Annotated in this window: 52 protein-coding genes (1 of these 52 running past the window's edge); 38 read left to right on the plus strand and 14 right to left on the minus strand. The window is 48.1% G+C overall.

All coding sequences use genetic code 11. The annotated features are described in order from the left end of the window. Positions 1 to 170 precede the first annotated feature (170 nt). Positions 171 to 1,718: a hypothetical protein gene (locus H579_RS0111480; RefSeq protein ID WP_028300799.1), complete on the minus strand. Its 1,548-nt coding sequence runs from the start codon at positions 1,716 to 1,718 to the stop codon at positions 171 to 173. Positions 1,719 to 1,851: 133 nt separating this feature from the next. After that, positions 1,852 to 2,880 (minus strand): EF-P beta-lysylation protein EpmB, encoded by a 1,029-nt coding sequence (gene epmB, locus H579_RS0111485; RefSeq protein ID WP_036566140.1) that lies wholly within the window; start codon positions 2,878 to 2,880, stop codon positions 1,852 to 1,854. A 75-nt stretch (positions 2,881 to 2,955) separates the two neighbouring features. On the opposite strand from epmB, the gene efp reads away from it, so the two are divergent. Further along, positions 2,956 to 3,522 (plus strand): elongation factor P, encoded by a 567-nt coding sequence (gene efp / locus H579_RS0111490; RefSeq protein WP_028300801.1) that lies wholly within the window; start codon positions 2,956 to 2,958, stop codon positions 3,520 to 3,522. Between the two features lie 119 nt (positions 3,523 to 3,641). Continuing rightward, positions 3,642 to 4,625 (plus strand): EF-P lysine aminoacylase EpmA, encoded by a 984-nt coding sequence (gene epmA / locus H579_RS0111495; RefSeq protein WP_028300802.1) that lies wholly within the window; start codon positions 3,642 to 3,644, stop codon positions 4,623 to 4,625. A 66-nt stretch (positions 4,626 to 4,691) separates the two neighbouring features. Here the strand turns inward: epmA and asd are convergent, their stop codons facing one another. Further along, complete coding sequence (gene asd / locus H579_RS0111500; RefSeq protein WP_211224709.1) at positions 4,692 to 5,609, minus strand: archaetidylserine decarboxylase; 918 nt, start codon at positions 5,607 to 5,609, stop codon at positions 4,692 to 4,694. Positions 5,610 to 5,617: 8 nt separating this feature from the next. Then, positions 5,618 to 6,448 carry a sulfurtransferase gene (locus H579_RS0111505; protein ID WP_028300804.1) on the minus strand — a complete coding sequence of 277 codons (831 nt, stop codon included), beginning with the start codon at positions 6,446 to 6,448 and terminating at the stop codon, positions 5,618 to 5,620. A gap of 386 nt (positions 6,449 to 6,834) precedes the next feature. Here H579_RS0111505 and motA point away from each other — a divergent pair, with 386 nt between their 5' ends. Both motA and motB read left to right on the plus strand, forming a co-directional pair. Next, positions 6,835 to 7,686: a flagellar motor stator protein MotA gene (motA, locus tag H579_RS0111510; RefSeq protein WP_028300805.1), complete on the plus strand. Its 852-nt coding sequence runs from the start codon at positions 6,835 to 6,837 to the stop codon at positions 7,684 to 7,686. Between the two features lie 12 nt (positions 7,687 to 7,698). Continuing rightward, positions 7,699 to 8,874: a flagellar motor protein MotB gene (gene motB, locus H579_RS25350; RefSeq protein WP_051227552.1), complete on the plus strand. Its 1,176-nt coding sequence runs from the start codon at positions 7,699 to 7,701 to the stop codon at positions 8,872 to 8,874. Between the two features lie 143 nt (positions 8,875 to 9,017). Here motB and rsgA read toward each other — a convergent pair whose 3' ends face one another. Beyond that, positions 9,018 to 10,043: a small ribosomal subunit biogenesis GTPase RsgA gene (rsgA, locus tag H579_RS0111520; RefSeq protein WP_028300806.1), complete on the minus strand. Its 1,026-nt coding sequence runs from the start codon at positions 10,041 to 10,043 to the stop codon at positions 9,018 to 9,020. A gap of 202 nt (positions 10,044 to 10,245) precedes the next feature. Here rsgA and orn point away from each other — a divergent pair, with 202 nt between their 5' ends. After that, positions 10,246 to 10,794, plus strand: a complete 549-nt coding sequence (orn, locus tag H579_RS0111525) for an oligoribonuclease (RefSeq protein ID WP_028300807.1) — start codon at positions 10,246 to 10,248, stop codon at positions 10,792 to 10,794. Positions 10,795 to 10,865: 71 nt separating this feature from the next. Here orn and queG read toward each other — a convergent pair whose 3' ends face one another. After that, positions 10,866 to 11,954 (minus strand): tRNA epoxyqueuosine(34) reductase QueG, encoded by a 1,089-nt coding sequence (queG, locus tag H579_RS0111530; RefSeq protein ID WP_051227553.1) that lies wholly within the window; start codon positions 11,952 to 11,954, stop codon positions 10,866 to 10,868. A 192-nt stretch (positions 11,955 to 12,146) separates the two neighbouring features. Between queG and H579_RS0111535 the strand changes: the two genes are divergently transcribed. From H579_RS0111535 to hemH, 14 genes are all read left to right on the plus strand, one after another. Then, positions 12,147 to 13,670 (plus strand): bifunctional ADP-dependent NAD(P)H-hydrate dehydratase/NAD(P)H-hydrate epimerase, encoded by a 1,524-nt coding sequence (locus tag H579_RS0111535; RefSeq protein WP_028300809.1) that lies wholly within the window; start codon positions 12,147 to 12,149, stop codon positions 13,668 to 13,670. After that, on the plus strand, positions 13,657 to 14,136 hold the full coding sequence (gene tsaE / locus H579_RS0111540) for a tRNA (adenosine(37)-N6)-threonylcarbamoyltransferase complex ATPase subunit type 1 TsaE (RefSeq protein ID WP_028300810.1): 480 nt from the start codon (positions 13,657 to 13,659) through the stop codon (positions 14,134 to 14,136). The genes H579_RS0111535 and tsaE overlap by 14 nt, the downstream gene beginning before the upstream one ends. 111 nt (positions 14,137 to 14,247) lie before the next feature. Further along, positions 14,248 to 15,561, plus strand: a complete 1,314-nt coding sequence (locus tag H579_RS0111550; RefSeq protein ID WP_028300811.1) for an N-acetylmuramoyl-L-alanine amidase — start codon at positions 14,248 to 14,250, stop codon at positions 15,559 to 15,561. Between the two features lie 60 nt (positions 15,562 to 15,621). Further along, positions 15,622 to 17,652 (plus strand): DNA mismatch repair endonuclease MutL, encoded by a 2,031-nt coding sequence (gene mutL / locus H579_RS0111555; protein ID WP_028300812.1) that lies wholly within the window; start codon positions 15,622 to 15,624, stop codon positions 17,650 to 17,652. Positions 17,653 to 17,714: 62 nt separating this feature from the next. Continuing rightward, the gene (miaA, locus tag H579_RS0111560) at positions 17,715 to 18,686 is read left to right on the plus strand and encodes a tRNA (adenosine(37)-N6)-dimethylallyltransferase MiaA (RefSeq protein ID WP_084624082.1); all 972 of its coding nucleotides are present in this window, start codon (positions 17,715 to 17,717) and stop codon (positions 18,684 to 18,686) included. 107 nt (positions 18,687 to 18,793) lie between these two features. Further along, positions 18,794 to 19,042 carry an RNA chaperone Hfq gene (gene hfq, locus H579_RS0111565; RefSeq protein ID WP_028300814.1) on the plus strand — a complete coding sequence of 83 codons (249 nt, stop codon included), beginning with the start codon at positions 18,794 to 18,796 and terminating at the stop codon, positions 19,040 to 19,042. A gap of 15 nt (positions 19,043 to 19,057) precedes the next feature. Beyond that, complete coding sequence (gene hflX, locus H579_RS25355) at positions 19,058 to 20,392, plus strand: ribosome rescue GTPase HflX (RefSeq protein WP_051227554.1); 1,335 nt, start codon at positions 19,058 to 19,060, stop codon at positions 20,390 to 20,392. A 146-nt stretch (positions 20,393 to 20,538) separates the two neighbouring features. Beyond that, complete coding sequence (hflK, locus tag H579_RS0111575; RefSeq protein WP_028300815.1) at positions 20,539 to 21,780, plus strand: FtsH protease activity modulator HflK; 1,242 nt, start codon at positions 20,539 to 20,541, stop codon at positions 21,778 to 21,780. Continuing rightward, complete coding sequence (gene hflC, locus H579_RS0111580; RefSeq protein WP_028300816.1) at positions 21,780 to 22,655, plus strand: protease modulator HflC; 876 nt, start codon at positions 21,780 to 21,782, stop codon at positions 22,653 to 22,655. The genes hflK and hflC overlap by 1 nt, the downstream gene beginning before the upstream one ends. Positions 22,656 to 23,040: 385 nt before the next feature. Next, complete coding sequence (locus H579_RS0111585) at positions 23,041 to 24,240, plus strand: ATP phosphoribosyltransferase regulatory subunit (RefSeq protein WP_028300817.1); 1,200 nt, start codon at positions 23,041 to 23,043, stop codon at positions 24,238 to 24,240. A gap of 59 nt (positions 24,241 to 24,299) precedes the next feature. Next, entirely contained in the window at positions 24,300 to 25,595 is a 1,296-nt protein-coding gene (locus H579_RS0111590) for an adenylosuccinate synthase (RefSeq protein ID WP_028300818.1), read from the plus strand. Positions 25,596 to 25,875: 280 nt separating this feature from the next. Continuing rightward, a complete protein-coding gene (locus tag H579_RS25360; RefSeq protein ID WP_036566142.1) occupies positions 25,876 to 27,651 on the plus strand; it encodes a GGDEF domain-containing protein in 1,776 nt (591 codons plus the stop codon). Positions 27,652 to 27,766: 115 nt separating this feature from the next. Beyond that, positions 27,767 to 28,057: a DUF6482 family protein gene (locus H579_RS0111600; RefSeq protein ID WP_028300819.1), complete on the plus strand. Its 291-nt coding sequence runs from the start codon at positions 27,767 to 27,769 to the stop codon at positions 28,055 to 28,057. Positions 28,058 to 28,291: 234 nt separating this feature from the next. Continuing rightward, entirely contained in the window at positions 28,292 to 29,281 is a 990-nt protein-coding gene (gene hemH, locus H579_RS0111605) for a ferrochelatase (RefSeq protein ID WP_028300820.1), read from the plus strand. 117 nt (positions 29,282 to 29,398) lie between these two features. Here hemH and H579_RS0111610 read toward each other — a convergent pair whose 3' ends face one another. Beyond that, complete coding sequence (locus H579_RS0111610) at positions 29,399 to 30,106, minus strand: 16S rRNA (uracil(1498)-N(3))-methyltransferase (protein ID WP_028300821.1); 708 nt, start codon at positions 30,104 to 30,106, stop codon at positions 29,399 to 29,401. A gap of 62 nt (positions 30,107 to 30,168) precedes the next feature. Between H579_RS0111610 and H579_RS0111615 the strand changes: the two genes are divergently transcribed. Beyond that, positions 30,169 to 30,822: a DsbA family protein gene (locus H579_RS0111615; RefSeq protein ID WP_036566143.1), complete on the plus strand. Its 654-nt coding sequence runs from the start codon at positions 30,169 to 30,171 to the stop codon at positions 30,820 to 30,822. A gap of 136 nt (positions 30,823 to 30,958) precedes the next feature. Here H579_RS0111615 and H579_RS29120 read toward each other — a convergent pair whose 3' ends face one another. Then, positions 30,959 to 31,132: a hypothetical protein gene (locus H579_RS29120; RefSeq protein WP_157834608.1), complete on the minus strand. Its 174-nt coding sequence runs from the start codon at positions 31,130 to 31,132 to the stop codon at positions 30,959 to 30,961. Positions 31,133 to 31,553: 421 nt separating this feature from the next. Between H579_RS29120 and H579_RS27870 the strand changes: the two genes are divergently transcribed. Continuing rightward, entirely contained in the window at positions 31,554 to 34,286 is a 2,733-nt protein-coding gene (locus H579_RS27870; protein ID WP_051227555.1) for an EAL domain-containing protein, read from the plus strand. Between the two features lie 163 nt (positions 34,287 to 34,449). On the opposite strand, the gene H579_RS0111630 is transcribed toward H579_RS27870, so the two are convergent. Continuing rightward, complete coding sequence (locus tag H579_RS0111630) at positions 34,450 to 35,646, minus strand: amino acid aminotransferase (protein ID WP_028300823.1); 1,197 nt, start codon at positions 35,644 to 35,646, stop codon at positions 34,450 to 34,452. 446 nt (positions 35,647 to 36,092) lie between these two features. On the opposite strand from H579_RS0111630, the gene H579_RS27875 reads away from it, so the two are divergent. After that, positions 36,093 to 39,209 (plus strand): bifunctional diguanylate cyclase/phosphodiesterase, encoded by a 3,117-nt coding sequence (locus H579_RS27875; protein ID WP_051227556.1) that lies wholly within the window; start codon positions 36,093 to 36,095, stop codon positions 39,207 to 39,209. 144 nt (positions 39,210 to 39,353) lie between these two features. On the opposite strand, the gene H579_RS0111640 is transcribed toward H579_RS27875, so the two are convergent. Beyond that, entirely contained in the window at positions 39,354 to 40,088 is a 735-nt protein-coding gene (locus H579_RS0111640) for an oxygen-binding di-iron domain-containing protein (protein WP_028300824.1), read from the minus strand. Positions 40,089 to 40,126: 38 nt separating this feature from the next. Beyond that, a complete protein-coding gene (locus tag H579_RS27880) occupies positions 40,127 to 40,735 on the minus strand; it encodes a hypothetical protein (RefSeq protein ID WP_051227557.1) in 609 nt (202 codons plus the stop codon). Between the two features lie 430 nt (positions 40,736 to 41,165). On the opposite strand from H579_RS27880, the gene H579_RS0111650 reads away from it, so the two are divergent. Continuing rightward, positions 41,166 to 43,106, plus strand: coding sequence for a methyl-accepting chemotaxis protein (locus tag H579_RS0111650; RefSeq protein ID WP_028300825.1), 1,941 nt, complete (start codon positions 41,166 to 41,168; stop codon positions 43,104 to 43,106). 148 nt (positions 43,107 to 43,254) lie between these two features. On the opposite strand, the gene pseI is transcribed toward H579_RS0111650, so the two are convergent. Genes pseI through pseG form a run of 3 tightly spaced genes read right to left on the minus strand, consistent with a single transcriptional unit; the run spans position 43,255 to position 45,974 of the window. Beyond that, positions 43,255 to 44,304: a pseudaminic acid synthase gene (pseI, locus tag H579_RS0111655; RefSeq protein WP_028300826.1), complete on the minus strand. Its 1,050-nt coding sequence runs from the start codon at positions 44,302 to 44,304 to the stop codon at positions 43,255 to 43,257. 6 nt (positions 44,305 to 44,310) lie between these two features. After that, on the minus strand, positions 44,311 to 44,850 hold the full coding sequence (gene pseH, locus H579_RS0111660) for a UDP-4-amino-4,6-dideoxy-N-acetyl-beta-L-altrosamine N-acetyltransferase (protein ID WP_211224710.1): 540 nt from the start codon (positions 44,848 to 44,850) through the stop codon (positions 44,311 to 44,313). Next, positions 44,847 to 45,974 (minus strand): UDP-2,4-diacetamido-2,4,6-trideoxy-beta-L-altropyranose hydrolase, encoded by a 1,128-nt coding sequence (pseG, locus tag H579_RS0111665; protein WP_028300828.1) that lies wholly within the window; start codon positions 45,972 to 45,974, stop codon positions 44,847 to 44,849. Before pseG ends, pseH begins: the two co-directional genes overlap by 4 nt. Before the next feature lie 235 nt (positions 45,975 to 46,209). Between pseG and H579_RS0111670 the strand changes: the two genes are divergently transcribed. The 15 genes from H579_RS0111670 to H579_RS27885 form a co-directional block, all read left to right on the plus strand. Further along, a complete protein-coding gene (locus H579_RS0111670; protein WP_028300829.1) occupies positions 46,210 to 46,785 on the plus strand; it encodes a TetR/AcrR family transcriptional regulator in 576 nt (191 codons plus the stop codon). Positions 46,786 to 47,168: 383 nt separating this feature from the next. Further along, complete coding sequence (locus H579_RS29985; protein ID WP_342662785.1) at positions 47,169 to 47,870, plus strand: AMP-binding protein; 702 nt, start codon at positions 47,169 to 47,171, stop codon at positions 47,868 to 47,870. Next, entirely contained in the window at positions 47,809 to 48,828 is a 1,020-nt protein-coding gene (locus tag H579_RS29990) for an AMP-binding protein (protein WP_342662786.1), read from the plus strand. The genes H579_RS29985 and H579_RS29990 overlap by 62 nt, the downstream gene beginning before the upstream one ends. A 216-nt stretch (positions 48,829 to 49,044) precedes the next feature. Then, complete coding sequence (locus H579_RS0111680) at positions 49,045 to 49,806, plus strand: 3-hydroxyacyl-CoA dehydrogenase (protein WP_028300830.1); 762 nt, start codon at positions 49,045 to 49,047, stop codon at positions 49,804 to 49,806. A 24-nt stretch (positions 49,807 to 49,830) separates the two neighbouring features. Continuing rightward, positions 49,831 to 50,988: an acyl-CoA dehydrogenase family protein gene (locus tag H579_RS0111685; RefSeq protein ID WP_028300831.1), complete on the plus strand. Its 1,158-nt coding sequence runs from the start codon at positions 49,831 to 49,833 to the stop codon at positions 50,986 to 50,988. 305 nt (positions 50,989 to 51,293) lie between these two features. Beyond that, the gene (locus H579_RS25385; protein WP_036566145.1) at positions 51,294 to 51,710 is read left to right on the plus strand and encodes a flagellar protein FlaG; all 417 of its coding nucleotides are present in this window, start codon (positions 51,294 to 51,296) and stop codon (positions 51,708 to 51,710) included. 142 nt (positions 51,711 to 51,852) lie between these two features. Beyond that, on the plus strand, positions 51,853 to 52,851 hold the full coding sequence (gene pseB, locus H579_RS0111695) for a UDP-N-acetylglucosamine 4,6-dehydratase (inverting) (RefSeq protein ID WP_028300832.1): 999 nt from the start codon (positions 51,853 to 51,855) through the stop codon (positions 52,849 to 52,851). A gap of 4 nt (positions 52,852 to 52,855) precedes the next feature. Continuing rightward, positions 52,856 to 54,013 carry a UDP-4-amino-4,6-dideoxy-N-acetyl-beta-L-altrosamine transaminase gene (gene pseC / locus H579_RS0111700; RefSeq protein WP_028300833.1) on the plus strand — a complete coding sequence of 386 codons (1,158 nt, stop codon included), beginning with the start codon at positions 52,856 to 52,858 and terminating at the stop codon, positions 54,011 to 54,013. Further along, entirely contained in the window at positions 54,010 to 54,711 is a 702-nt protein-coding gene (gene pseF, locus H579_RS0111705) for a pseudaminic acid cytidylyltransferase (RefSeq protein ID WP_028300834.1), read from the plus strand. The genes pseC and pseF overlap by 4 nt, the downstream gene beginning before the upstream one ends. A gap of 54 nt (positions 54,712 to 54,765) precedes the next feature. Next, entirely contained in the window at positions 54,766 to 54,918 is a 153-nt protein-coding gene (locus tag H579_RS29125; protein WP_157834609.1) for a hypothetical protein, read from the plus strand. A 25-nt stretch (positions 54,919 to 54,943) separates the two neighbouring features. Further along, positions 54,944 to 55,165, plus strand: coding sequence for a transposase (locus H579_RS29460; protein ID WP_483814915.1), 222 nt, complete (start codon positions 54,944 to 54,946; stop codon positions 55,163 to 55,165). 689 nt (positions 55,166 to 55,854) lie between these two features. Next, a complete protein-coding gene (flgB, locus tag H579_RS0111720; RefSeq protein WP_028300835.1) occupies positions 55,855 to 56,256 on the plus strand; it encodes a flagellar basal body rod protein FlgB in 402 nt (133 codons plus the stop codon). Positions 56,257 to 56,258: 2 nt separating this feature from the next. Next, positions 56,259 to 56,711: a flagellar basal body rod protein FlgC gene (gene flgC, locus H579_RS0111725; protein WP_028300836.1), complete on the plus strand. Its 453-nt coding sequence runs from the start codon at positions 56,259 to 56,261 to the stop codon at positions 56,709 to 56,711. A gap of 17 nt (positions 56,712 to 56,728) precedes the next feature. Next, entirely contained in the window at positions 56,729 to 57,445 is a 717-nt protein-coding gene (locus H579_RS0111730; protein ID WP_028300837.1) for a flagellar hook assembly protein FlgD, read from the plus strand. 22 nt (positions 57,446 to 57,467) lie between these two features. Further along, positions 57,468 to 57,671 carry the beginning of a flagellar hook-basal body complex protein gene (locus H579_RS27885; protein ID WP_051227558.1) on the plus strand. The gene runs 1,980 nt beyond the window's last position, so the window shows 204 of its 2,184 coding nt (coding positions 1-204); its start codon is at positions 57,468 to 57,470; its stop codon lies beyond the right edge, outside the window.

Consider the following 57,671-nt stretch of genomic DNA (forward strand, 5'->3'; position numbering starts at 1 on the left):
ATGTGAGAGTAGGGCATCGTCAAGCGCTTGTTTAGTCTTTTTAGAAAAGACAGCAAACCCCGATCAGCAATGATCGGGGTTTTTTCGTGTGGGTGGAAGAAAAGTCTGTAAGAGAAGAATGCAGAGCTTGGAAAAAAATAAAGCTCTGCATCGGGGGGGGGAGCAAAGCACTACTCAATATCAGTACTAAGGGCTAATGCTTCAAAGCGATAGTGATCTGCGGACCTCTCAACAAGGTTGCTCAGGCTAAAATGCTTAAGTTCACCATGAATATCCAGTTCAACCTTTAGTTTTTCAGAAAAAATGGATAGTGAAGGTGTAATGATATTAGCTTGAATACCCATAGCCGATAGCTCGGGTATAAAAAAAACAGATACCGAAGCTTCATTATAATCAGCATTTTCCAGTATACGAATTTGGCAACAGGTCACTTGTTCTGCCAGGGTTTGTATACCAAGTTGGCTCTCATAAAAGTCATCGCTGTTTTTGATCCAGCGAACGATACCTAAGCGCCAGATTTTATCTGTCTCTTGTATTCCAATCAGTGCACTAGTCTCAACGCTAAAGACATTTTGATCATAGCTTTGAATACAGTAGCCGCCGACACTGGCATTGATTAATTGAGCTTCATCAACAGGATATTGCTCTATTTTACCTATACCTTTTTCCAGATGCTGATAGATATTCTCAAAACCAAAACAGATGGTTACGATGCCATTAGTGGGTGTTCGATCACTGTTACGCTTGCTGGGTTTGCTCCAGCAAAAAATAAGATGTTTTAATAAAGTAACTGATAGTGTGTTGGGTATTTGAATAGGGAGATTGCTATCTTGGTGTTGCTGTTTGGCTTTTAGGTGCTGATAGATATAGTGAGCCAGCTGTTCAGTGAATAGACCTATATGCTGCTTGCTTAATTCGCTCTTCAGGTTCTGTTTGTAAATCGGAGGCTGATTGTGTTGGCTATTCAATACAAATAGAGCTGCTTTATGTGCAGAAGGTATCAGCTTACTGCCATCCGACCAAAGTTCCAGTGTCTTATAAATTCGGTCCAGCTCGATAGGTCGTAACTGATTGGGTTTTGCACAGGCTAATAGCAGGACTTGTTTAAACGCCTCTTCTATACTACTGCGTTGCTTGAAATATTTTTCTGGATCTGAGGTTTGCTGTTTAAGTAACTTGAACCTCTGAGCATAGCGAAAGAGTAGATAAAGTTCTTGCCAAACACCTTCAGTGGTTGTTGTGTATAGCTGGCAGGCTCGTAATATACTCAACCCAATTTCTGTCATAGCCCTATGGATACTCTGGCCTAACAGATCATTAAAACTGCTGACAGTCATTTGCTGCTGTTGTGTCAGTGTCTCTGCAAATACCATTTTATAACCTGTTGAAAGCTCATGCTGTAGTGCCTGAGCCAGGTCAGAGATTTGAATTTGATGTTGAATATTATCTGCTGTCGAGTTGTGATTAAGATAGCTACGACTCAGAGTACTTAATAGGTGATGAGCTGCAGGGCGAACAACTTCGAGCATTTGCATGCGGGTGTGTGGTAATGTTTTAAGCTCATTTAGCTCCAATAGGGCTTGATAAATTTGCTTTACAGTACCACCAATATGAACCATAGGTAGTGCCGAGACCCACTCTTCTAAGCCAGTAACACTGGTTTCAGCAAATGTCAGCTGATCACGGCAGGGTGATGGGATATCCAGGGCTATTGTCATAATTCTTATCAAGCATCCAGCTATAGGGTGAGCTTAAAGATTTATCCTCTGATATAAAAATGACTTAAACATATTTTCAGAAGATACTGTTTTTACAGCCAAATTAATACTCTGTTTGCATTGTTATCGGCGGCTAGAGCAAAGTCTTTGATGGCTTTCCCGGAATTTCACGTACAAGTTTGGGCAAAAGAAAACCCGGTAGCTCAGCTTGCAGGGCCTGCCAGAGTTTTATTGCCTCCTGATCTGACACATTAAAATGGGCTGCTCCTGTAACGGGATCAAAAGTATGAAGATAATATGGCAGTATGTCAGCTTCGGATAAGGCTTCACTAAGAGCTGCCAATATCGTCATATTATCGTTGATGCCTCTAAGAATGACGGACTGATTCAGTACCAGCATGCCGTTATCTTTTAGGTTGCGGCTGACCCGGGTTACTTGATCATCAATTTCCTGGGGATGGTTGATATGTAATACCCAGACAGTCTTTAGGCGGCTCCCTTTCAATAAGCTCACCAACTGCTCTGTAACTCGTTGTGGAATCACGACGGGTAATCTGGTATGGATACGCAGTCGTTTAATGTGAGGGGTTGATTCCAGTTTGCTAACAATCTTTTGTAAACGGTAGTCACTGGTGGCTAAAGGGTCTCCACCACTTAAGATTACTTCATTAATCTCTGGGTGCTGCATCAAGTAGCTGGAGATCTGTTCCAGGCGCTCACTTGAGATCGCATTACCCTGATACTCAAAGTGACGACGGAAGCAATACCTGCAATTAATCGCACAGGCTCCCGCAGTAATCAGTAGCACCCGGCTTTTATATTTATGCACCAAGCCTGGAATAGGATTGCTGTCTTTTTCCTGTAGAGGGTCCGTGACATAACCGGGTGTCTGCACTGCTTCTAGCCCTAGCGGCAGCACCTGTTTTAACAGCGGGTCGTTAATATCCCCTTTTTTGATACGATCCAGATAAGGTTCTGGAACTCTTAGCTGAAACAGCTCATTGGCTTGCTTGATCTCAGTTAGCAGTGTTTCAGGTAGTGCTAACCGCTGAACTAATTGCTCAGGTGTCAGCAAACTTTCCGAAAAAAGTTGCTGCCATGGGGTATCGGCGGAGGTTTTCTGCGTAGGTAACTGCACAGAAGATGAAGAAACAGGTATCATTGGCGACCAGATTTTTTATATAGCAGTCAGTGCCAGCACTGGGTGACTGAATTAAAGCGATATTGGTGAAATTTTATGGCTAACTATTCTACCAACGAATTCCGTTCCGGTCTTAAAGTAATGCTCGACGGTGAGCCTTGCTCCATTCTGGACAATGAATACGTTAAACCTGGTAAGGGTCAGGCGTTTAACCGTGTAAAACTGCGCAACCTGAATAATGGTCGTGTATGGGAGCGTACTTTTAAGTCAGGCGAATCCCTGGAAGGTGCCGATGTTATGGAACTGGACATGGAGTACCTGTACACCGATGGTGAGTTCTGGCACTTCATGTTGACAGATGGTTCCTTTGAGCAGCACGGTGCTGATGAGAAAGCACTGGGTGATACCATCAAGTGGCTGAAAGAGCAGGAAGTATACACCGTAACTCTGTTTAACGGCTCTCCTATCTCTGTATCTTCACCTAACTTTATTGAGCTGGAAGTGGTTGAAACTGATCCAGGCCTAAAAGGTGATACTGCTCAGGGTGGCTCCAAGCCTGCAACACTGACTACAGGTGCTGTAGTTCGCGTCCCTCTGTTCGTAAATATTGGGGATAAGCTGCGTATTGATACTCGCTCTGGTGACTATGTCAGCCGTGCGTAGTTGATCGCGCAGATGTTCATAACCGGCAAGGCTTAGGCTTAGCCGGTTTTTTTATACCTGCTTTTCATCTCTGTCATTTGTCTTTTCTCATTTCTTGTTATTAACCGTTGTTTGATCCTATGAGCGAATCTAATCCAGTGTTATGGCAACCTTCTGCCAGTATTGAAAACTTACAGTTGCGTGCGCAGGTGCTGAGCCAGGTCCGAAACTTTTTTACGGAGCGAGAAGTATTAGAAGTTGATACTCCTGTATTGGCCCGAGGTGGCAGTACCGATCCTTATCTGGACTCTATGCAGAGCCGGTGTGATGGCGGTGGAGTTGCAGAAGCAGTGGATTTATATCTGCAAACGTCACCTGAGTTTCATATGAAGCGTTTGCTTGCGGCTGGAAGTGGTCCCATCTGGCAGCTGGCCAGAAGCTTCCGTAACGGTGAATACAGTGAGCGCCATAACCCGGAATTTGCTATGTTGGAGTGGTATCGTCCAGGTTTCGATTTGCCGATGTTGATGGAAGAAGTACGCCAATTACTCACCGATGTGTTGGGCGACTTGGCCTGTGAGCAAGTACGTTATCGCGAGCTGTTTCAACGCTATCTGCAATTGGACCCTTTTAGTTCAAATCTGGAAGAGTTACAGCTTAGCGCACAACAAAAAACCGCTATTGATGCCCGTGAGTTGGATCGTGATGCCTGCTGTGATCTGTTGCTGTCCCATGAGATTGAACCTCATCTGGGTAAAGAAAGCTTAACTTTTGTTTTTGATTATCCTGCATCTCAGGCTGCATTGGCTAAGGTCCATCTGGATGAGCAAGGCGATCAGGTGGCTTCCCGTTTTGAGTGTTACTACCAGGGTATTGAGTTAGCCAATGGGTATCATGAGCTGACCGATGCTGATGAGCAGAATAAGCGTTTTCAGCAGGATAATGTGATGAGGCAGGCGCTGGGCAAGCCAGAGGTTACGGTTGATGCGAGTTTGGTTGCAGCATTGGCGGCGGGAATGCCAGAGTGTGCCGGTGTGGCTTTGGGTTTCGATCGTATGCTGATGCTAAGGGCCGGTGCAGAGAAATTGGCAGAGGTGATTAGCTTCGCTATAGACCGGGCATAACCCGGTCTATCAACGCTTCGTCGCACAGAGCTGTAACTGGATTCGTGTTAGCTGCAGCAGACTTTTCTAACCTTGTTCAGTCGACTCGGCTGTAGCATCAGTTTTAACGTCTACTTCAGGATGTGTCGGCTGGAACTGAGCAAAATGTTCACCCAAGCGAGTGGTAGCACCGGGTTGCATGCGTTCAACGAATTCGGCCATCTCAGGACCAAACAACATAACGACCGTAGAACCCAGCTGGAAGCGGCCCATCTCTTCACCTTTCTCAAGGGTGATGCCTTGAGTGTCCAGGCGGTATTCACAGCTGGATACTTCACGGGCCAGTGGTGTGACCTGCCCTGCCCATACGGTTTCAATACTGGCCACAATCATCGCGCCTACGAGTACCATGGCCATAGGGCCGTATTCAGTCTCAAAGATCGCCACAACACGTTCGTTACGGGCAAACAAACCCGGTACATTCTCAGTTGTTGCAGGGTTAACAGAGAACAGACGCCCTGGTACATGAATCATCTGCTTTAATGTGCCTTTTACCGGCATATGGATGCGGTGGTAGTCCTTAGGTGACAAATAGATGGTCGCAAACTTCCCCCCCATAAAAGGTGCAGCAGCCTCTACCTTGCCGCCTAGCAGCTCCAGTGCCGAGTAGCTATGGCCTTTTGCCTGAAATATACGGCCGTAATCGATGTCGCCTAGTTGGCTGACAGTACCGTCTACCGGACATGCTGCACTATGCTCCAGATCGATCAGATCCCGGGCATCTTGTTTTAATGGTCGGGTAAAAAACTGATTAAAGTTCTCATACTGGCGGTAATCCGGTTGCTCGGCTTCCGACATATTCACTTTAAAGATATTGATAAAGTGTTTTATCAGGAAGTTCTTCAGCCATCGAATACGTGTCTGCGCCAGGAAGCCCACCAGGCGGGAAATCAGATGATGTGGCAGTGGATACTGGATCCAGGCAAAAAGCTTTTTAATAATCACTGTATACCTTAAGTTTCAATGGGTGTGTCCTGACGGTTGCCCCATTCATTCCAGGAACCATCGTAGGCGCGGATTTGCTTAAAGCCCAGTATTTTACCTAATAGCCAGGTAAAACCCGAGCGGTGGTGAGATTGACAGTAAGTGGCAACCTCCTGATCAATATTGAGCCCGGCGGTTTCCAATTCTGACATCAATTCAGCCATATCCCGCAGGCACAGGTTGTTATCTTTATCCATGGCCCGGGTCCATTCATAATGTACCGCGGTAGGAATATGTCCTGCACGGGCCGCTTTGCTGGTTGTGCCCTTGTACTCACCTTCTGAGCGGGAGTCCCAGATGGCAAAGCCCGTTTGACCAACCTTTTCCTGCAGCTCATCCAGTTTAATACGCACTTGAGGCACGAGAATATCAGCCTGATATTGACTGGCAATGGCTGGTGTTTGTTCCTGACTCTGGCTTTTTCCATCGCCACGCCATGCCAGGATACCGCCATTCAGATAGGAGTATCGGCTATGGCCCATGATTTCCAGTGTCCATAACAAACGACCGGCCCAGCCGCCGCCTTCATCATCATAAGCTACCACATGGCTGTCCCGTGTTAAGCCTAATTCAGAAAACAATTGGCTCAACTGTTCCACACTGGGCAGCTTATTGGCGACGGGCGCTGCGCCACAGAACAGGCGCTTGTAATCCAGAAAAACAGCACCGGGCACATGCCCTTGATCATAACACTCCTTCGTGCAGGAGACGTCGATGATAAGCAAATCCTTCTCACCCAGAACAGCTTCAAGCTGGTCTGTTGAGATCAGTAACGGTAGTAAGTTCTCTTCAGAGCTCATATTTTGGCTTCCCGATCCGTCAATATTGACTGATGTTTGATACCACTGAAATGATTAAAAATAAAGTATCATAAAAAATGAAGCTTTATTTGACCCAAGATAGCCGTGTCATCATTTACTGTGATACACATGAATACAATTAGAGACAAAACTCTCTTTAGAAGATAGTGTTTATCTCCAGTACACTCAGGTGTATCGTGCGAAACAAGAGCCTTTTTCTACTGCTTTATGTCTGAAAGAGTGGAGCGTGCGATGTGATATACCCCTTGTTTTTCAGGCATAGTTTCGCGACTTAATGATATTTGCTGACGACAGCGTAGTGTTTAGTCATTGCTGAATTAGAGCAGCATTTGGACTGAAGCGATAAAGGATGAGGATAGAGTGGCATGCTTCTGATTGTGGGTTCGTTGATCGTATTGGTCAGTGTGGGTGGCGGTTATGTGCTTTCCCATGGCTATTTGCCGATGTTATGGCAGCCTTTTGAGATGATTATTATCTGTGGTGCAGCCCTGGGGGGCTTTATCATCTCAAACAACAAACATACCCTGGTTGAGGTCTTTAAAAGCCTTCCGGGTTTGCTGACAGGCACGGGTTTTAATCGGGCGTTTTACCTTGATCTGCTTAGCCTGCAATATGACCTCTTTACCAAAATCCGTAAAGAGGGGGTGATTGCGATTGAGGAAGATATTGAAGAACCGGAGCAAAGTCCTATTTTTGCCGGTTATCCAGCGGTAACCAAGCATACCGAGTTGGTCGAGTTCCTATGTGATTACATGCGTTTGATCAGCTCGGGGAACATGCAGGCACATGAACTGGAAAGCCTGATGGATGCAGAGCTTGAAACACTGCAGCATGAGCTGGAAGAGCCCGCTCATGCGGTGACCAGCGTAGCAGATGCGCTGCCGGGCTTTGGTATTGTTGCAGCAGTATTGGGGATTACTATTACCATGCGTGATATTGCGGCACCACCAGAGGTACTGGGTTTGCATATTGCTGCCGCATTGGTCGGTACTTTCCTGGGGATTCTGCTGTCCTATGGCTTTGTGGGACCGATGGGCATCGCTATGAAAAATGAAGCCCATGAGAAAATTAAAGCCTTTGAGTGTATTAAAGCGGCCCTGATTGCCAATATGAATGGCCTGGCACCGCAGATGTCAGTGGAGTTTGGTCGTAAGATGCTGTTTACCTCCGTTCGTCCAAGCTTTAACGAACTGGAAGAACACGTACGTTCTCGCTAAGGGCTAAACCCCATGGAAGAAAATAAAAGCATTATCATCAAGCGAGTTAAGAAGGTTCAGGGCGGTCATCATGGCGGCTCCTGGAAAATCGCAATGGCGGATTTTGCGATCGCTATGATGGCCTTTTTCCTCTTGATGTGGCTGTTGGCTAATACAACAGAAGCGCAAAAAATCGAACTGGAAAAATTCTTTGTTGACCCTGTGGGTTATATGGACAAGGTTGGTCGCCTGACGGCTATTGACCTGGGTGGCTCCCCAACCATTCTGAATAATTTTAACCCCAGCTCTGAAAGTGATCAGATTAATCAGGAGCAGATGCTTAACCAGGAGCAGACTGAACAGCTGGCAGGCAGCATTCAGCAAGATAATGAACAGGCCATGTCTGAGCTGCACAGCTCTTTGTTAAACACAATTGAGGCTAATGAGACGCTGAAAAAGTTTGAGGATCAGCTTCAGGTTGAAGTTAAGCCTGATGGTCTGCATATTCAGATTGTCGACCAGAAATTGCGCCCAATGTTTGATGCCGGTGGTGATAAGGTTAAACACTATTTTGCGGAAGTGTTGTTGCAATTAGCTCCAGTGATTGCTCAGGTGAATAATAAGATCAGTGTTAATGGTCATACCGATGCCGACAACTACAGTGATCGGGATTATTTCAGTAACTGGGAGCTGTCTACCCGTCGTGCTAATGCCGCACGGCGTATGCTGGTTGAAGGGGGGTTGCCGGAAGATCAGGTGGCCCAGATTTCCGGTTTTGCCAGCTCACAGTTGTTTAAACCGGACAAGCCCAATGATCCGATTAACCGGCGTATTGAGATTGTGGTACTGAATCGTCCGGCATTGGAAGATATACAGGCGGAGAGGCCATTGTCGCCGGAGCAGCAGGAACGCATGCGTGAAGCGGAAGCCTTTAAGCTAAGCAACCCTGTTCCAGAGAGTCAGTTTAACTCCGATGGTCCGCTGGAAATTCAGACACAGGAGTCACAGCGCAAGCGTGCGGAGAGTCAGTCGGGTATTGATGGCGCTGTCCAGCCGAGGAAAGAAAGCACCTTTGGTGAAGAAGGCGTTGTGATTGATCGGGATTTAAGGCGTCAGCCCAATGCGGAACCAAAAGATGTTTTGGATACGCTTAATCAGATTCAGTCTCAGCCGGCAAAGCCATACACGCCACCACCTGAAGTCGATTAAGTCACTGATTGGATTGATGCTGAATCATCCGAAGTGCTGATAACGATTCAAAGGCCTGTTAAATCTCTGCTTAACAGGCCTTTGTTTTAATCGCACCTCAAGGGGGGAGAGGCGCATATAGAAAGAGGGAGTAACTTTCAGGCTTAAAACTCGTTCAGCGAGTTCACAATTCTATGGTAGCTTTCCATGCGCTCTTCACTGATACGGCCGTCTTCATAGGCTTCCCTTAACGAGCAGCCAGGTTCCTGGCGGTGACGACAATCACGGAACTTACAGGTGCCAAGTAGGCCATCGAACTCCCTAAAGCCTTCGGCAACATCGCGTTCTTCTATATGCCAGAGACCAAACTCTCGAATCCCCGGTGAGTCAATCAGATCACCGCCGTCTGGCATATGGAATAACATTGCTGTAGTAGTGGTATGCATGCCCTTGCGGGTTTGCTCTGATAGTTCACCCACTTTCAGGTTGATACCCGGTAGCAGGGTGTTCACCAAGGATGACTTACCCACACCGGACTGGCCGACAAACACACTGACTTTGTGATCCAGTAAGCTTTTTAACAGTTCCAAACCATCTTCATCGACAGTGGATGCCGTTAGCACTTTATAACCGATCTGCTGATAGCGCTCTGCCATATCTAATAGACGCGGGGCATTGTCGCTATTTAACAGATCGGTTTTATTCAGTAGCAGTACCGGTTCGATGCCGGTGTTTTCTGCTGCAACAATGTAACGATCGATCAGGTTGGCATGGGCATAGGGCTCGGGTGCGAATACGATAACGATATAATCAATATTGGCTGCAACCGGCTTGATCTGACCTTTGGTGTCCGGGCGTACCAGCGCGTTCTCACGCTTTAAGCGTGTTAATACAATACCATCGTTATCGGCTCCGGGACGCCAGACTACGCGGTCGCCGGTGACCAGAGCATCAACATTGGCGCGCATATAGCAGCGATTGATCGACCCTTTCGCTTCACCTTCCAACGACTCAACATCTACCTGGCGGCCGTAATGAGCAATGATCAGGCCTTCCTGCTCGGCTCCCAATTGACCTGAGGATAGCTGTTGATCAATCTCGCGATCTTTTTTACTGACCCTGGCAGCACGCTCTTGCTGCACCTTTTCAATGCGCCATTGTTGACGGCGATTTAATTTACGTTTGCTCATGATGCCTGTCGGTTGGAAAAATAAGACATCATTCTACCTGCTTTTTTTAAGGGATGCCTAGCAGATGCTCAGGGCTTTTAACAGCGCACTGGTATGAGAGGCTGGCATAACAAAAGCTATGGGTGAGTTAAAAATGCCCTTATACTTTAAAGCCGTTCATTCTATTCGCCGTAAAGCGCCAGAGACTAGGAGTAAAGTTAACATGGCCAAAGCAGATAATATGGTCTGGATCGACCTTGAGATGACAGGGCTGGAGCCTGAACGTGACACCATTATCGAGATTGCGACCGTGGTAACAGATCCTGAGCTGAATATCATCGCAGAAGGCCCTGTGCTTGCGATTTACAAGCCCAAAGCGGTGATGGATGAGATGGGTGAATGGTGTACTAAACAGCACGGTTCATCAGGGCTGACCAAACGTGTCTTGGAAAGTAAGGTGACGATGCGTGAAGCGGAGCGCCAAACGCTGGAATTTCTGAAACAACATGCTGAGCCAGGCAAATCACCGATGTGCGGTAATAGTATTCATCAGGACCGTCGTTTCCTGTACAAAGAGATGCCTGAGCTGGAGAAGTTTTTCCACTATCGCCATCTGGATGTCAGTTCTGTAAAAGAGCTGGCCAAGCGTTGGTATCCGGATGTGGCGAAAAGCATGAAAAAAAGCGGCTCTCACCTGGCGATGGATGATATTAAAGATTCCATTAATGAACTCCGCCATTACCGTGAGCATATGTTAAAACCCACGGCTTAAAGCAGGCTTTTCTGCGAAGTGAGGCGAGTACTGCACTGTATAAGCCTCACTACGATCAGCTTTGAGCCAAATTAAACATGATTGCTTTGATGCTGAGCGAGTGCCCATTCCACATGTTCTCTGACTAATGCTGATTCTTCCTGTTGTCGGCTTTCCAGGGCTGCAATCACCTTGGGCGTGCTCGGAGCGTTACCTAGTCCGACAGCGATGTTTCTTAACCAGCGTTCATATCCCGCCCGACGAATCGGTGTGCCTTCAGTCGCTTTCAGAAATTGCTCTTCGCTCCAGGCAAACAGGGTCACCAGGTCAACGTGATCCAGATTATGGCGTGGGGTAAAATCCTTTTCCAGGGTAGTTTTGGTGAAGCGATTCCAGGGACACACCAGCTGGCAGTCGTCACAACCAAAAATACGATTGCCCACCCCTTTACGTAGGTCTTCAGGAATCGGCCCTTTTAGTTCAATGGTGAGATAGGAGATACAACGGCGGCCATCCAGTATTTTGTCACCAACAAAGGCTTCCGTCGGGCAGGCAACATGACAGGCATTACAGGAGCCGCAGTGATCTTTGGGGTAAGCGGCATCTTCCGGTAAGCCAAGATCGATCATAATCTCACCCAAAAAGAAAAAAGAACCCGCCTTGGGATGAATCACCATACTGTTTTTGCCAATCCAACCCAGACCTGAGCGAGTGGCCAGGGCTCGTTCCAGAATCGGCGCACTGTCCACAAAGGCGCGATAGCCAAAGGGGCCGATGGCTTGTTCGATCTGTTTCGCCAGTTGGGTCAGACGTTTGCGGATCAGTTTGTGATAATCACGTCCCAGAGCATAGCGGGAGATATAAGCTTTTTCCCCCTGAGTCAGCAGCTTGGTTGTTTCTACGTCTGCAGGCAGGTAATCCATACGCGCTGTGATGACTGTTTTGGTACCCTCGACCAGTTCGTCGGGACGGCTGCGTTTATTGCCGTGGCTGGCCATATACTCCATCTCGCCGTGATACCCCTTATCCAGCCACTCCTGTAAATGGGCTTCATGTTCATCCAGTTGAGGACGGGCAAAGCCGATCTGCTGGAAGCCCAGTTCCCGGCCCCATTGACGAATATTATCCATCAGTTGCTGTTGTTGCTGAGAGGTGAGGCTAACGGGGATTGGTGTCGACATACTGATATACTGAAGTTAAGAACAGAAATGATGAGAGATAAGGCTCACAGACGCGACAAGCTTAGCCGATTCTGAAGGCAAAACAAGTCTCGCTATCTGTATTGGCAAGAGTGTAGCAGGCAAAAGCTGTGACAAGTAAAAACCGCACTTATAAAAACAGTGATTAGACAAAACTGTAGAAAGGATCATCCTATGCAATGGCCCCTCCATGAACGTATTTATACCGCCGCTCAGGTGAAAAAAATGGACCAGCTGACGATTCAATCCGGTACACCGGGTTTTGAATTGATGAAGCAGGCGGGGCGTATGGCGTTTCGTCATCTGTTACGCCAATGGCCGGAATGTCGTGCTTTGACACTATTCTGTGGTGGGGGAAATAATGGTGGTGACGGGTATGTCATGGCCGGATTGGCACGACAGCAGAATATGGTCGTACAGCTGATCAGTTTAACGCCACCAGAGCGTTTAGTGGGTGAAGCAGCCCAGGCATACCAATGGGCTCTGGAATGGGGTGTTGAGGTGCAACCCTGGCAAGAAGATTTCAAGCTAAGAGGGCAGGTTATTGTCGATGCCCTATTAGGTACAGGCCTGACCGGGGATGTACGGGGAGATTACCTGGAGGCAATTGAGCGGATCAATAGGTCAGGGCTGCCAGTACTGGCGGTGGATATTCCTTCAGGTTTGTGTGCAGATCGTGGTGTTTGTTTGGGACAGGCGGTTAAAGCGGATGTTACGGTTACCTTTATCGGTAAAAAACTAGGCCTGTTAACTGGCCAGGGGCCTGAATACTGTGGTGAACGTCGTTTTGAGCCATTAAACGTGACGGATAGAGTAAGAGCTCAGGTTAAACCTATTGCGACTATGCTCAACGATGAAACTCTTGAGCATTTAATCGCCCCACGTGCCAGAACCGCTCATAAGGGCGACTGTGGTCGGGTACTGGTTGTGGGGGGAGACCAGGGTTATGGCGGTGCCATTATGCTCGCGTCTCAGATGACGGCTCGGGCCGGAGCTGGCTTGATTAAAGTAATGACCCGGCCTGAACATATCCTGCCGCTATTAACCCGTCAGCCTGAGTTGATGGCGGAGGGATTAACCTCGGTACACCAGTTGGATCAACGGCTTAAGTGGTGTGATGTCGTGGTATTAGGGCCGGGCTTAGGTCAAAACGGTTGGGGCCAGCAGATCTGGCTGAAAGTGATGCAGGCAAAATGTGCCAAAGTCATTGATGCCGATGCCCTTAATCTTATGGCGTCCCATGGAAGCTGGCTGAAAAGATTACCGGAGTGCTGTCGTGATTGGGTGTTAACACCTCATCCCGGTGAAGCCGCGCGATTGCTAAACTGTTCAGTGCATGAGGTTGAGCAGGATAGACCTGCAGCGATACGTCGTTTGTCGGATCAGTATGGTGGTACGGTGTTATTAAAAGGTGCGGGAACTCTACTGCTCAGCGAAGGTCGATTAGCGGTAAATAGCAGTGGTAATCCTGGCATGGCCAGTGGTGGTATGGGTGATGTGCTATCTGGGGTCATTGGTGCTTTGCGTGCTCAGGGGCTGACAGGGTATGATGCCGCCTGTCTGGCTGTGCAGGTTCATGGTAAAGCAGCGGATCAGCTAGCCTGCCGTTATGGTGAGCGAGGCTTATTGGCTTCCGATCTGATTGATCAAATACGAGTAATTTTAAATCCGGAGTGTAAACTGAATGCATCCCTGTGACGATTTTTCCATTGAACTTGCCGATGAAATTGCCCAGGTGGCGTTTGGTGTCCAGTTAGGTCAAGCCTGTAATGGTCAGGGAGTGATATTCCTGCAGGGTACTTTGGGAATGGGGAAAACCACGCTGACTCGGGGTATTTTGCAGGCTTATGGCCATCAGGGGGCGGTAAAAAGCCCAACGTATACCCTGGTCGAGCCTTATCAGCTGGTGGATAAGCTGGTTTATCACTTTGATCTCTATCGTCTGGCTGACCCTGAAGAACTCGAGTATATGGGGATCCGGGATTATTTTGATGATGATGCCTTATGTGTTATCGAATGGCCGGATAAAGGTGCCGGTGTCCTGCCTGAACCCGATATCACTTTGACTCTGGATAAAGCCGGCGAAGGCCGCAACGCATTGTTACAGGCGCAGACAGTAAAAGGGGCTGAAATTTTACAGCAGCTCCGTACAATAACTGGCTAACCGTTCCAGAGTACAGGTTTGGTCGCCGTATTGAGTGTTGCCGCCTGTAAAATAAAAACAGCAGTGATCATTATGATGGTTTTATCTTCTTCTAAAAACAGATACTGGCAAATGCTGTTCAGCATCTTGCTGTTGTGCCTGCTGGTCTTACCTGCCCATGCTGTCACGATTAAAAATGTCCGTATCTGGCCTGCGCCGGACCATACTCGTCTGGTATTTGATCTGGATAAGCCCATCCGGCATCAGCTGTTTACTCTCGATAAACCGGATCGGCTGGTGATTGATCTGGATGATACCCGGGGACAGGACAGTATTGAGAAACTGCCATTAAAAGATACCCCGATCAGTCGGGTGCGCACGGCCGTTAAAAGCGGTTCAGATCTGCGTGTGGTATTTGATCTGAACAGTAAGATTCAACCCCGTAGCTTTCTATTGAAGCCAAACAAGCAGTACGGCCACCGGTTGGTTGTTGATCTGGTTTATAAAGAGAAAAAAACGGTTAAAAATACAGCACCAATTCCCCGGGTTGACCCCACAGGTCAGAGGGATATTGTGGTGGCGATTGATGCGGGTCATGGTGGTGAAGATCCCGGCGCTATTGGGCCAGGGCGTGTACGCGAAAAAACAGTCGTTTTGGCGATCGCCAGAAAAGTTGAGCGTATGCTAAACGCTGAGAAAGGCTTTAAACCTGCGATGATCAGAACCGGGGATTACTATGTGGGGCTGCGTGCTAGGACGGAGCGAGCCCGTAAACATCGTGCAGATCTGTTTATTTCGATTCACGCGGATGCTTTTAAAGACAGTCGCCCCAGAGGGTCTTCCGTCTTCGCTCTCTCCCAGCGGGGGGCAACCAGTGAGACCGCCCGTTGGCTGGCAAACTCGGAAAACAGTGCAGACTTAATCGGTGGTGTTAATGGTGCGCTGACTTTAGACGATAAAGACAAGGTGTTGGCGGGTGTGCTACTGGATCTGACTATGACCGCAACACTGTCTGATAGTTTAAAGGTTGGGCAGAGTGTACTGCGCTCTATGGGGCAAATTAATAAACTGCATAAGAGAGATGTGGAGCAGGCAGGTTTTATGGTGTTGAAATCACCTGATATTCCATCGATTCTAATTGAAACCGGCTTTATCTCCAATCCGCGGGAAGCGAAGAACCTGCAAAGCTCGGCTTATCAGGAAAAAATGGCCCGTCAGATTGTCGCGGGTATTAAGCGTTACTTTGGTAGCAACCCTCCGCCAGGCACTTGGCTGGCGCATCAGAAAAAGCGCCTGAGTCAAGGATCTTATGTGGTGAGTCGCGGTGATACTCTGTCGGGTATTGCACAGAAGAATAAAATCAGCGTAGCCAGTCTTCGTAAGGCCAATAATTTGCGCAGCGATGCTTTACGTGTTGGCCAGCGTTTAACCATTCCCCGCTCTTAATCCATCGCCCGGAGCTTGCGCTACCGGGCTTTAACGGTTTTTTCAGGCTAAAATAGTGCCATGAGCAAAATCCATATTTTAACCCCCCGGTTGGCGAACCAGATCGCCGCCGGTGAGGTGGTTGAACGTCCTTCTTCTGTCATTAAAGAGCTGGTAGAAAACGCCATTGACGCCGGTTCCACCCGTATCGATATTGAGGTGGAAAAGGGCGGTACTAAGCTGATTCGTATTCGGGATAACGGTTCGGGTATTGCCCCGGACGATCTTCCACTGGCCCTGAGTCGCCATGCTACCAGTAAAATTGTGACGCTTGATGATCTTGAAGGGGTCGCCAGTCTTGGTTTTCGTGGTGAGGCGTTGGCGAGTATCAGCTCGGTGGCACGTTTGGATCTGGTATCCAGTACGGAAGATAACGGCGAGGGTTGGCGTGTGATCGCCGAAGGCCGTGATATGCAGACTCAGGTAACACCGGCCCCCCATCCAAAAGGCACCTCTGTTCAGGTCAAGGATCTGTTTTTTAATACTCCGGCGCGGCGTAAGTTTATGCGCACGGAGAAAACAGAGTTTAATCATATCGAGGAGACGTTTAGACGCCTGGCGCTCAGTCGTCCCGATATTGCTTTAACTCTGCGCCATAACCAGAAACCTGTCTATAACCTGCCAGCCGGTTCCAGTCAGTTGGAGCAAGAAAAGCGTTTGGCCTCTTTGTTGGGTCGTAAGCTGATGGATCAGTCGCTGTTTGTGGATGTGGAAGCCACTGGGCTGCGTTTATGGGGGTGGGTCGGATTGCCAACCTATTCCCGCGGTCAGGCGGATCAGCAGTACTTTTTTGTCAATCAGCGTGTTGTGCGCGATAAGCTGGTGGCCCATGCTATTCGTCAGGCCTATCGCGATGTATTGTTCCATGGCCGTCATCCGGTGTTTGTACTTTATCTGGGGTTGGACCCGGCGGTTGTGGATGTGAATGTGCACCCGACCAAACATGAGGTGCGTTTTAGAGATGGTCGTCTGGTGCACGATTTCCTCTTCCGTACCTTGCATCGGGTATTGGCAGAGGTGCGCCCGGATGCGTCTGAAGCGGTTGCGCCGACAAATATGGATCACTCAGGGCTAGGGGCTCAGCTTGATAATAGTTTAACAACGCAGAATCGAATCCCTTTTGAGACATCTGGGTTGGGTGGTTTATCGTCTGGTTCTTCTTCAATAAATATATCGTCTTCCAATGGCCCTGCGTTTTCCAATCAGGGCAATGCGGCGAGTACAGGCTTGGCCGAGCGTAACGATACGCCACCGTGGTCTGACTCCCCCGTTGGTTCAGCAAACTCTACGGGCCATAGTGGCAGTAATAGTGGTTATGGTTTTGGCCAAGGTGCATCCAATCAAGCTTCTGCTCAAGGCCCATCGTTAAACCGCGGTCAGGTCAAAGACTATATGGCCGGTTATCAGCAGCTGAATCAGCAGGCAAAATCCCTGGCGGATCTGCCGCAAAAAGAAGGTGAAGAGGATATACCGCCGCTGGGTTTTGCCATCGCCCAGTTGCATGGCATCTATATATTGTCGGAAACCCGTGACGGGCTGGTGCTGGTGGATATGCATGCGGCCCATGAGCGCATTACTTATGAGCGTCTAAAGCAGTCTTTCCAGGAAGAGAACCTGAAAGCTCAGCCGATGTTGGTGCCATTAAGTCTGGCGGTAAGTCGCAAAGAAACGGATTGTGCGGAAGAGCATCAGGAGCTGTTCAGTCAGTTAGGCATAGAGCTGAATGTGATGGGACCGGAAACTCTGGTCGTGCGTCAGTTGCCTGTTTTGTTGATGGATTCTGATGTTGAACCATTGATTCTGGATATGCTGTCTGATCTGATGAAGTACGGCACCAGTGATCGGATTCAGGCCCATATTAATGAGATTCTGGCGACGGTGGCTTGCCATGGTTCGGTACGGGCTAACCGCAAGCTGACCATTACCGAGATGAACGCCTTGTTAAGAGATATGGAGCGCACCGAGCGTAGCGGTCAGTGTAACCATGGACGCCCGACCTGGACTTATCTCAGCATGAATGAACTGGATAAACTTTTTTTGCGTGGTCAATAGACGGCGTATTTTGAGTCCGTATTTTTAAGCGCTCACAGGAGCGTGTATTTTGAGAGAACATGATGTCATCTGAACCTGCTGTAATGCCTACTGACCATGATAAGCCCCTGGCGATTTTTTTAATGGGACCAACTGCGTCCGGTAAAACGGCCTTAGCGGTTGATCTGGTCGAGCAGCTGAACTGCGATATTATCAGCGTCGACTCTGCGCTGATCTACCGGGGCATGGATATCGGTACGGCAAAACCGGATGCGGAAACCCTGGCACGGGCACCCCATCGCCTGATCGATATCTGTGATCCCTGTGAATCCTATTCCGCCGCTCAGTTTCGCGATGATGCCTTAAGAGAGATGGCTGAGATTCATCAAACGGGCAAAATTCCTCTGCTTACCGGTGGCACCATGATGTACTACAAGCGCTTGTATGATGGTGTTGCGGATCTGCCGTCTGCTGACCCGGAAGTCCGTGCTGAGCTGGATGCCTGGGCAGAAAAAGACGGCTTGGCAGCACTGCATAAACGTTTACAGGAAATAGATCCTGTTTCTGCGGAACGAATTCACCCTAATGACCCTCAAAGGTTGCAGCGGGCGCTGGAAGTGTTTCAAATTACCGGTAAAAGCCTGACGCAACACTGGCAGGAGCAGAAGCAGCACAGAGATCACTTTCCATTTCGAGTGTTGTCACTGGCGGTGAACCCCGCAGAGCGAAAAGATCTGCACGAACGTATTGCGCTGCGGTACCAGCTAATGTTAGAACAAGGTTTTATAAATGAGGTGGAACAGCTGAGAGCCAGAGGCGATCTGGATTTGAGCCTGCCATCCATGCGTTCAGTCGGCTATCGTCAGGTGTGGGAATATCTGGATGGTGCTTACGATTATGACACCATGGTGCACAAAGGAATCGTGGCAACCCGGCAGTTGGCTAAGCGTCAGATTACCTGGTTAAGAAGCTGGCCAGATCTGCACTGGTTGCTGACAGAATCGCCGGATTTAAGCGCACAGGTGTTGAAAAAAGTAGAGTCAAGTCTTATTTAAACTGGTATGATAAAAAACGCCGCATAGTCAGATCGCGGTGATATTTAACTTTTATCACCATAAAAATTAAATCTAATAATCTAATAAAGAAAACAAGGGAGAGCGGTATGTCAAAAGGGCAATCATTACAAGACCCTTATCTGAACATCCTTCGTAAAGAGCGTGTGCCAGTATCCATTTTTTTGGTAAACGGTATTAAGCTACAAGGCCAGATTGAGTCTTTTGACCAGTTCGTAATTTTGTTACGTAACACGGTTAGTCAAATGGTGTACAAACACGCCATTTCCACAGTAGTACCTTCCCGTAACGTTCGTCTGCCTGCACAGGAAAAAGGCGAAGGCGTGGGAACTGAATAATCTTCGGAGTAATACTTGTTTTTCGAACGTCCCGATTCAGGTGAAGTAGCTGTTCTTGTCCATATTCATTTTCCGGATGAGAAGGACCGGGAAGATCCCGGAGAGTTTCTGGAGCTGGTGCGTTCAGCAGGTGCTGACCCGGTTGCCTTGATTGAAGGTAGCCGGTCACATCCCAGCCCCAAATTCTTTGTTGGCGACGGCAAGCTGGAGGAGATCCGGCAGGCGGTTGTTGAACATGAAGCGGAAGTGGTGTTGTTTAATCACTCTCTGTCCCCCTCCCAGGAGCGCAACGTTGAGCAGGCATTGCAATGTCGGGTATTAGGCCGTACGGGGCTGATTCTGGATATTTTTGCCCAGCGTGCACGTACCCACGAAGGTAAGCTGCAGGTTGAGCTGGCTCAGCTGGAGTATATGACGACCCGGCTGATACGTGGCTGGACTCACCTTGAGCGTCAGAAGGGTGGTATAGGCCTGCGTGGTCCTGGTGAAACCCAGTTGGAAACCGACCGCCGCTTATTGCGCGAACGGATTAAAACCATTCATAAACGTTTGGAAAAAGTGCGCAAACAGCGGGAACAGAATCGTCGTGCCCGTCGTCGCGCGGAGATTCCTTCCGTCTCTTTGGTTGGATATACCAATGCCGGCAAGTCGACGCTGTTCAATGCGCTGACTGAGTCTGATGTTTATGCTGCGGATCAGCTGTTTGCGACGCTGGATCCGACGTTGCGCCGGATCACCATGCCGGATTCTGGTCCTGTGGTGATGGCCGATACTGTAGGCTTTATTCGTCACCTGCCGCACAAGTTAGTTGAAGCGTTCCGTGCGACCCTGCAGGAAGCCAGTGAGGCGACCTTGTTGGTGCATGTGATTGATGCTGCGGATGAATCCCGTGACGAAAACGTCGAACAGGTGAATTATGTACTGGAAGAGATAGGTGCTGACGATGTTCCCCGTCTTCTGGTGTATAACAAAATTGACTGTTTAGAGGGTTATGAGGCTCGCATCGATCGGGATGATCAAGGGGTTCCGGAACGAGTTTGGCTTTCTGCGGTCAATGGTGAAGGCCTGGATCTGTTGTTACAGGCGATAGGGGAGCGGTTGTGTGATGACTTGTTTAAGGAACAGCTGGTTCTGGCTCCTTCAGAGGGGCGATTGAGAGCTCTTTTGTATCAGCAGGAAGCCATTTTATCTGAAGCAATTGATGAGCAGGGGCGGTTTGTATTGGATGTCAGAATTCCGAAAGCCGACTTTATCCAAATGCTGTGTAAGGTAGGTGTTGATCCTAAACGCTATTTCCCAAATTACGGCATTGAAGATTTTATGCTTGATTCAGATCTGGAAGTTTCCTAAGACTTATATAACGTCTTGATATTTTTGAAGCACGCCATTTTTAGTTTTCGCTTCATCTTTAACGGCATTATTTACGTAAAGCACTGAACGATTCATAACTTTAACGGAAGCTGTTGATCAGTTTTTCTCGGAAAGTGGAGATAGGTATGGCTTGGAATGAGCCGGGTGGCAATAAAGATAATAACCGAGACCCTTGGGGCAGCGGTAATAACGGTGGTCGGGGTGATCAGGGGCCGCCAGATTTGGACGAAGCGCTGAAAAAGTTTAATGACCGCCTCAGTGGTATTTTTGGTGGTAAAAAAGGCGGCGGCGCAGGTGGCGGCGGTGGCGGTGGCGGAGGTAACTCCGGTGCAGCCAGTTTCGGTCTGCTGGGTATCCTGTTAGTGATCGGTGCGTCTATTTGGGCGGTTTCCGGTTTCTACCGTGTCGATCAGTCTGAGCGTGCTGTGGTACTGCGTTTTGGTGAGTATTATGAGACTGTCGGTGCGGGTTTGAACTGGAACCCGTCAATGATCGATAGCGTCAGTACCGTGAATGTGACGAAAGTGCGTTCCATGAGCCGTCGCGCACTGATGCTGACCGAAGATGAGAACATCGTACAGGTGAATCTGTCGGTACAGTACCGTGTCAGTAATCCAAGAGACTTCCTGCTGAATGTACGTAACCCAGAGCAGAGTCTGGAGAATGCCACTGAGTCGGCGCTGCGCCATGAGGTGGGTTCTTCCGAAATGACGGATATTCTGACAGAAGGTCGTGAAGCGCTGGCACAACGTGTCCGTGCCCGTCTGCAGCAATATCTGGATCGCTATGGTGTCGGTCTGGAAGTACGTTCTGTGAACGTGGAGAGCACTGCGGCTCCAGATGAGGTACAGGCCGCGTTTGATGACGTAATTAAAGCCCGTGAGGATGAGCAGCGGGTGAAAAACCAGGCTGAAGCCTACTCTAACGGTGCGATCCCTGAGGCGCGTGGTAAGGCTCAGCGTATGATCGAAGAGGCTAACGGTTATAAGGAGGAGATCATTGCTCGTGCAGAGGGTGAGGCAGACCGTTTCCTGAAGCTGTTGACTGAGTATGAAAAGGCACCTGAAGTGACCCGTGAGCGTTTGTATCTGCAGACCATGGAAGAGGTGATGTCTAAGTCAAGTAAGGTTCTGGTTGATGTAGAAGGAGGTAATAACATGATGTACCTGCCTCTGGATCGTCTGAATCAATCCGGCTCTGCGTCTGGCGCTAACCGTGCGACGACTAGTGACAGCCGTTTCAACTCTTCGAGCAGTATGACGACTGATTCTGAAGTAGATGCTCTGGCTGACCGTGTACTGGAACGTCTGCGTGAGCGTCAGCAACAGCAACAAAACCCCACTACTAGCCGCCGGGAGGGCCGATAATGCAATCTAAGTCGTTTTCTGCGTTGATCTTGATCGCTGTTCTGGCTTTGGTCGCTAGTAATAGCCTGTATATCGTTGATGAAACAGAGCGTGCGATTAAGCTGAGGTTCGGTCAGATTGTTGAATCAGATATTCAGCCAGGTCTGCACTTTAAGATTCCTGTGCTGAACACTATCCGCAAGTTCGATGCCCGTGTACTGACGATGGATGCGCGCCCTCAGCGTTATCTGACGTTAGAGAAAAAAGCGGTAATCGTAGACTCCTTTATCAAATGGCGTATTGCCAATGTACAGGCATACTACGAAGCGACTTCCGGTGATGAGCTGGTTGCATCCCGCTTGTTAGCCCCTCGTGTTGATGAAGGTCTGCGTAACCAGTTTGGTGAACGTACCATGTATGAAGTGGTTTCCGGTGAGCGTGATGAGATCATGACTGAACTGACCTCGAAGCTGAATACGATCACGAAAGCTGAACTGGGTATCGAGATTCGTGATATCCGTGTGAAGCGTATCGATCTGCCACCTGAAGTAAGCCATGCGGTCTATGAGCGTATGAACACCGAACGTCAGCGTGAAGCCCGTGAACATCGTTCACAGGGTAAAGAGCTGGCCGAGGGTATTCGCGCTGATGCGGATCGCCAGAGACAGATTATTCTGGCTGAAGCATTCCGTGAATCCGAGCGTATCCGAGGTGAAGGGGATGCAACTGCTGCTTCGACTTACGCCCAGGCTTATACTCAGGACCCTGAGTTCTACTCCTTTGTGCGTAGTCTGGAAGCTTATAGAAACACCTTTAATAACCGCGATGATATCATGGTTATTGAGCCAGACAGTGACTTCTTCAATTACTTGAAGCAGGCCTCTCCGGCAAAGTAATCCTGTAAATGGGTTGGATAAAGGCACCGCTTGTCGGTGCCTTTTGCGTTTTGTGGGTAATAAATCGGATAAAAGCCTATAGAAACCATGGTCGATCAGCATAATCGTGGTAGAATAGATCAAACCGGGTTCGCCCCGGTTTTTTTGTGTGCGTTACTTTTTAGCCCGGATCCGTACTGTACCTTGTTGTATTAGTCGGCGTGTTGAGGCGCGGGGTTACCAAAAAGTCATCTTTTTTGACTAGGATTACATTGAGTCGGTGAATCTGACGGTAGGGGCTTATTACGCGACTGATAAGCACGAAACAAACAGTCCTAATGACTTTGGTCCCACTATTTTTAAGCCCCGTTATGGATTATGACAGTAAGATAGAACAGGCAAGATTATGACCATTGCAGATCGTTGGTTACTTCCAGATGGTATGGAAGAGGTGTTACCCCCTCAGGCGAGACAGATTGAAAGCTTACGTCGTGAGCTATTGGATCTGTTTCATTGCTGGGGTTATGACCTGGTATTTCCACCACCAGCAGAATATCTGGAGTCCCTGCTGACGGGCAGTGGCAACGATCTGGATCTGCAGACCTTTAAAATCACTGACCAGTTAACCGGTCGTCTGATGGGGGTTGCGGCAGATATTACACCTCAGGTGGCACGTATGGATGCTCATTCTATGCGGCGTCAGGGGCCGGCCCGTTTCTGTTACTGTGCGAATGTATTGCGCACCAAGTCCAACAATATGCTAGGTTCCCGTAGTCCGATGCAGGTCGGTGCTGAGCTATTTGGTCACGCCGGAGTGGAAAGTGATAGCGAAATTCTGGGGTTGATGATTGCGGCCCTGGGGACGGCCGGTGCGGAGAAGATCTACCTGGATCTTGGGCATGTGGGTATATACCGCGCTCTGATCAGTGAAGCGGGCCTTGAAGCAGATCAAGAGAAGCAGTTATTTAATGCCATTCTGCAAAAAGCTTACGGGGATATTGATCAAATAGTCGCAAGGGATGTTGCGAACGCCTCTGTGCGAGGTATGATCTCTCGTCTGGCACGTCTGAATGGTGGTTTTGAAGTCTTGGCTCAGGCTCAAATTGAGCTGGCAGATGCACCGACTTCGGTTAAAGAAGCGCTGGATAGCGTTGAGCAAACCGCCAAACTGATCCAAAGTCAGTATCCTAATGTTGAGATTAACTTCGACCTGTCGGAGTTACGCGGCTATAACTACCACACAGGTATGGTATTTGCTGCGTATATCCCAGGTTATGGTCACCCTGTTGCCCAGGGCGGCCGTTACGATGAAGCCGGAAAAGTATTTGGTCGTGCCCGGCCAGCAACCGGTTTTAGTGCGGATCTGAAAACATTGGCGAAATTGTTGCGGGATAATGACCTGAACAATGGTGTTATGGCACCGGCCGGTTTCAGTGATGACGAGGAGTTGCTGTGTACAGTGCGTGCGCTACGCAGTGAAGGTACTCGCGTAGTGTATGCGATGCCGGGGCAGGATATTAACGCCTCCGAGATGGGGTGTGACAGTGAACTGGTCAGAAAAGACGATGGCCAGTGGGTTGTAGAACCAATTAACCAAATCTTTTAAAACCGTCCTTTTGGACAAGGCTGGCAACAGCCTGAGTTCGAGTGAATGAGAAGGCAGTAATGGGTAAAAACGTCGTAGTACTGGGCACCCAGTGGGGTGATGAAGGTAAAGGTAAGGTAGTTGATCTGTTAACAGAGTCGGCTGCTGCGGTGGTACGTTTCCAAGGTGGTCACAATGCAGGCCATACTCTGGTGGTTAACGGTGAAAAAACCGCTTTGCACCTGATTCCTTCAGGCATCCTGCGTGAAAATGTTACCTGTATCATTGGTAATGGTGTGGTGCTGGCTCCGGATGCTCTGTTAAAAGAGATCCGTATGCTGGAAGACCGTAATGTTCCAGTACGCGATCGCCTGCGTCTGAGCTCTGCGTGTCCACTGATTCTACCGTACCATGTGCGTCTGGATCAGGCCCGTGAAGTGGCTCGTGGTGCTGATAAGATCGGTACGACCGGCCGTGGTATCGGTCCTGCCTACGAAGATAAAGTAGCGCGTCGTGGTCTGCGTCTGGGCGATATGATGAACCCGGAATTGTTTGAGCCAAAACTGCGTGAAGTGGTTGCGTATCACAACTTCATGCTGGAAAGTTACTATAAAGAAGAACCTGTAAACGCTGATGAGGTGCTGGAAGAAGCGCTGAAGATGGCGGAAGAGCTGCGTCCTATGGTGTGTGACGCGACCAGCCTGCTGCATGAGTATCGCAAAAATGGCGATCATATCATGTTTGAAGGTGCACAGGGCTCTCTGCTGGATATTGATCACGGCACCTACCCATATGTTACCAGTTCTAATACTACCGCGGGTGGTACGGCGACAGGTTCTGGTTTTGGTCCATTGTATCTGGATTACATTCTGGGTATCACTAAGGCTTATACAACTCGTGTGGGCTCTGGTCCTTTCCCAACGGAACTGTTTGACGATTGTGGTAAGCATCTGGCAGAGAAAGGCCATGAGTTTGGCACCACTACTGGTCGTGCCCGTCGCTGTGGTTGGTTTGATGCCGTAGCGCTGCGTTACTCTGTGCAAGTAAACTCTATCTCCGGTATCTGTCTGACTAAGCTGGACGTACTGGATGGTCTGGAAACCATTAAGGTTTGTACTCACTACAAACTGGAAGATGGTAGCCAGGTTGAGCTGCCAGTTGATGCCTCTGCTTTTGGTGCGGTTGAGCCGGTATACGTTGAGCTGCCAGGCTGGACTGAATCTACCGTGGGTGCTAAAACCCTGGAAGAGTTGCCACAGGCAGCTCGCGACTACATCATCTTCCTGGAGAAACAGGTAGGCGCGCCAATCGATATCGTATCGACAGGCCCGGATCGTGAAGAAACAATTGTTCTGCGTGATCCATATAAAGCTTAATCTGTCAGGCCTTAGGCCTGCTGATTAGTTTTAATAAAAGGCAGCTTTTGAGCTGCCTTTTTGCTTCACCCTATCCGTAGATCTACTTCTCTCTCGTTATTATATTTTCTCTGTAACCTATCTTTTTAAGACTATTGGCCTAAATTCAGCCAATTGTTGACGTATAAACTAGACTATTTGGTCAAATTTTATCCTTGTAGCAATTCTGTCATTTTTGCTTGGTGTAATAAGTCACAGTGTGCGTGGGAATTCGCTTCAGTTACGTCAGGGGTTGCACTATATGCCACAGTCCATTGATCTGCTAAGGATCATTGAAGAACAGAAAATCAATACACTGTTCCAGCCGATTATTGGTGCACGGGGCCAGTCTATTTACGCTTATGAGGCGCTGAGTCGTGGACCCGCCGATAGTCTGTATTGCAGCCCTATCCACCTGTTTGAGGAGGCAAAACGTCAGCATCAGCTGTTTGCTTTGGAGGGAGTATGCCGAGGGCGGGCGATTGAGAATTTCACTCGTCAGAAGCTGGCTGGGAAACTGTTCTTAAATGTTTCGCCTGAGACCCTGTTGCAGTCAGATCACCAGAGTGGCCTGACGCTCGATCTGCTAAATACTTATGGCCTTAAACCAGAGCAGGTGGTTATAGAGATCACTGAGCACTCTCCAACCCATGATTATGATCTGATGCGTGCCGCTGTTGAATATTATCAGGGGGCGGGCTTCTCTATTGCGATTGATGATCTCGGTGCAGGTTATTCCAGCTTGCGTTTGTGGTCTGAGCTAAAACCTGAATACGTTAAGATTGATCGCCACTTTGTCTCGGGTATTGAGAGCGATAAGGTCAAACGAGACTTTGTGCGCTCTATTGTAGAGATTGCCCGAGCGGTGAATAGCCAAGTGGTTGCCGAGGGCATTGAAACGCGCCAGGAATTTGAGGCTCTATCGGAGATAGGAGTGGACTATCTGCAGGGTTATTATTTTGCCCGCCCACATCCGCAGCCGATTCGAGAGGTGTGTAAATCCGCTCAAGTGGTCTGGAAACAGATCAAGGAAAGTAGGGATATGTACAAGGATGATGGACAGATTGGTCGTCTGATGTTGGATATACCGCCCGTAACACCGGATACCTTGGTAGAAGATGTGGCAGAGCTGTTTGATCTGCATGAGCACTGGTTTTCTCTGCCTGTGGTTTCGGGTGGGATACCCGTGGGGATGATTAAGCGCACTCGACTACTACAGAAGCTGAGCAAAGCGTTTGGTCGCGACCTTTACAGCAAAAAACCAGTGAGTCAGATTATGGACTCCGAGTTTATGGCGGTTGAGCGTCATATGCGTTTAGAGAAGGTCAGCCAGCAAGTGACCCAGCGTAGTCGTAATTGTTTGGAAGAAGATTTTATTGTTACTGAAAATGGCTACTACTGCGGTATAGGTCAGGTGATTGATCTGTTAAAAAAGATCACCGAGATGCAGCTGAAAAGTGCACAGAACTCCAATCCGCTCACAGGCTTGCCTGGTAATATGCTGATTCAGGAACAGATTGATCAGCTGATAATCTCACGTTCCAGCTTTGTTACCTGTTACTTTGATCTGGATAACTTTAAGCCTTATAACGATCAGTATGGTTATGCTAAAGGGGATGAGATCCTCTTGACGGTAGCTCGTCTGCTTCAGAAACACTGCGATGGAAGCATGGATTTTGTTGGGCATGTGGGTGGCGATGACTTTGTAGTGATTTTTCGCAGTAATGAGTGGCAAAGTTATGTGCAGAGTGCTCTAAACGAGTTTAGTCAGGTGCGTATGGAGTATTACAGTACCGATCATGTGGCGGACGGTGGTATCTGGGCAGAAGATCGTTTTGGTGAGAAGCGCTTCTTTGGCCTGATGAGTATCTCCGTCGCGGCAATTGATTCTGAATCTGCTAACTTTGGTTCAGCGAAAGAAGTGGCCAGTCAGCTGACTCAGATTAAACATGAAGCGAAGCATGCCAAGGGAAATAGTCTGGTGGCCCGTTTGGCCGGCTCTATTGTAAATCTTTTTCAGGAAGAGCAGACTGCATAGGGGTTGATCAGTTGATTCATTGAATTGTCATAGGCTTGTCTCGTACCTGTCTTTTTAGGGCGTTATAAAAGATGAAATAGATAAATAAATAGAAGATAAGTCGAAGGACAAAGCAATGAAAATGACCGAACTGCACAGCTTGTTGAAAGCTGAATCACATCCATCCATCCATATCCAGTCTCATCACGATGGTGTTTACTTTACAGTAGAGATCGAACATGGGGATGATAAGCAACAGCTGCGCGCGCTAAACGGTAAACCCATGGTATTTCGTGATGAAGAAGCGGCGCGTAATCTGCTGCAACAGGCTGGAATCAAGCAGGTTAAAGCTCGCCGTATCCTGTCTGGTTTTTCAACCCTGGCCCAGCCAGGCTTTCAGTCATCCTGGCCAGCCCGTTTTGCATAAGCGATTGATCTAAACGCTTTTATCTCTCGTACGACACGTTATCATGATGCCTCTAAACATTGTGCTTTGTTTAAACCCAAGCTTCTCGGCGTAGGAAGCAGTGTTTTACCTAAGATTGTTTACTCAATCTAATAAGTTGACAGCACTGGTCACCAGAGAGCAGACAAAGCCTATAAAATAATGGTTTAGGGATGTAGCAGCCCGGATTTTTGGCTGGATCAATTAGGAATAACGATGTCCGAACAGAGCACTTCTCAACCCGTACAGGGTATTCTGCTGGTGAATCTGGGTACTCCCGATGCCCCAACACCGGCAGCAGTAAAACGTTATCTGGCAGAATTTTTACATGACCGTCGTGTAGTTGATCTGACACGTTGGTTATGGTGCCCTATCCTTCATGGCATTATTCTCAACACCCGGCCTAAAAAAGTGGCTCATGCCTATGCCAGCGTTTGGACGGAAGAGGGTTCACCGCTCATGGTGATCAGCCGCCAGCAACAACAGGCGCTACAGGATAAATTGGCTCGCCAGGGTTATGATCTGCCCGTTGAACTGGCGATGACCTACGGGAATCCGTCGATGGCTAAGGGGCTGGATGCTTTGATGGCCCAAGGCGTTGAAGAAGTGATTGTGCTCCCGCTCTATCCTCAATACTCTGCGACCACGACTGGTGCTGTGTTTGATCAGTTGGCGCGGGTGATTGGCAAGCGTCCTGAATTTCCGGCGCTGACCTTTATTCGCGACTACTACCGTTCACCGGGTTATATCTCTGCTTTGGCCCAGTCGGTGCGCGAGCATTGGCAGGAATATGGCAAAGGTGAGCGGTTGCTAATGTCTTTCCATGGTATTCCGCAACGTTATGCGGATAACGGTGACCCTTACCCTGAGCATTGCCGCCAGACTGCACAGGCACTGGCAGCTGAATTGGAGTTAAGTGATGAACAGTGGATCTGTAGTTTCCAGTCCCGTTTTGGTAAGGAAGAGTGGCTCAAACCTTACACCGATATCACTTTGCAACAGTGGGGTAAGGAGATAGAACAGGTGGATGTGATCTGTCCTGCATTTGCTGCAGATTGCCTGGAGACACTTGAAGAGATTCAGGTGGAAAATCATGACCTGTTTATCGAAGCTGGAGGCAAAACCCTGAGCTATATTCCGGCACTGAATGCCCGTGATGATCATATTCAGATGATGATTGATCTGTTAGTGGCAAAGCTAAACTGATCCAAGATGGCACAGGTTTCTGCTGGCTCAGAGTATTTTTGGTCTTACTCTGAGCCGGTTTATTCTACTTTGCCGCCCAATGGCTAATGCTTAAAGACTCAACACAGATATAGCGCTTTAGAATAAACGCGCCAGTAAAGCTGTGACGGCTGTTTCAACCCGCATAATGCGCTCGCCCATATGGACAGGTTTCAGGCCAGCTTCTGTTAGCTTTTCAATCTCATAGGGAATAAAACCGCCTTCAGGGCCAATAGCCAGCGTGGTATCCTGTTCGATTCCCCTTGGACAGGCATCGGGCACGCGTGGGTGGGCCACCAACCCTAAAGTACCTTGGCAGAGTGCCGGTAAACGGTCTTCAACAAAGGGTTTAAACTGCTTCTCCAGAATGACTTCCGGCATCACCGTATCTTTGGCTTGTTCCAAGCCGAGGATCAGTTGTTCCTGGATTTTATCTTCTGCCAGCATCGGTGACATCCAATAGCTTTTTTCCACCCGCTTGGTGTGTAGCAGAACCAGCTTCTTTACACCCAGGGTGCTGATATGTTGCAGCGTACGTCCCAGCATACGGGGCCTGGGTAGTGCCAGAATCAAGGTTAGAGGCAGAGCAGCAGGGGGCTGTTGATTCAGTTCAACTTCCAGAACTGCTTCTTGATGATTCAAGCGGATTAATTGGCCGCGACCACAGAGACCATTGACCTGACCGACAGTTAGAAAATCGCCTTCCTGTGCCCGGTGAACCGTTAAGATATGTTCCAGGCGTCTGTCAGTCAGGCGAACCTGTTTTTCGGTAATAAAATCTGAATCAAACAGTAAAATTAGGTTCATAGAACTACCCTTAGAGATGTGACTGCATCATAGTCAGGTGATTACTGAATGCAAGAGGAAGTATGTCGAGTTATTTTAATCAAGTGTTAACCCGTGAAAAAACGGCGCTGATCTATGTACTGGACCCCATGTGCAGTTGGTGCTGGGCCTTTAGTCCTATCTATCAAGCGGTGAAAGCCCGTTTTCCTGAATTGGAACATTCTCTGCTGCTCGGTGGTTTGGCCCCTGATAGTGATGAGCCCATGCCTGAGAGTCAGCAGCAGTATATTCAGGGCATCTGGCGTAATATTGAGCAGAGCACAGGCACTCAGTTTAACCACGATTTTTGGCGTGAATGTCAGCCCAGGCGTTCGACCTATCCTGCCTGTCGAGCGGTGATGGTTGCTCGGGAACAGTCCGATGAGCTGGCAGGGAAGATGCTCGGTGCGATTCAACAGGCGTATTATCAGCAGGCGCAAAATCCATCTGATCTGCCCACACTACAAAGTTGTGCCCGACAAATCGGTTTATCAGAACAGGGTTTTACTGAGCGTATGCAAGTGCTAAGGGATAGCAGTACTTTGGAAGACGAAGTAGACTTTGTACAGCGTTTGGGGGTGCAGGGGTTTCCTACATTAATCTTGAAGAAGGGGATGCAATGGTTAGCGTTACCAATTGACTACAAGGATAGTGCACGGCTTATTTCTGTGATTGAATCACGCTTGGTATCGGATTAGCGCCCATATAAGGCTGGCTAAAGTAAGAGTCACGAGCGACTGGTAAGTACCTAATTCAATAAGCGGTATCACAAGACTGCTCTGCTTGAGTAATCTTGTGATATTTTCTTTCTTCTTGGTACTTTTTCTTCGTATCTTACTGACTTCTATGGCGTTTTAAGCTTTTGAGCTTATTGGCGTTGCGCATCATATTCTCCCGGCCTGCCTCGAGACGGCTGACAACACTCTGAAACTCAGCGACCAAGCGATCATTGTTGTCCGATATTTTTTCATTTAAATGCACTATCTGACGAAAAACTTCAAGATCCATCTTCTTAGCTCCGAAGGCGGTTTAAAAGATGGGTTTAATGTACATTATAAAAAGTGTAGCGCGCTAGAGTCTTTGTTCTGCAAAAGTGTAGCGCTTTGCTAACAGGCGTAACTAAACGTAATGCTAATGCTTTGTGATAAGCATTCTGGTCGCGGTAAAGTAGCTTATGAACCTTGGAATTTGATAAGCGACCAGAGTCTTTGTTTAATGGATAAAGGCAATGTTGAACTGGACAAATCTCGATCAACTTGACATATATCAATAATATAACGTTCGTGACTTGAGAAAGTGCGAATGAGAAAGAATGCTGGTTTTTAAATACTTTATTACCCGAAGCTAGAGCGGTACTATGCGCTGTGCCTTTTATAGGTGCAATTTTAAGGTGCAAAAGGCTGTCAGTTTACAAGGGTTGTGTCACTGAATGAGTTTTAATCTGGGCGTTAAGGGACAAAGAAGGAAAGTGATTGTACATAGGACAGTCTGTCAGCTGGCTGCTTTGATGGCTATGCTGTTATGTCTCAGTGCCAGTGCATTGGCCAAATCCCCAGCGGTTGAGCTGACCGCAGCAGAAAAGCAGTGGTTGCAAAACCATCAAAGCACCATACGCCTGGGTGTCAGTTATGTGCCGCCCCATACCATGATCAAAGATGAAGCTGGTCGCTACCGTGGTGTGGCCATGGATTTTCTTTATCTGATCGAAAAGAAGCTGAATATCACTTTTGAGCCGAAGTTTTTCCCCTCTTACAGTGCTATGTTGCAGGCCGCGCGTGATAAAGAGGTTGATATCGTATTTGCTGCGTCTGAAACCCCGGAGCGTCTGAAATACCTGGATTTCACCCAACCCTATACTTTTTTGTCTAACAAAATTTTTGTTCGTAAGACCTCCCCGGAATACCAGGGTCTGGATCAGTTAGCGGGTAAAAGCGTTGCTGTAATTCGCGGTACTGCTGTTGCCGAGTATTTGAAAGCTCAATTTCCGGCGATCAATCTGGTGGAGTTGAAAAGCTCTCGTGATGTAATTGTAGCGCTGTCATCAGGCAATGCGGATGCGGCAATCTCTGTGGTTGCCAGTGCCTGGATGCATATCAAAAGTGAAGGTATCAGCAATGTTGAGGTTGTGGGTGATGCCCACTATAGCTATGCGGTACGTTTTGCCAGTCGTAATGATTGGCCCGTGCTGAATCAAATATTAGAAAAAGCGCTGTACAGCTTTAGTGATAAAGAGAAGGATGATATTCATCGACTCTGGCTCTATCCGGAAAAAGATGAGGGGATTGATCCTGAGCTGGTCACTCGCTATGCCATTATAATCGCACTTGTTTTCCTGATTGGTCTGCTGCTATCGGCAGCATACTGGATTCGGCGTTTACGTCTTGAGGTTGATAGCCGCTTGCGTTCGGAGGCTGCCCTTAAGGCCAGTGAAGAGCGTTTTGAGCTTGCAATTCGTGGTACGAACGATGGTATCTGGGATTGGGATCTGTGCAGTAATCAGCTCTATCTGGCTCCGCGGGTGCAGGAGATCCTGTCAGCCCCGGGAAACAGTGAACAGGGGCTGGTACAAAACGGTCTTGAACCCTGGCTGAATAAAGTGCATCCAATGGATATCAGTCTGGTGCAAAGTGGTGTTGATCAGCACCTGCAGCAAAAGGTGCCTCTGGACGTAGAATACCGTATGAAAAACAGCCGGAATGAATGGGTTTGGCTGCGTATGCGGGGACAAGCACAATGGGGCAGTAATGATAGCCCGGTGCGCCTATGTGGCTCTATTATGGATATCACTCGTACTAAACGGGCGGATGAAGAGGTCAGACGTCTGGCTTATTTCGATAATCTTACCGGTATTCCAAACCGTGAGCGCTTTAAGATTACCCTGCAAGGTGCAGTCAATAAGCTGAATACAACAGGCCAGGGTTTTGCCGTTCTGTTTATCGACCTGGATCACTTTAAGGTGATTAATGATAGCCTGGGTCATCGCATTGGTGACTTGTTGCTTAATCATGTGGCGCAGCAATTGCGCGATCTATTGCCTCCGTCCAACTTTATTGGTCGTCTGGGTGGCGACGAATTTGCCATTCTGATGGAGGGTACCATCGAAGGGGCTCAGGTTGAGCGCTGGGCCGATGAGATTCTTCTTATGGTGGCACGGCCACTGAAGTTAGATGGTCACGATATCAGAACGACTGCCAGTATCGGTATCAGTTTGTGCCAACAGGCTCCAATACATTTGGATACGGTGATGGAACAGGCAGATATCGCTCTGTTTGAAGTCAAACGCCAGCAGCGAGGCCAATACCGCTTCCATAGCCCAGAGATGAGTCAGAAGATGATAGAGGCCACAGCGCTGGCCAATGATCTGGAACAGGCTCAGGACAGAGGCGAATTATTTCTGGTTTTCCAACCTCAGGTACACCTGAAGGAGGAAAGGCTTATTGGCTGTGAAGCCCTGTTACGTTGGAAGCACCCCGAGCGTGGGTTTATCTCTCCTGGGCAGTTTATTCCTCTGGCCGAAGAGCGCGGCCTGATTCATCAGCTGGGTGACTGGGTATTGTATCAAGCCTGTACTCAGGCCAAGCGTTGGTTGGAACAGGGGGTTGCGTTCCAGCAGATCGGTATCAACGTATCATCACTGCAGTTGCTGGAGCCTCAGTTTGTTGAGCGGGTCTATCAGGTGCTGCAGGAACTGGAGCTACCGGCTCACTGTATCGAGCTGGAGATTACTGAAACGGTGTTGATGAAGGATATCTCCGTGGCAGAGCAGGCGATGCGTAGCCTGAACAAACTGGGTGTTAACTTCTCCATTGATGATTTTGGAACTGGCTATTCTTCGTTGCGTTATCTTCATAAATTACCGATTAAGCGTCTCAAGCTGGCGCAGGAGTTTGTTCGTGATATGGCACCGGATGATGAAGGTGCAGTGATTGCCGCAACATTGCAGCTGGGACGCAACCTGAATATTCCTGTTATAGCCGAAGGCATTGAAACCTTCCGTCACTTTGAACAGCTACGGGAGCAGGGTTGTGATCAGGGCCAGGGGTATCTGTTTGCAAGGCCTATGGCCAGATCTGAGTTTGAAGACTTTGTTGCCAAGAGTCAGCAAGTCGGCGTGTTGCCTGAATTTTCTGATTGCAAAGAGCAGATTATGGAGGTGGGTTAAATCACTGTTCTCTTTGAGTGGAGTGATATTCTCATCTCTCGTACAATAAAAATGCGCCGCCAGAGATACTCTTTAGTGGCGCATTTTTCTAACCTTTTTAAGGCGATCTATGCTTCAAGCCGCGTGCTCTTGTATAGAATCTGCGGGATGAAAGCCTGTGATTTTATTGCTGAATGGCTTTATTGATCGCTTCACTCAGTAGCTCAAGATTACGATCATTAATACCGGCGACATTGATACGGCCGGACTCAACGGCGTAAATGCCGTAGTGCTCACGCAGATACAAGACCTCATCTTTACTCAGGCCAGAGTAGGAGAACATGCCTTTTTGCTGCTCAATAAATGAGAAGTCCCGATTGCAGTTCAGGCTTTGCAGGCTACCGACCAGTTCGCTACGCATACGGCGAATACGGTCACGCATTTCGGCCAGCTCTGTTTCCCATTGTTGGCGTAGACCTTGATCAGACAAAATGGTGGTTACAATGGCGGCACCATGAGCTGGCGGGTTGGAGTAATTTGCGCGGATACAGTTCGCTACTTGAGAAAAAGCGCGCTGACAATGCTCCGCACTTTCGGTAACCAAACTTAAGGCTCCGATACGTTCGTTATACAGGCCAAAGTTTTTGGAGCAGGATGTAGTGATCAGTGCTTCAGGACAGAGGTCCAGCAGCATTTTCATACCGCGCACATCCTCCTCTAAACCCTCACCGAAGCCTTGGTAAGCACAGTCGATTAAAGGCACAAGACCTTGTTCGGCCACAGCCTGACTGATTAGTTTCCACTGCGCTTGTGTTGGGTCAATGCCTGTCGGGTTATGGCAGCTGGCATGTAGCAAAATGACATCACCTGCAGGGATCTGACGGATGCTGTCCAGCATAGCGTCAATGGCCAGTGCATTATGATCTGAGTCGTAATATGGGTAGGTGCGCACTTCGACACCTGCACCGGCAAAGACATGAAAGTGGTTAGACCAGGTCGGATCACTGACCCAGATCTTAGCATCGGGACTAACCGCATTGATCAAGTCACCGGCCACACGCAACGCTCCGGTGCCGCCTGGGGTTTGAGCTGTGGCGATACGGCCTTGTTGAATAATTGGGTGCTCGTTACCCAGCATCAAACCTTGCAGTAAAGGAGCCAGCTCCGGGGCTCCGGTGGCACCAATATAGCCTTTGCTTTGTTCATGTTCTAACAGATAGGCTTCTGCTTCTTTAACGACATTCAGAATCGGTGTTTGACCTGAATCGTTCTTGTATACACCTACTCCTAGGTCAATCTTATTAGGGTTAGGGTCATTCTTAAAGGCAACCATCAACGCTAACAGGGCATCGCCTGGAATAGCTTTTACATTCTCAAACATGTGTCGCTCCGAGAGGTGCAGTGACATAAAACTATGTAACCCGAATAAACATAGACAAGGAGGCCGTGATTAATCCCTTTCCTAACATAATCGGGGCTAAACTATCGATAGTACCGTGATTTAGCCTTGGCATAAGACAGATTTCCGTAGCAGGTATGTGTTGTAAGGCGGGTTGTTTGTAACGAATTAATGACACTGCTCATCTGCCTTAAGTATTAAGGTGTGGTGTGGTGTTGGGTGTAAAAAATAGTATACGAAGAAGGCTTTTTGTGTCGCGATTATCATTTTTTCTCATGGGAATTATATGAAAAAGGTCTTTTTACAGCTTTATTGATACAGGTCGGTAAACCCAAAAAAAGAGCCATCTAGACTGGAAGGACAATAAAAAATGGCCAGGGACGCAGTTTTTATTCATTGGATGAATGACCGTAGATCGGAATTGGATAATGAAACTGCAACATAAACTCTATTTGGGCTTGGCAGCGATTTTTACCATCTTGATGGTGATCGGTGGTCTGCTGTTTTCTCAGGAGTACCAGAAACGTCGTTATACAGAACAATTGGTCAATCTGTATCAGCCTGCCTTATCCGCCTCAGAAGGCATGATCAGCGCGTTTTCTGAACTGAATAGTGCTGTGGTTAAAAGCCTTAGTCCTGTAGTGGATTCTCCTCAAGGGAGTCTATTAGCAGCGATTGAGTTGTTTAATAAAAACCAGAATGAACTGGCTTTGCTATCCGGTCATCTTGAACTATCAGGTCTGCCCAGCGAGCAGCTGGAGCAACAGTTTGATGAGACATCTGTACTGGCATTAGTTTTGGTCAATCAGTATCAGGAGATGTTGAAGCAGCAGCGGCAGCTGGAAGGCAATGTTGATATCCTGCTCTCATTACTGAAATCACCGGACCAAAGTCATCAGCCAGAACTGTTACTGCTACAAAATGACCTGTTGCGGTTAAGTCTCTATATTGCGTCTCCCCTGCATCGTAATGCCTGGTATAACAAGGATGAACTGGAGCTACTGGAGCAAAATCTGGCTCAGCGAGTCGAGAGTATAAGGGCCCGTGATGAGCTGGCATTTACACTGAATTATTCCGAAATGGGGTATGGTGTGGGAGAGGTGCGTACTCTCTATCATCACATGCTGGCGAACTTCGACCGCTTTCATATTAAGCTCAGCCAGTATCAGCAGGCGCAGCAGGATCTTCAGCTGTTGCTGAATCAGCTCCATAAGCAGTTGGTGAAAAAACATGAACTGTCTATGACACACGTACAGGCGGTAAGCCGTAATAATAAACGTATCGAGTATGTGTTGATCCCGCTGGGGATTATTATTGCGGGACTGCTGGCCTTTCAAACAGCCCTTCAGGTACGCAAACCGCTGAACCATCTATTGGAAGCGATTCGTTTTGCCCAAGCAGGGGATTTCTCTTACCGCATTGATATCGAGTCTCATGACGAAGTGGCGCAATTGGCGGGGCATTTCAATGAGATGATGGACAGGCTAGGTTCGATTACCGTTTCCCGAGCTTATCTGCAGGAGGTGCTGGATACCGTTCTCCATGGTGTTATTGTGACCGATCATCGGTTTAATATCCGTTTTATCAACGCTGCGGCTGAATACTTCTTCCCTGAACAAGCTTATGTGGAGGGTTCGATTTTTAATTGTCGGACCGAAGATGGTGCTATGTTGCTAACAGCATCGGAGCGCCAGGTTCTAAACCAGCAGAAGCGCTTAACCAGTATCGAAAAAGTGGTGGTTCTGCCCTCAGGCCATCAGGTGATACTGACTCTTTCAGTGACTGAGTTGGTGATTAATGAGGCCAGTCATTGGGTAATCTCACTGCATGATATCTCACAGATCAAAGAAGCTGAGAAAAACCTTCAGCTGTATGCCAAGGTGTTTGAAACTTCCAATGATGCCATTGTTATCTCAAGCAAGCACAATGTGATTGAACAGGTGAATCCGGCATTTAGCCGTATTACCGGTTTTGAGCCTGAAGAGGTGGTCGGGCAAAACCCCAGTGTACTCAGTTCAGGTAAACAAGATCGAGGGTTTTATCGTGAGATGTGGACACAGCTATTGATGAAAGGCTGTTGGCAGGGAGAGATCTGGAATCGGCGTAAAAACGGCGAGGTTTACGCCGAGTGGTTGTCCATTGTGACTATTCATAATGAACTGGGCTTGATTGAGCGCTTTGTCGGTGTGTTCAGTGATATAACCCAACGTAAAGAAGCAGAGCAGCTGATTCATCGTCAGGCCAATTATGATGCCCTGACCGAGCTGCCCAATCGTCGCCTGTTCTGGGATCGCCTGTCCCAGGCGTTGCTGCAAGCGCAAGCCAACGAGAGTCAATCCAGTGAGGCTCAGGTGGCACTACTTTATGTGGATCTGGATGGTTTTAAGCCGGTGAACGATTCCTTTGGTCATGAGTACGGTGACCTGCTATTAAAACAGGTTGCCGTGATTATGAAGTCGCTGATTCGTATTACCGATACCGTGGCGCGTTTGGGCGGTGATGAATTTGCGCTGATTCTACCGGGTTATAGTCAGGCTCAGTTACAAGAGGTCGCTCAGTCTATTGTGGATCAGTTGATGCAGCCGATCATGGTGAAGGATAAGTTGATCTATATCGGCGCCAGTGTGGGTATCAGTATCTATCCTGAGTTGGCCAATAATCAGGAGACTCTGGTGCATCAGGCAGACTCGGCCATGTACTATGTGAAAAACCAAAGTAAGAGCAGTTTTGCTCTTTATAACAGCGAGATGGAGGTTGTCGCTTACGAGAAAATTCAGCTGGAGCAGGATCTGAGAGATGCGCTCAATAAAGACCAGATGCAGGTGATTTTTCAGCCGCTATATGATGCTCAAAGCGAGCGTATTGTTAGCGCAGAAGCTCTGCTGCGTTGGCAGCATCCGGTACGAGGTAAGTTGATGCCTGATCTGTTTATTCCGCTGGCGGAGGAGACGGGAATTATTCATAGCCTGGGTGAATGGGCTATACGGGAGGCCTGTCAGCAGGCCGTACAGGCGCTAGGTGGTATCGGTTATGTGCGTGTGGCGGTGAATATCTCACCGAAACAGTTTGCCCAAGCGGACTTTGTCTCTCAGGTGGAAAATATTCTACTTGAAACCGGTTTCCCGGCGAAGTATCTGGAGTTGGAAGTGACCGAGCGCCTGATTATTAATGATCTCAATGCGACGGCCAGTGTGCTGAAACAGTTATCAGAGATTGGTGTTTCTGTGATTGTGGATGATTTTGGTATCGGTTATGCCTCGCTCAATGATTTGCGCCAATATCCGGTGACTGAGCTGAAATTTGATCGTAGCTTTATTAAGGATGTTTGCCGCAGTCCTCAGGATAGCGGCATGATTCGATCTATGGCGGACTTGGCTCACCAGATGGGGATGAAGGTTGTGGCCGAAGGAGTGGAAGACGCAGATAGCCTGGAAATGTTAAAGCAGATGGGGTGTGATTTTATTCAGGGTTTTGTCTATCACGAGCCCATGGCGATGAATAAGCTGGCACAGCTATTGGAGAATCAGGCCGAGGTCGGTCAGTGAGCAGCTGGAATCGTGATATTTCTAAATCTAAAGCTTAGCTTCTGCCGTTAACATGGCGTTATATGCCACTTATCTATAAAACAATGCCCATGATAAAGGGGCATTGTTTTATAGCAGGAAAAAAGCGATTGATTTTGAAGTGGTTTAGGCGATACCTGTACCCACTTCCAGCTCGTCCAGCCAATCCAGGAAACGCACGACATCACGGTCTCTGAAAATAGCTCCGTGCTGCGGTGCCATATATTTAATATCCAACTGGCGTACGCGACGAATCCAATCCTTCTTGGCTCGGTTAGAGGGCATCCAGCGTTGGTGGAACAGGCGCATTTTGTCAACGTGAGCATCAAAATCTTCTACGAACAGCGGCGCGCCGTCAGGTAGCAGTGCGGCGCCAATATCGCCGCTCATCAGAATCTTAGCCTGAGGATCATAAACACTGAAGTTACCGGAGGAGTGCATATAGTGCGCCGGGATAAATTGCAGCTCTACCTCATCCAAGCGAATGCTTTTACCTTCGTCGGGCAGAGGGTTGTACTTAATACTGTTACAGCCGAAGTGGCGCAGGAAGCCTTCCCATAACCAGGGGGCGTGCAGCTCTGCATGAGGCAAAGTTTTATCCCACAGGCCCAGGGAGGAGATAATATCTGGGTCCTGGTGGGAAGCAAACAGGTGCGTGATCTGTTGCACTGGCACATGGTGTACCACAGCAGCCAGCATAGCAGAAAACAGCTCAATACCACCGGGGTCCAGCATGATAGCGTGGTTGGTGGTTTTGATCATATATTGGTTCGTATCAATAATCTTACTTGGGCGCTCTTCATCCCGGCCAAAGACCAGCCACTCGTGGCTGCGGCTTTCATGCAGTTTGACTACTTTCATCGACTTCTTTCCGTATTCCTGATGATCTGTGCTGAGAATTAGCGCTCAAGTGAATGTCGGCATTTACTGGCGATATGCTTAATGCGGTTAGCTGCTTTTTCCAGTTTTACCACGATGCCTTCCAAGCTAGCCTGGTAGCTGTCTGCTGCTGTGGCGGCTTCCAGTCGGGAGGTTGCTGTGACTACATTGGCGGCCAGCATGCGGGACTCAATTTCATCAAGCAGTTCAAACAATTTTCGCATATGACGTCGTAGTTGCATGGTTTGCTGATGGTGTCGGTTGGATGCTTCCTGTGCAATGGAATCCAGAGTATCGCCAAATGCGGCTGTTTTTGAGCGCTCCTGCGCTTTTTTGAAGCGCTCATGGGCATCCGCGCTATGTAGGTCTGCCAATGAGTTTCGGGAGAGAGTCAAGGCCTCCCGGTTGATCTCTTTTACCAGCCAGATGGTGTCATTGGCCAGCTCAACCATAAAGTCCGTAATAGGTTTAAAGGTTCGGACATTGTCACCGGCACGGGCGACCAGAGCCTTGGCATTCATCGCTTCCAAAGAGATGTTTTTTGCTTCAGTGAGCACTACGCTTAATTCAGCAGCCACAGTGGCAGCATTAATAAAAAAGTGTGCGCTGTTTCTTGGGCCTGACTGCATTCCGGGCAACCCTTTTATCGAACCAGTGAAATGGATTTCTTTCAATTATGGTGAGCTGTGTGCGGGTTGACAACTATTTGCACTGATTAATTCGCTGCTTGAGTGCTGAAAAGATCGAATATGGGAGAAGCTGTGTAAAAACCAGTGGCACTGGAATGAGTGACTTAATTGCTTCGTTGATCAATCTTGATTAGCGGGATTGAGCCTGATTCCATTGTTTTTGAGTGGTTTAGCGCATTATCTTGCTGAAGTTGTAAAAAAAAGCAGTGAAAAATGCGTAAATGCCGGTTTTTATTGTGCGACGAAAGTATTATTCTGATAAAAAGGCCTGCCTCCTAGGGATCACAGGCGGCAGAAAATAATAACAAACCGCTTTAGGATGATTATGATTTCATCGTAAAGCCAACGGCCAAAAGCTGTTGAGGTCACAATGTCAAATCAACTATTTGCTCTGGGCAGTAAGCTGTTACGGCCCGTGATTATCACGATTGTTATCCTGGCAGTCGTGCAGACTCTGCTCTTTATTACGCTGACCCGTTCCGGAGGGGAAAGCCTGATTAATGATATCAGTGCCAAACTCAGTCTGGAGAACGGTAAGGTTTCTGAGCAGCTGGCAATGTCCAGTGAGCGGGTGCAGGGACAGATTGCCGAGATGTCCGATAAGGTATCCGTTGAACTGTCCGGTAGCCTGAAGCTGGAGCTGGAGCAGGAGAAAGATAGCACAGTTAAGATGCTGGAAGATTCCCTGCTGGATACTTCCAAGAATATGGCGGTTATTCTCGCCGCAGTAGCCCCCCAGGCGATCTGGGATCGTGACATTCCTCAGCTGACTCGCTATGTACAGATGGCTCATGAAAGTGAGCATGTGGTGTTTGCCGGTTACTATGATATCTACGGTAAACGTATGACCCGCTATCTGAATAGACGCAGTGATCTGGTGAAAGATCTGATTGAAGAATCTAAAGGGAGTGGTAAAAAAGGCCTTGATGGAGTGATTGCTGCTGCCGCTGATCATGAGCGTATCATTATTATCCGTCAGCCTATCAGCCCCAGTGGCTCTCCTATCGGGGAGTTTGTCTTAGGGGTGAGTCGTGACAAGGTGATCTCTGGCACTCAGGAGATGGAAGTTGGCTTTAATGCATTAATTAATAACAGTATTGAGGCAGTGAAGAACAGTATCAATACTGCTTCCGGTGAGACAGTATCTGATTTGAAGGATCGCCTTTCGGGGATTCAGCAGAATAACGATACGGCCCGTCACTCCGTGGAGCTACGTATCGAAGAATCGTCTGATCAACTGGTTCAACAGATGACCTTGGTGTCTCTGATCAGTGCTCTGGTATTGATTGTAGTACTGGTGGTGGTGCTATCGGTACGTATCTTACGTCGTATCGGGATATTGACCGATGCACTGAGTGATCTGTCTGAAGGGGAAGGAGATCTGACGCGTCGTATCGGCATTAAGGGGGATGATGAAATCGCATTGATGGCCGGTAAGGTAAACCACTTTGTCCAAGCCATTCAGGCGATTGTGGGTGATGTGCAGTCAGTGTCCAGACATACCTCCAGCGTAGTGAATACTATGCGTCAGGGAAATATTCAGGCGTCACAAGCAACTGAACGACAACAAAGTGCCGTTTCAGAAGCCTCTGCTGCAGTGGCTTATATTGTGGACAGTGTGGCAGAAGAGAGTGAAAGCGTGGCTCAGACACTGAAAAGTGTCGATAAGATCCGTGAGGAGACCGGACAAAGCGCGGCTATCTCTCGGGAAGTTCGCCATGATATTGAGCATCTGGTAACCAATGTGGAAGCCACTTCTGATGTGATTGATGCGCTGGCATCGCAAAGTGATCAGATTGGTGATGTACTGGATATGATCAAGGCGATTGCCGAGCAGACTAATCTCTTAGCACTGAATGCGGCTATTGAAGCAGCCCGTGCCGGTGAGAGTGGGCGTGGCTTTGCGGTTGTGGCCGATGAAGTACGTATGTTGGCCAGTAAAACCCAGCAATCGACGGAAGATATTGAGGCCCAAATCGGGCAGCTACAGGCCGGTGCCACTAAAGCCGTTACGGCGATTAATGAAGCAAGTACAGTAGCGCGTAGTAGCATTGATGGCATTCGCCAGTCTGATGAACGTTTAGCAAGTGTCAATAACGCGGTCGAAGAGCTGCATAAGATGTTCACTGAGATCACCCGTATGACGGAAGATCAGGCCGGACAGGCGGGCAGTATGCATCAGGCACTGGAGCAGATTTTTAATGAATCCCATGTCACTGCGGGTGCTGTGGCTCAGGCCGATAGCACCAGCCTGGAGCTGGAGCAGTTGGTGCAGGATCTGGGACAGAAGGTGGGGCGCTTTAAGGTTTAATCCATTCAGCTGATAATAGATACTCTGTGTCGTCGCTGATCGTTAGCATATAGGATAAAGAACCTCCGGTTTGCGTGGCAAACCGGAGGTTCTGTTCTTTAATCGGAGTGCTGTGTATCTCTATCTGTCTTCAGAGTTCATAGCAGAATTAAAAATTAACTTGTTCCAGTTTTACCGGAGTATTGGCTGCAATATCCGTATTGACCGTTTTACCGATCAGTTGATCCAGATATTTAGGGGCGGCACCATAACCGGGACGTACACTACGAATATGGGCCTGGGTAATGGTCTCTCCTGCATTCAGTGCTTTTACAAAATACAACGAACGGCGGAACTGGACATTACCGCTTTCACTGGATTTTTTACCATAGTCTACCTGTCCACGCGCCTGCCAGGCGGTCTTGCTGTCCCGACATAAAGCGATCAGATCTTCAGGTTCCAATGAGAAACTGTCATCTGGGCCGCCACCGTTACGATCCAGAGTAAAGTGTTTTTCGATAATAGAGGCACCCAGCATCACACTGGCAATCGCGGTGGTATTATCCAGTGTATGATCTGACAAACCCGTCACTAAACCAAAGCGCTCTATCATATCGGCAATAGTCGCTAGATTATAGTCGGCAGCCGGGGCCGGATAGCCACTGACGCAGTGCAGAATTGCCAGCTCTTTACAGCCGCCGTCCTGTGCGGCGGCAATCGCTTCAGCAATCTCATCAGCGTCCGCCATACCGGTTGAAATAATCATCGGTTTGCCGGTACTGGCGACATAACGAATAAGTGGCAGGTCGACGGCTTCAAAACTGGCAATCTTGTACGCAGGTGCATTCAGGTCTTCCAGTAGATCCACCGCGGTTGAATCAAAGGGGGAACTGAACATGGTGATGCCCAGTTGACGGGCGTAGTCAAACAGAGGCTTATGCCAATCCCATGGTGTATGAGCTTCTTCATACAGCTCGTATAGACTTCTGCCATCCCATAAACCGCCCTGAATAGTGAATTCGGGGGCATCACAGTCAAGCGTGATGGTATCTGCGGTATAGGTTTGCAGTTTAATGGCATCTGCACCGGCTTTATGAGCTTGTTCAATAATCTTAAAAGCGGTATCAATGGAGCCGTTATGATTGGCAGACAGCTCAGCGATAATATAAGGCGCATCCTGCTGGCTGATGCGGCGCCCGGCGATTGTGATCTCTTTCATACTTGGTTATCTCTTGGCTATCTGGGCCATCTCTTGGCTGTGGGTGTGCCACTCCTGCGCTAATAACCCGAAGCAGGCGATTGAGTGGAAATTCAGGCCATCATAATACTGATCTCTCAGCGTCCCTTCCTGCTGAAAACCCATCTTTAAGTGGAATCGGATTGATTTGTCATTATACCCAATGGCCTGACCGCACACTTTATGTAACCTGAGTTCGCAGAAAGCATAGTTCAGGGCGTGAAAGCCTAACTGACTGCCCGTACCTTTGGCGGCATCCGGTGCAAGATAAAATCCCCAGTCGGCAATCTGTTGGTGAGACTGCAGGGTAAAATGAATAAAGCCTGCCGGTAGACCCTGGTGCTCAAAGACCAGCAGTTGGCGTAAGGGATCGGGTTGGCAGCGTTCGAACCAATGGGCGTGTTCCTGCAGAGTTATCTCATGTTGAGTGTACATAAAACGGCGTACCTCAGGATGATTACGCCAATGTAACACAGTGGTCAAATCGTCTGCTGTCATAGGGCGGACAAAACTGGCAGAGGTGTTCATTGTGACTCCTGCTCCAGATAATTAACGACTTTCAAGCACCCCAGACCATCGCTGATCGCCTGAGCGGCCTGACTACTGTTGCTGAGATAGTTGGGGCTTAGCTGATCAAAACATTGAGCGACCTGTTGTGCAAGCTTAGGACCGATACTGAGTGATTGTGCTGCACCGGCGGCTTGCAGTTGTTTGGCAATTGTTTGCTGGTTTTCTGCCAATATGATCATCAGTGTGGGTAAACCCAGACAACATCTCTCCCAGCTGGTACTGCCTGCCGCGCCAATGGCAAAATCGGCGTTGGCCATCAACTCTGCCATATTATTGACGCCCTGGAGTACCTGGCAGGGTTGTTTGAGCTCAGCGGCGATCTGTTTGACCTGCTCAATATGAGGAGCGGTGACACCCATCACAACGGTTAATTCGCAGGATTCAGGCAGGTGGCTGTGATCAATGGCTTTGAGTAGAGTACCGGTGATATTGTCTTTATCCACCCCGCCCAGATTAATCAGTAGATTGTTTAACTCAGGAGACTGGCGACGTTTAAGGCTGGTAGTACGCCACTCGCTAAATTCAGGCCGTAACAGCGCGTATTGAGCGCCGGTCAAAATCTGGCATCCAGCGGGAACCAGAGATTGATAGTTGTCTGCTGTGCGACCAAAGGTTTGATCCAGTAATAGATTACACCGATGTTTTCGGTCTGCCAGATCATCAATTACCATTAATTGCTTAAAACCTGCCTCGCAGGCATCCTGCCAGTGATAGTCCAGGGCATAGTGATCTACAATCAGCCAATCGACAGCCTGTCCTGAGGTGAAAAGTATTGAAAGTGTCTGAAGTGTTTGTTCGGCGTCCTGCTGCCAGGTGGCCCCTAGCCAATGGGCGTGAGGTGGCAGGTCTGAGCCAGAACTATCGGTTATTGGATCAACCTGATCGGATGCCCTAGGGGCTGAAAGAAATTCAACATGGTAGCCTTTCTGGTGAATAAAATCCCCTAGGTGTCCCTTATGTGGTCGGCAGATAAAGCGGCATTGATGTCCCCGTTCGGTCAATGCATCTGCCAGCGTCAGGCAGCGCATAATATGGCCGCTGCCAATATTGATTGAAGCATCAGCACGAAAAACGATGTTCATAACAGCCTTTGTTTCCTAAAGAAGCTGACAAAAAGTCCAGCATATCCATCATATAGAGAGGGTTAACTGAGTCAATGTACAAAGTTGTTTACTGAAATACCAGAGCCGTAACGGGCAAAGGTTTTTGACTTAAGTGGATACTGGGTGATGGTATGATTCCATTTGACCCTGAATAGAGGAATGTGGTTAATTTGTTGGCATAACCCAGAAAAACCAAGCAAGCGCTAGATTTGATATGACTCAGACCAACAACTCAAAACGACGTAAGGAACTGGTGTCCATTGCTGCCCGCCTGTTCTTTGAACAGGGCTACGAGCGGACTACCGTAAGAATGCTGGCCGATGCGATGGGCATTAAATCTGGCAGCCTGTTTCATCATTTTAATGATAAGCAGGAGATCCTGTGTGCGGTAATTCAGGACGGTATGGAGAGTGCGCTGGAGATTGCAGGGGAAGCATTAGATGGGGTTACTGAACCCAGAGAGCGCTTTCTGGCACTGTCCAAGGCTCATCTAAGTACCTTGCTGACCGACCGTAATGCTCACGTTGTTGCCCTGTATGAGTGGCGTAGTTTGTCGGAAGAGTCGCTGAATGTGCTGATCGGTATGCGTGACGAGTATGAAGCTCTATGGCAACAGGTGATTGATGAGTGTGTGACTGCTGGGGTGCTAAAAGGTGATGTGCCTCTGATTCGTCGTTTTACTTTGGGGGCGCTCAACTGGACGGTACAGTGGTATGATGCCAGCGGTGAAAAATCCCCGGACGATCTGGCCAAGGCTTTGGCTGAATTGATCGGCTTACAGCGTAATTAACTTTTTAAAAGCAGTTACCTCGTGTGACTGATGTGCTGCTGGGTGTTTTAAAGATAATCTGCGCAAATTTTTTAATCGTTATGACCTTGCTAAGGCTCGCTTTTTGCGGGCCTTTTTTGTTTTTTTAATCCAATGGATGAAAAAAACTGTTTTTCAGGGCTTGCACCAAAACCTCAGGATAGCTAAATTGTTATAAAACCGAGCGCTTGCTAGTTTTTCTGGTTGAAACACAACCGGTCGCATCAAGGCGCTTTTTTTAGGGATAAGGGATGACGTTAACGTAAACGTTATTTGTTCCGGTCTGGTACGAGCTAAGCCAGACCTGATGGATTGAGCCATAACAAAAACAATTTCTGGCATTTGGACTTTCGGAGACCCTAACAATGCAAACAAACCACTACCCGGCCTTTATGGCTGACTTCTCAATGGATCAGGTTGAAGAGAAATTTCTGGGCAGCCTGAAGGAAGGTTTTAACGCCTGTGTGGAGTGCTGTGATAAGCAGGTACAGGCGGGCAAGGGCGATGAGATTGCGCTGTACTATGAAGGTATCGGCGGAGTCAGCTCGACCCACAGCTGGGTTGAACTGCAGAAAAAATCGGCACAGTTTGCCAACTTCCTGAAATCTCAGGGTGTTAAAGCCGGTGATCGTATCTCCTGTATGCTGCCACGTACCCCTGATCTGCTGGTAGTGGTATTGGGTACCTGGCGTATTGGCGCGGTGTATCAACCACTGTTTACCGCTTTTGGTTACGAAGCTATTGAGTATCGTATTACTCAGTGTGACGCCAAAGTGGTGGTGACTGACGATGCTAACCGCAGTAAGTTTGACCAGGTCAACGGTCTGCCAACGGTCGTACAGGTCTGTGCTGATCAAGAGACCGCAGAAGCGAAAGGTGACCTGCACTTTGATACGGTCATGGCTTCCTTCAGTGACGAGTGTGAGCCTGTGGTTCTGGATGCTGAGCAGCCGTTCCTGCAGATGTTCACCTCGGGTACTGTCGGTAAGTCCAAAAGGTGTTGCGGTGCCTTTGAAGGCGCTGCTGGGCTTCTATATCTATATGAAGTATGCCGTTGGTCTGGATGATCATGATAAGTACTGGAACGTGGCTGATCCGGGTTGGGCGTATGGTCTGTACTACGCGATCACAGGTCCACTGTGCATGGGCATAGCCACGCACTTTAACGAAGCGGGCTTCACTACCGAAAATACCTACGAAATGCTGGAAAAATACCAGATCACCAATCTGGCTGCGGCGCCTACTGCTTATCGCATGATGATGGCCAGCGATGCTCATAAAGAGATGAAACCTAAGCTGGCGCTGCGTCGTGCCAGCTCTGCTGGTGAACCTCTGAGTCCTGAGGTGGTGAACTGGGTATCCGATGTACTGGGTTGTCCGGTGATGGATCATTACGGCCAGACTGAAACCGGTATGACCTGCTGTAACCACCACTCTCTGGAGCATAAGGTGCATATCGGTGCTATGGGTTACGCTCTGCCAGGTTACCGTGTTGTAGCCCTGGATGAGAACTACAATGAAGTGAGTGCCGGTGAAGAAGGTCAGTTCGCAGTCGATATGGAAAACTCACCTGCGTTCTTCTTCCAGGGTTACACCTGGCAGGAGAAAAAACCGTTCCACGGTAAATACTACCTGACCGGTGACATGGTGTTTGAAAACCGCGATGGCATCTTCCAGTTCAGTGGTCGTGACGACGATATCATCACTACTGCAGGTTACCGTGTCGGTCCTGCGGATGTGGAAGGTACTGTACTGGAGCACGAAGCCGTAGCAGAAAGTGCCGCCGTAGGTAAACCAGATGCTAAGCGTGGCCACATTATTAAGTCCTACGTGGTACTGCGTGACGGTCATGAGGGCTCTGATGAGTTGGTGCAGGATATCCAGAATCTGGTGCGTGAGCGTCTGTCTACCCACGCCTTCCCACGTGAAATTGAGTTTGTGGATCAGTTGCCAAAAACACCGTCTGGCAAGATTCAGCGCTTTATCCTGCGTCAGCAAGCACATGAAGAGGCTCAGACAGCATAAGTTGTGTGAGTCGCCCGCTAAGGTGGATAGCCGCTATATAAGATAAGGGCTGCTGGCACCCGGCAGTTTGTTTCAACGGTCGGGTGTGAGTGAAAAATAGTTAAGGTTTAGCAACCAGAATTAAAGGGCGAAGATGACGACCTGATCCGTTCGATCCAGGGTGCGGCACTGTCGCCCTCTTTTTTAATCATTGATTACCAGCATAGAGATAAGACGATGCAGATTTCCGGTAAAACATTTTTAGTGACAGGTGCCAGCTCAGGTCTGGGTGAAGCGACAACCCGTAGTCTGATCGAGCAAGGCGCTAACGTGGTACTGGCCGATATCAATAAAGCCGGTATCGAACTGGCGGCAGAGCTGGGTGAAAGTGCTAGCTTTATCGCTACTGACATCACCTCTGAAGAAGATGTGCAGAATGCAGTAAATCTGGCGGTAGATTCCTACGGTGCTCTGCATGGCGTAGTACATTGTGCGGGTATTGTTGTCGTACAGAAACTGCTGGATCGTGAACTGAATCCGGCTTCTCTGGAACTGTTTGCCAAGGGTGTGAATATCAACCTGGTAGGTACTTTCAATGTGAACCGTCTGGCCGCTCAGGCGATGGCGAAAAATGAGCCTATGGCGGATAACGAGCGCGGTATCATCATCAACACGGCATCTATCGCCGCATTTGATGGTCAGATCGGTCAGGCGTCTTACTCCTCTTCTAAAGCCGGTGTAGCGGGTATGGCACTGCCACTGGCCCGTGAGCTGTCCCGTCACGGTATCCGGGTTATGACCTTGGCGCCAGGTGTGTTTGAAACACCCATGATGAGTGATATTCCGGATGAAGCAGTGGAAGCACTGGGTAATGCGGTACCTTTCCCGAAACGTTTGGGCAAACCTGCCGAGTTTGCGGCGATGGCGTGCCACATTATCGAAAATACCATGCTGAACGGCGAAGTGATTCGTCTGGACGGCGCGATCCGTATGGCTTAAGGCCGTTGCTGAGGAGATAACCGTATGCATATGGCATTAACCGAAGAGCAGCAGATGATCCAGGATATGGCGCGTAAATTCGCTCAGACCGAGCTGGAGCCTGTTGCTGCTGAACTGGATCACACCGGTGATCAAACCATCCTGCTGGCTAACCTGAAAAAGCTGGCTGAGCTGGGCTTTATGGGTCTGAATGTCAGCGCTGAGTACGGTGGTACGGAAGCGGGTGTGGTGGCTTTTAGTGTGGCTATGACCGAGATCGCCCGTGCCTGTGCTTCAACTGCTGTGACCATGTCGGTAACCAACATGGTGGCCGAAGTGATTCAGGTAGTGGGTAACGAAGCACAGCGTCAAAAGTACCTGCCTAAGCTATGTAGCGGTGAATACCCGGCGGGTAGCTTCTGTTTAAGTGAAGCCAATGCTGGTTCTGACCCGTCTGGTATGCGTACCAGCGCCGTGAAGGACGGTGATGACTGGGTGATCAATGGCGCTAAGCAGTGGATCAGTAGTGCCGAATACGCCGGTGTCTTTGTGGTATGGGCAGTCACCGATAAGGCTGCGAAGAAAGGTAAGGGTATCAGTTGCTTCCTGGTGGATGCCGACAACCCGGGCGTTAAGATCAGCAAAGCGGAAGACAAGATGGGCCAGAAGGCCTCTGCCACCAACGAAGTGCTGTTCGATAACTGTCGTGTACCGGATTCTGCCATTATGGGCGAGCTGAACGATGGTTTCCGTATTGCCGTAGCGGAGCTGGCCGGTGGTCGCATCGGTATCGGTTCCCTGGCGCTGGGTATTGGTAGTGCGGCGATGGACTATGCAGCCCGTTACACCAAGGAACGTGAGCAGTTCGGTCAGCCGATTGCCAACTTCCAGGGGCTGCAGTGGATGATGGCCGATCATTACACCGAACTAGAAGCGGCGCGTCTGCTGCTGATGAGTGCAGCGTGGAAGAAAGAGCAAGGCCAGCCGTTTGCCAAAGAAGCCTCTATGGCCAAACTGTTTGCTACTGAAAAAGCTAATACCGCGTGTTATTCAGCGTTGCAGCTGATGGGTGGTAACGGTTATGTCAAAGAGTACCCACTGGAGCGTTTTGCCCGTGATGTCCGTGTGACCTCGATCTACGAGGGTACCAGTGAGATCCAGCGTGTGATTATCGCGCGGGAAATCCTGAAAGAGCTGGATTGATCACTGCGTTCAGTTTTACTTTTATTGTTGCCTCTGTATCTTTTGGCGCTGTCGTTTGGCAGCGTTTTTTTGTTTGTTGCTTTAAATGAAGCACAAGAGATAGCTAAAATCTATCGTCTCTGGTGGTGGGGACAGCTTTGTTACTGATTGAAAGGAAAGGCAGTTATCGAAAGTTGAGATCTGTTAAGATTAAGCTTTGTCTATATTCATCTTCATAGCCCCTAGCGCGGTGTTAGAGGAGATTAAAGCTTTTCTGGTAATGGCCGAGTATCAATAATAGAGAACCCTTTAATAGAGGACTTGTTATGAAAATTGATAGCCTAAGCCAAAGTGTTGTGTCCTTTGCAGACGATGATTCCACTGGGAAGAGAGTTATTGAGAATGCTCTTCCTGCTTATGAGCAAAATGATATTTTGGGAGGGCTAGATGAGCGCTCTCCTGATATTAATGCGGGTACAGACGCTAGCGATGATGAGTTGCTCGGTATCCTGGATAAGGTGAATCAATTTGCTGAAGCTCAGCAGGTCGGTTTGCGTCTCAAGGTTGATGATGATACAAGAAGAATTGTAGTCAGCATGGTTGACAATGGCACAGGAGAGGTAATTCGGCAAATTCCGTCAGAGTTCGCACTAAAGTTGTCTAAGGAAATTGATGAGGCGATTCAGGAGTCGTCAATGCCTAATCCTGAGCAGCTTTTTAGCTTATTTTCTGAGGAGGCTTAAGGGTTGCTCCTGTCATAAAAATATACGAGCGAAGCGTAGCTGAGAAAGAGAGATGATTCTGTGTTTTGTCATTTAGGCTCTGTATCGAAGTAATGGCTGTACGATGAATGCTCAAACGGGATTGTACTTTAGGAAGGTAAAAATGTTTGATAATGCAACTATATTGATCACTGGTGGAACAGGATCTTTTGGTAAAAAATATACCCAGATTATTCTTGAAAAGTATAAGCCTAAAAAAATCATCATTTTTTCTCGGGATGAACTGAAACAGTTCGAGATGCAGCAGATTTTTAATGATCCATGCATGCGCTACTTTATTGGCGATGTGCGAGACTCAAGTCGAATGATGGAAGCTATGGATGGTGTCGATTATGTGATCCATGCTGCAGCGATGAAACAGGTGCCTGCCGCTGAATATAATCCGATGGAGTGCATCAAAACCAACATAGATGGGGCTGAAAATGTCATTAAAGCCGCAATCGCTAATAATGTTAAACAGGTTATTGGCTTATCGACAGATAAGGCGGCAAACCCAATCAACCTCTATGGTGCAACAAAACTAGCTTCTGATAAATTATTTGTTGCTGCAAATAATATGGTCGGAAGTAGAGACACCAAGTTTTCTGTAGTGCGTTATGGTAATGTTGTTGGCTCAAGGGGGTCTGTTGTCCCCTTCTTCAGAAAGCTGATTCAGCAAGGTTGTGATGAGCTACCGATTACCCATACTGATATGACCCGCTTTATGATCACTTTACGGCAGGGCGTTGAGTTCGTTTTGAGAAATTTCGAGCGTATGCATGGCGGAGAAATTTTTGTACCAAAAATTCCTTCTATGCGCATGACCGAGCTTGCTAAGGCGCTAGCACCTGAGTTGAAACACAAAGTTATAGGCATAAGACCTGGTGAGAAGCTTCATGAGATTATGTGCCCAGCGGATGATTCCCACCTGACATTGGAGTTCAGTGATCATTATGTCATCTGCCCTACCATTCAGTTTGCGAATCAAGCAGACTTTTCTGAAAACAGGTTAGGTGAGAAGGGCACACCTGTAGCACAGGGCTTCGAATACAATTCCGGCAACAACACGGATTGGTTAAGCCATGAGCAGTTCTTGGCGATGGCAAATAGTATTGGTGACTGACTCAATGATCCCATATGGAAAACAGGATATTAATCAGGAGGACATTGATGCTGTTGTCGATGTTCTGACATCTGATTTTTTGACTCAGGGGCCTCGGGTTCCAGAGTTTGAGGCTGCATTAGCTAATTATTGCAATGTTAAACACTGCGTTGCTGCCAATAGTGCCACTTCAGCGTTGCATTTGGCTTGTTTGGCATTAGGACTTAAGCAGGGCGATTGGCTTTGGACCTCTCCTGTAACATTTGTAGCGTCTGCTAACTGTGCCCGTTATTGCGGTGCGGAAGTGGATTTTGTCGATATTGATGCTGACACCTACAATATTTCCGTTGTAGAACTTGAAAAGAAGTTAATCAATGCGGAGAAAGCAGGTCACTTACCTTCCGTTTTGGTTGCTGTTCATTTAACCGGTCAACCGTGTCAAATGGAAGATATTTACGCTTTGTCACGGCGTTTTGGTTTCAAAGTGATTGAAGATGCCTCCCATGCAATTGGTGGAAGATATAAAGGTAAGCCTGTAGGCAATTGCCAATATAGCGATATTACCGTCTTTAGTTTTCATCCTGTCAAGATTATTACAACGGCAGAAGGTGGCGCTGCCGTTACTAAATCAGAGCAACTTCATAAGAAGATGCTACTGCTGAGAAGCCATGGCATTACCCGGGATGATGCGTTAATGACCCATGAATCGGATGGTCCTTGGTATTACCAACAGATCGATCCGGGCTTTAATTATAGGATGACTGAGTTGCAAGCAGCGCTTGGGGTCTCTCAACTCAAGCGTATTGATCGTTTTGTTAAGAGAAGACATGAGTTGGCTGACCGATACAATAAACTTCTGTCATCTTTACCAATCATATTACCTTGGCAACACCCTGATAGTTATTCAGGTCTTCATCTCTATGTTATCCGGTTGCGGCTGGATGAAATTTCAAAGTCCCATAAGAAAGTGTTCAATGAGCTTAGGGCGGCAGGCATAGGTGTAAATCTACACTATATTCCTGTCCATACTCAGCCATACTATAAGAGCTTAGGCTTTGAATATAATGATTTTCCGGCTTCAATTGAATATTACAGGACAGCAATAAGCTTACCGATGTTTCATGCAATGACTGATGAACAGCAGGATAGGGTTGTTCAGGTATTAAGAGATATAGTGTCATGAATTTGTGCGTTATTCCTGCTCGTGGAGGCAGTAAAAGGATACCGGGAAAGAACATTAGAGAATTCTGCGGTAAACCAATGATTGCGTGGTCTATCGAGAGAGCGATTGAGAGCGGAGCTTTCGACAAGATCATAGTCTCGACGGATAGTTCTGAGATTGCTGAAGTTGCAAAAAGCTATGGTGCCGAAGTGCCGTTCATTCGGCCTGAAGAGTTAGCTGATGACTTCACAGATACCTTGCCTGTCATAAAGCATGCAATTACCGCTATGGCTGACCTTGGCCTTAATTACAAATATGTATGCTGCCTGTATGCCACGGCCCCGTTCGTACTGGTAAACGATTTAAAAAAAGGGCTAGGCTGTCTTATGAATAAACCTATCGATTATGCTTTTAGCGTAACCAGCTATGCTTTTCCTATACAGAGGGCGTTAAAGGTTAATGGGAACGGAGGCATTGAGATGTTGCATCCTGAGCATAGACTGACTCGTTCACAGGATCTTGAGGAATATTGGCATGATGCAGGTCAGTTTTATTGGGGGGCTGTCGATGCATGGCTATCGCAGAGAAAGATCTTTTCGGATCGATCAGCACCTGTTGTACTTGATCGTTATCGTGTGCAGGACATTGATACAATGGCCGATTGGGTTAGGGCAGAGTTGATGTTTAAAATGATGCAGACTGAAGGTAGAGGGAATTAGTCAGGCCTGAGAAATTATTAACAGACTATTTTTAAAAAAATTAGCTATTTGGGCATGGATGATTTCGACCGGGGCGGTAAGTTGTGTCTTCAGTTTCTGGTCGAAAATGGCTCTGATATGCTGACTAAAAGCCCTTCTGATTCTGCCCAATTCAGCTTTTTCGATATCATCAATCAGCTGATGATACTCACCCCTTACTCGCCTTAAGTCGTGCTATTGACGACTTAAGGCGCTGGAACTGGAATTTTCATCTCTTTACAGCACAATAGGACGTAAAGCTAAACTGATTCGTTTGATGACCGGCCTTCTGATGCTCAAGCAGCTGTATGACCTGAGTGATGAAGCCATTGTTGAACAGTGGCAAATGATTCCTTACTACCAGGCGTTTTGTGGTGCAACCCTCTTTCAAACAACACCGCCCGATTTTTATGGTGAAATACAGCCGCTCATTTAAGATTTTGTTAGCTCAAGAGTGCCTTAATGGTGCTGCAGCTCACTAGTTGAGCCGTAAGCACAACATTTCAAAGAGTATAATTCGATATTGGCGGGCGCTTTATAAAGCCAATGCAGTACGATCATTTCTCCCTACCTACTCAGAAGTGCCCTCCACTAGTAATGTTGTGAACTTTAAAACAATGAGAACTCATTATTTCAACTCAGGATGAGGCGCTGAGTCGTCAGTATTGGCGGTCAAGTGTCCTGGGCTGGTAAGGCAGCTGATTAAACTAGGTCGATTATGCCGTAAACACTAGCTAGAAATGCATCAACTTGTTTACTGGCAAAGTGTCTTCCGTAATCGTCAACGGGATAAAATCAAAATTCTCTGCTGGATCGTAATGTCTCTATCTACAGTGGTTTACAGGGAGCAATATATCCATTGATAGTGCAGTGCGAGACCAGTAGCTGGGTGGTTGAGATATATATACTTTCAAGCTCATCTAACTTGAGCAAGCAGAAGCTGAGATCACTCAAAGGATTATAGGTTTATTAAAAGCGGCAATGCACTTCCGCTTTCCTTTTTTCTCCTTTTTTATCTCATCTGGATGATCTGTTTTTTGTATTTAGTTCTTTGTTTTTATTGATGTTTTTATTTATGGTATGGAAATTGTATATATATTGGGAAAGTTAATGGTGGGGCAGGCTATGACCGCAATCAGTTTTGACAATGCTCTTGGTATTCACCCAGATGCACTACGTGTTCGCTCTCAGCGTTCTGAAATTTTGGCTAATAATATCGCGAACGCAGATACGCCAAATTTTAAAGCGCGTGACCTGGATTTTAAAGGTTTGCTGAAGGGTGAATATGAAAAACGAGATCGTATGGCATTGGACCGCACCCACAGTAATCATATTCCGGCGGAAGCCATTACGACTGATAGTGCGCTGAAATACCGTATTCCTACACAGCCAGCCATTGATGGCAATACTGTAGAAACGGATATAGAGCAGGCTCAATATGCACGCAATGCCCTTGAGTTTCAGTCCAGCTTTACCTTTTTGAATAGTAAATTCAAAGGGTTAAGTAAAGCGCTGAGGAGTGAATAATTATGTCTCTGGGAAAAGTATTTGATATTGCCGGTAGCGGTATGGGGGCGCAGTCACTGCGTCTGAACACCACCGCCAGTAACATGGCTAACGCGCAAAGCGTTAGTAGCAGTGTGGATCAAACTTATCGTGCCCGTAAGGCCGTGTTTGCCCCTATGCTGGAGAGTTACAAGTCCGGCGAACCAGGTAGCCCGGTGACGAGTTTTGATCCTCGTCATAGCGCAGGTGAAGGTGTGCAGGTGTTGGGTATCGTAGAGAGTGATGCTCCGCTGCAACGCCGGTTCGAACCCGATCACCCTATGGCCAATGAACAAGGCTATGTATTTTACCCAAATGTCAATGTTGTGGAAGAAATGGCTGATATGTTGTCGGCATCTCGCTCGTTTCAGACTAATGTTGAAGTCATGAACACCGCAAAGCAGATGTTGCAGCGCGTGTTGACGTTGGGTCAGTAGGAGCGAGGTGTTGAGTCATGACGAATGTAAGTAACAGCGCAGATTTTTGGGCAAGGTACAGCGTTGAGGGTAAGCAGACTGCGGCAAAAGCTGCGGAGCAGGCGACCAACGACCCGAATGCCATGGGGCAAACTGAATTCCTGGAACTGATGATGGCTCAGTTGAAGAATCAGGATCCATTAAGCCCTCAGGATAATACCGAGTTTATTGCTCAGTTGGCTCAGTTTTCATCCGTAGAAGGTATTCAAAGTATGAATACCAGCGTGGATAGTTTGGTCGACTCTTTCAAGTCTAGTCAGGCATTACAGGCGTCGGCATTAGTTGGAAGGAAAGTTCAAATCGAAGGCTCTCTTGTGCCAGCTAAAGAGGGAGAAGGGGTTTCAGGTACTGTTGAAGTGCCTGAAGGTAGTCAAAATTTATCAGTTGTTGTTCACAATGCTGCTGGTCAGGCGGTCGCTGAATTGGATATGTCTGGATATGCGTCTCCTTCTGGAGCTTATCCCTCGGGGCAGATCCCGTTTGAGTGGGATGGCAAAGATGCAGAAGGTAATCCTGCGCCAGCAGGGGTTTATTCAGTTTCAGCTGTTTCGAATGTTCAAGGCAATGCGCAAACGCTGGGTACAAATGTCAATGTCAATGTTGATAGCGTGACCTTGGGTAATGGTGGGCAGATTACATTGAATCTCGCGGGATATGGTTCAATGAGTCTTTCTGATGTTAAAGAGTTTCACTGATTGTTTTCAGGGGAGATAAAAAATGGCAGTGTTCAGTACGGCAATCTCAGGGTTACAAGCGTCTAATAAAAACCTGGCAACAATCGGTAATAACGTAGCAAACGCCAGTACCGTCGGTTTTAAAAGTTCACGTGTTGAGTTTGGCGATCTTTATTCAAAGAGTAGCTTGACTATGGGATCTGATCAGCCTGGAAATGGTGTTCAGGTTGCTGCAATTAGCCAGCAA

The organism is Oceanospirillum beijerinckii DSM 7166 (genome assembly GCF_000422425.1).
In the GTDB taxonomy this organism is placed as follows: Bacteria; Pseudomonadota; Gammaproteobacteria; order Pseudomonadales; family Halomonadaceae; genus Oceanospirillum; species Oceanospirillum beijerinckii.

Bases quoted from the DNA above. Each gene is read 5' to 3' on its own strand.
- H579_RS0111505 (WP_028300804.1), bottom strand. From the start codon at position 6,448: ATGAGCTCTGAAGAGAACTTACTACCGTTACTGATCTCAACAGACCAG.
- tsaE (WP_028300810.1), top strand. From the start codon at position 13,657: ATGCATCCCTGTGACGATTTTTCCATTGAACTTGCCGATGAAATTGCC.
- H579_RS0111685 (WP_028300831.1), top strand. From the start codon at position 49,831: ATGCATATGGCATTAACCGAAGAGCAGCAGATGATCCAGGATATGGCG.
- H579_RS0111610 (WP_028300821.1), bottom strand. From the start codon at position 30,106: ATGAACCTAATTTTACTGTTTGATTCAGATTTTATTACCGAAAAACAG.
- pseC (WP_028300833.1), top strand. From the start codon at position 52,856: ATGATCCCATATGGAAAACAGGATATTAATCAGGAGGACATTGATGCT.
- H579_RS0111585 (WP_028300817.1), top strand. From the start codon at position 23,041: ATGACCATTGCAGATCGTTGGTTACTTCCAGATGGTATGGAAGAGGTG.
- H579_RS29985 (WP_342662785.1), top strand. From the start codon at position 47,169: ATGCAAACAAACCACTACCCGGCCTTTATGGCTGACTTCTCAATGGAT.
- efp (WP_028300801.1), top strand. From the start codon at position 2,956: ATGGCTAACTATTCTACCAACGAATTCCGTTCCGGTCTTAAAGTAATG.
- hfq (WP_028300814.1), top strand. From the start codon at position 18,794: ATGTCAAAAGGGCAATCATTACAAGACCCTTATCTGAACATCCTTCGT.
- pseI (WP_028300826.1), bottom strand. From the start codon at position 44,304: ATGAAAGAGATCACAATCGCCGGGCGCCGCATCAGCCAGCAGGATGCG.
- pseG (WP_028300828.1), bottom strand. From the start codon at position 45,974: ATGAACATCGTTTTTCGTGCTGATGCTTCAATCAATATTGGCAGCGGC.
- flgB (WP_028300835.1), top strand. From the start codon at position 55,855: ATGACCGCAATCAGTTTTGACAATGCTCTTGGTATTCACCCAGATGCA.
- mutL (WP_028300812.1), top strand. From the start codon at position 15,622: ATGAGCAAAATCCATATTTTAACCCCCCGGTTGGCGAACCAGATCGCC.
- H579_RS27880 (WP_051227557.1), bottom strand. From the start codon at position 40,735: ATGCAGTCAGGCCCAAGAAACAGCGCACACTTTTTTATTAATGCTGCC.
- H579_RS0111640 (WP_028300824.1), bottom strand. From the start codon at position 40,088: ATGAAAGTAGTCAAACTGCATGAAAGCCGCAGCCACGAGTGGCTGGTC.
- H579_RS29120 (WP_157834608.1), bottom strand. From the start codon at position 31,132: ATGGATCTTGAAGTTTTTCGTCAGATAGTGCATTTAAATGAAAAAATA.
- H579_RS0111650 (WP_028300825.1), top strand. From the start codon at position 41,166: ATGTCAAATCAACTATTTGCTCTGGGCAGTAAGCTGTTACGGCCCGTG.
- motB (WP_051227552.1), top strand. From the start codon at position 7,699: ATGGAAGAAAATAAAAGCATTATCATCAAGCGAGTTAAGAAGGTTCAG.
- H579_RS27875 (WP_051227556.1), top strand. From the start codon at position 36,093: ATGAAACTGCAACATAAACTCTATTTGGGCTTGGCAGCGATTTTTACC.
- H579_RS25385 (WP_036566145.1), top strand. From the start codon at position 51,294: ATGAAAATTGATAGCCTAAGCCAAAGTGTTGTGTCCTTTGCAGACGAT.
- pseB (WP_028300832.1), top strand. From the start codon at position 51,853: ATGTTTGATAATGCAACTATATTGATCACTGGTGGAACAGGATCTTTT.
- H579_RS27870 (WP_051227555.1), top strand. From the start codon at position 31,554: ATGAGTTTTAATCTGGGCGTTAAGGGACAAAGAAGGAAAGTGATTGTA.
- miaA (WP_084624082.1), top strand. From the start codon at position 17,715: ATGTCATCTGAACCTGCTGTAATGCCTACTGACCATGATAAGCCCCTG.
- motA (WP_028300805.1), top strand. From the start codon at position 6,835: ATGCTTCTGATTGTGGGTTCGTTGATCGTATTGGTCAGTGTGGGTGGC.
- H579_RS0111630 (WP_028300823.1), bottom strand. From the start codon at position 35,646: ATGTTTGAGAATGTAAAAGCTATTCCAGGCGATGCCCTGTTAGCGTTG.
- epmA (WP_028300802.1), top strand. From the start codon at position 3,642: ATGAGCGAATCTAATCCAGTGTTATGGCAACCTTCTGCCAGTATTGAA.
- rsgA (WP_028300806.1), bottom strand. From the start codon at position 10,043: ATGAGCAAACGTAAATTAAATCGCCGTCAACAATGGCGCATTGAAAAG.
- H579_RS0111480 (WP_028300799.1), bottom strand. From the start codon at position 1,718: ATGACAATAGCCCTGGATATCCCATCACCCTGCCGTGATCAGCTGACA.
- queG (WP_051227553.1), bottom strand. From the start codon at position 11,954: ATGTCGACACCAATCCCCGTTAGCCTCACCTCTCAGCAACAACAGCAA.
- H579_RS0111670 (WP_028300829.1), top strand. From the start codon at position 46,210: ATGACTCAGACCAACAACTCAAAACGACGTAAGGAACTGGTGTCCATT.
- orn (WP_028300807.1), top strand. From the start codon at position 10,246: ATGGCCAAAGCAGATAATATGGTCTGGATCGACCTTGAGATGACAGGG.
- H579_RS29125 (WP_157834609.1), top strand. From the start codon at position 54,766: ATGGATGATTTCGACCGGGGCGGTAAGTTGTGTCTTCAGTTTCTGGTC.
- H579_RS0111600 (WP_028300819.1), top strand. From the start codon at position 27,767: ATGAAAATGACCGAACTGCACAGCTTGTTGAAAGCTGAATCACATCCA.
- H579_RS0111615 (WP_036566143.1), top strand. From the start codon at position 30,169: ATGTCGAGTTATTTTAATCAAGTGTTAACCCGTGAAAAAACGGCGCTG.
- hflK (WP_028300815.1), top strand. From the start codon at position 20,539: ATGGCTTGGAATGAGCCGGGTGGCAATAAAGATAATAACCGAGACCCT.
- epmB (WP_036566140.1), bottom strand. From the start codon at position 2,880: ATGATACCTGTTTCTTCATCTTCTGTGCAGTTACCTACGCAGAAAACC.
- flgC (WP_028300836.1), top strand. From the start codon at position 56,259: ATGTCTCTGGGAAAAGTATTTGATATTGCCGGTAGCGGTATGGGGGCG.
- H579_RS0111730 (WP_028300837.1), top strand. From the start codon at position 56,729: ATGACGAATGTAAGTAACAGCGCAGATTTTTGGGCAAGGTACAGCGTT.
- H579_RS0111535 (WP_028300809.1), top strand. From the start codon at position 12,147: ATGCAATGGCCCCTCCATGAACGTATTTATACCGCCGCTCAGGTGAAA.
- H579_RS25360 (WP_036566142.1), top strand. From the start codon at position 25,876: ATGCCACAGTCCATTGATCTGCTAAGGATCATTGAAGAACAGAAAATC.
- H579_RS0111550 (WP_028300811.1), top strand. From the start codon at position 14,248: ATGCTGTTCAGCATCTTGCTGTTGTGCCTGCTGGTCTTACCTGCCCAT.
- pseH (WP_211224710.1), bottom strand. From the start codon at position 44,850: ATGAACACCTCTGCCAGTTTTGTCCGCCCTATGACAGCAGACGATTTG.
- pseF (WP_028300834.1), top strand. From the start codon at position 54,010: ATGAATTTGTGCGTTATTCCTGCTCGTGGAGGCAGTAAAAGGATACCG.
- hemH (WP_028300820.1), top strand. From the start codon at position 28,292: ATGTCCGAACAGAGCACTTCTCAACCCGTACAGGGTATTCTGCTGGTG.
- hflC (WP_028300816.1), top strand. From the start codon at position 21,780: ATGCAATCTAAGTCGTTTTCTGCGTTGATCTTGATCGCTGTTCTGGCT.
- H579_RS0111680 (WP_028300830.1), top strand. From the start codon at position 49,045: ATGCAGATTTCCGGTAAAACATTTTTAGTGACAGGTGCCAGCTCAGGT.
- H579_RS0111590 (WP_028300818.1), top strand. From the start codon at position 24,300: ATGGGTAAAAACGTCGTAGTACTGGGCACCCAGTGGGGTGATGAAGGT.